This window comes from Nosocomiicoccus ampullae (assembly GCF_001696685.1).
Taxonomy (GTDB): Bacteria; Bacillota; Bacilli; order Staphylococcales; family Salinicoccaceae; genus Nosocomiicoccus; species Nosocomiicoccus ampullae_A.
The window spans coordinates 1-47,694 of the sequence record NZ_MBFG01000002.1; the positions used below are offsets into that span (position 1 = coordinate 1).

A 47,694-nucleotide genomic window follows, 5' to 3' on the forward strand; every position below is an offset into this window, starting at 1 on the left:
AGAAGTCGCGCTCGACTTGCATGTATTAGGCACGCCGCCAGCGTTCATCCTGAGCCAGGATCAAACTCTCCATAATAGTTAGAGTTTTCTAGCTCTTTTAAATTGCGTTTTATACTAGTCGCTCTAGTTTCGTTACCTTTATATAGTAACTTCTTTTATCGGAATTAACGTTGACATATTGTCATTCAGTTTTCAATGTTCAAAATGTAATGGAGCGGGTGAGGAGAATCGAACTCCCGACATCAGATTGGAAGTCTGAGGTTTTACCACTAAACTACACCCGCGTTTTCGTTTCAACTCTTACTATTATACAGAGTTGAAAAACTAAGTCAATAGAAAAGTTAAAGTTTTTTATTTTATTTTATCTGCGCAACTAGTTGTTAAGTTGACGCTTAATTATTATACACAATCGTTTAACTTAATGCAAACAAAAATGTATATGCGGCTGAGAGGACTTGAACCTCCACGGGATAAACTCCCACTAGGCCCTCAACCTAGCGCGTCTGCCGATTCCGCCACAACCGCTTATTAAGATAACGATATCTATTATATTCTCTTTACATTTCTCTGTCAATACGATTATTTAGATTTCTCAATACTTTTTATTTTTATCAACATCCATACTAAATATCTTCTTTTAAATAATGTATGTTTTACTTCTATATAATGAGGGAATTATTATTCTGTCGAATTTGCAAGTCAAAATTTAATGTGCTATACTTTATTTAGAATTATTCTAATTTAATTTTGGAGGTTTATTATGTCAAAACACTATAACCCTGAAGAACAAAAGTTAACGACTCTATTCGGTAACCCTGTAGGTGACCGTGAGAACACAATGACTGTTGGCCCACGTGGTCCAATCGTTATGCAAGATCCTTATTTCTTAGATATGATGGCACACTTCGACCGCGAAGTAATTCCAGAGCGTCGTATGCACGCTAAAGGATCTGGTGCTTACGGTACATTCACAGTAACAAATGATATTACTAAATATACGAAAGCTAAGATTTTCTCAGAAGTTGGTAAGAAAACAGAAATGTTCGCTCGTTTCTCAACTGTAGCTGGTGAACGCGGTGCAGCTGACGCTGAACGTGATATTCGTGGATTTGCACTTAAGTTCTACACTGAAGAAGGTAACTGGGACTTAGTTGGTAACAACACACCTGTATTCTTCTTCCGTGATCCTAAGTTATTCCCAAGCTTAAACCACGTTGTTAAACGTGATCCACGTACAAACGTGAATAACCCGAATTCTCAGTGGGATTTCTGGACGTCATTACCTGAAGCGTTACACCAAGTAACAATTCTTATGACTGACCGTGGTATCCCGTCAGACTTCCGTCATATGCATGGATTCGGTTCACACACTTACGCGATGATTAACGAAGATAACGAACGTGTATGGGTGAAATTCCACTTTAGAACACAACAAGGTATTCGTAACTACACTGCTGAAGAAGCAGTAGATGTTGTCGGTAAAGACCGTGAATCTTCACAACGTGACCTATACAACGCGATTGAAGATGGAGACTTCCCTAAATGGAAAATGTTCATCCAAGTAATGACTGAAGAAGAAGCAAGAAATCATTACCACAACCCGTTCGATTTAACAAAAGTATGGTATAAAGGTGAATTCCCATTAATCGAAGTTGGTGAGTTTGAGTTAAATAAAAACCCTGAGAACTACTTCGCAGAAGTAGAACAAGCAGCGTTTGCACCAACTAACATCGTTCCTGGTCTTGGATTCTCACCAGACAAAATGTTACAAGGTCGTTTATTCTCATATGGAGATACTCAGCGTTACCGCTTAGGTGTAAACCACCACCAAATTCCAGTAAACTCACCAAAAGGTGCGACAAACGTATGTCCATTCAGCCGTGACGGTGCGATGAGAGTTGACGGCAACTTAGGTTCACATATCAACTATTATCCAAATAGTTACGGTGCACACAATTCACAAAAAGATGCAAAACAACCTGAATTAAACTTAGAGCTCGGTCAAGTATATGAGTACGACTTCCGTGAAGACGACGATAACTACTACGAGCAACCAGGTAAATTATTCCGTCTTCAATCTGAAGAAGGTAAACAAACGATCTTCAAAAACACTGCAATTGAAATGGCAGGCGTTGAAGAGCACATTAAAAAACGTCACATCTTCAACTGTTACCAAGCAGACGAAGAGTACGGTAAAGGTGTCGCAGAGGCACTCGGCATCGACATCAACGATGTTGACCTAGTAAATGGAGATCACCCATTCGAAGGTAAACCAGTACAAGTAAAAAAAGACTAATATAAATAACTAAAGAGTGAAGCAAATGCTTCACTCTTTTTTAATTACTTTTTCATCGTTAATGATATTCTATTTTTCTTTTCGTCTACTGATAAAACAGAGACTTCAACAATATCTCCACTACTTACAACGTCGAGCGGATGTTTTACATATCGATTAGCTAGTTGTGAAATATGGACAAGTCCATCTTGGCCGACTCCGATGTCAACGAATGCTCCGAAGTCTGTAACATTTCTTACTGTTCCAGATAGCTTCATACCTTCTTTTAAATCCGAAAGTTCTAACACGTCACTTTTTAAAATCGGTGTATCGTACTTATCTCGGATGTCTCTTAAAGGCGCAATTAAACTATCGATAATATCGTTTAATGTCGGAAGTCCGATATCATTTTCTTCACTATATTTACGTTTATCGAGTGTATTTAACTTTTCCTTAATACTCTCTTCACCGAGCTCATCTATCGATGCACCAACTGATTTTAGTAATGCATATGTGTTTTTATATTGCTCCGGGTGAATTGGCGTTTGGTCGAGTGGTTCTTCTCCACCGACAATTCTTAAAAATCCGACAGCTTGCTCAAATGTTTTCGGTCCTAGTCTTTTTACTTTTTTAAGGTCTGATCGTTTTGTAATCCCTTGAGTCTCTCTATACTCTACAATGTTTTTTGAAATTGTTTTATTTAATCCTGAAACGTGTTCTAGTAATTTGTAAGACGCAGTGTTTACATCTACACCCACTTGGTTTACTGCTGTTTCAACAACAAAATCTAATGACTCATTTAAGAATTTTTGGTTAATATCGTGTTGATACTGTCCGATTCCTAATGATTTCGGGTCAATTTTTACGAGTTCAGCAAGTGGATCTTGAATACGACGGGCAATCGATACCGCACTTCTCTCTTCAACTTCAAAATCTGGGAATTCTTCACGTGCTACGTCCGACGCTGAATACACAGAAGCACCCGCTTCATTTACGATAATAAACGGCACTTCTATTTTATATTTCTTTAAAAAGTTTGCAACGAATTCTTCAGTCTCTCTCGATGCTGTTCCGTTACCAATCGCAATTAATGTGACTTTATTTTCTTCAATAATCTCTTTAAAAATCGCTTCGCTTTTATCCGTGTTTTTAGAGCTGTGAGGATAAATAACATTCTTCTCTAAAAACTTACCGTTTGAATCGATAACTGCGAGCTTACACCCTGTTCGAAACGCTGGGTCGACACCTAAAATCGTATGATTTTTAAGTGGTGGTTGTAGAAGTAAACTCTTTAGGTTTTCTTCGAAAATATTTACCGCATGCGTTTCCCCTTTTTTCGTTAACTCATTACGTATTTCACGTTCTAAACTTGGTAAAATTAAACGTTTTAAACTATCGTCGATTGTTTCTTCTATCAATTGCTTTGTTTTACTTTTTTCTTTTAATTCTTGACGGTATAAATAACTCGTAATTTTATCGTCATCATGTTGGAAACCGATGCGTAACACATCTTCTTTCTCTCCACGATTCATTGCAAGTATACGGTGCGATGGTATTGTTTTTACGCGTTCACTATAGTCATAATACATTTCAAAAATTTGCGTTTTGTCATCGTGTTCCTTTTTCTCAGTCGATGTAATTTCTGAGTGATTTTGAATGACGCTTAATATGTACATACGGTGTTGTGGGTTATCCGAAATTATTTCTGCAATTATATCTTTTGCACCTGCAACTGCGTCTTCTATAGTTTTGATTTCTTCGTTAATATATTGTTCTGCCTCTTTATAAATATCTTTAGCGTCAACATCTTGTTTATAAATCATTTCAGCGAGCGGCTCTAATCCTTTACGCTTTGCTTCTGTTGCGCGTGTTTTCTTCTTCTGTCTAAACGGACGATATAAATCTTCAACACGTGCTTGAGATGTTTGACGTAATATTTGATTTTTTAAATCTTCAGTAAGTAGCCCTTGTTCGTCGATTAAGCGAATGACATCTTCTTTTCTTTTTTCTAATTCTTCTAGATAGTTATACTCATCAGAAATTTGCTTAATTGAAACTTCATCAAGTCCGCCCGTTTGTTCTTTTCTATAACGTGCGATAAAAGGCACCGTCGCATTTTCTTCTAACATATTGAGTACGTTTAATACATACTCTGATTTAATTTTTAATTTACTCGATAACTCTTTAACTAATGTTTCGTTCATAATGTCCTCCTAAACAATAAAACCTAATCATTATGATTAGGCTTAAATATCTATATCTGTATTTTTAACAGAATCTCTCAACTTTTTAAGTGCTGCACGTTGTAATCTTGATACATGCATTTGGCTTAAACCGATTTTTTCTCCAGTCTCTTTTTGACTTAAAGATTCTAAAAATGTATATCGTATAATCTGTTGTTCTCTTTCAGATAAAATCGGTAATAACTTTTCTATAAGTAAACGTTCCTCGGTTTGAGCATAATTATCATCTTCCTCACCCATTACGTCGAGTAACGTCACAGATGAACCTTCGTTATCTGCGTCAATCGAGTGATCCACACTTAACGCATTGTAGCTTTGTCCCATCTCCATCGCTTCGAGTACTTCTTCTTCTGTTGCACCGATATATTCTGCGATTTCTTTAACAGATGGTGATCGCTCTAGCTCATTCGTTAACTCATCTGTAGAACGTTTGATTTTTGGACCAAGCTCTTTAATACGCCTCGGGACATGAACACTCCACGTTTTATCTCTTAAATAACGTTTGATTTCACCGAGAACTGTCGGTACTAGAAATGCTTCAAATTTACGCTCAAAAGATAAATCGAATCGTTTAATTGCACCGAGCAATCCAATCATACCGACTTGTACAAGGTCTTCGTGATGTGATTGCCCTTTTGAATATCGATATGCGAGTGACTCGATGAGTTTTTCATAGTGATAAACTAAACGCGTTTGTGCTTCATCGCTTCCAGTTTCTTGATATTCAGTAATTAAGCGATTAATTTCATCACGTGAAAGTTCTTTTCTAGTTTGTGATTGCTCCATCTTTTTGCACCTGACCTTCACCAATGTACTTCACCATACTAATTGTCACACCTTGTGTACGTCTAACGTTCACATCATCCATTAGTGTCTCAATTAGGAAAAGCCCAAGTCCTCCTTCTCTTAAAAAGCTTACAGAATCAGACTCTTCGTACGGTCCAAGTTCTTTTTTTACCGTTTCATAGTCAAAACTTTTCCCAGAATCTTGAACGATAATTTCAACACGATCCTCTGATACCGCAAATCCGATAGTAATTTCATTATCGCTATCAGAATATGCATGCTTCACTGCGTTCGTTACCGCTTCGCTAACAGCAATCTTCGTATCTTCAATTTCTTCGTATGTCGCGCCAGCACTATTTAAAATACCAGATAACGTTAGGCGAACGAGCCCTACGTATTTTGGTTTTGCAGGTATTTTCATTTCTATATATTCATAATTTTTACTCATCTACATTCGCTCCCGATTGCGTGATTTGAATCAAGTCGCTTAGTCCTGTTATTTCAAATAGTTTCATAACACGATCGTTTGCACCTGAAATTCTTAACTCATTATTATACTGATTTAAATCTTTGAGTGTCCCAACAAAAAGACCAAGTCCTGTTGAATCCATATATGTAAGGTCACTTAAATCGACGTGTAAGTTATGAGTGCCTTCTGAGACGATCGGGTTAAATACTTTCTTTAATTCCGGCACTGTATAAATGTCGAGTTCTCCTCCAACTTTCACATAAAATACTTCTTGTGCCTCTTTGACTTCAATCTTAATATTCATAACAGTAATCCTACTCCATTTCAGACAAATATATAGTAATACAATACCCGTATTGATTTTTTAATAAACGTTAATGTAGCGTCTTAATTAAAATACACGTTAAATCATCTTTTCGAGTCTGATCTTGCATACGAGTGAGTTGCTGATATAGATTTCGGACGATATCTTGCGGATGTTCGTCGCGATTATCGCGAATCATATTTTTAACGTCTTCCATATCTATAAAAGTACCGTCGTGCTTTCTTAATTCTGAGACCCCATCAGTGTAAATGAAAATAATATCTTTATCATTAAGTGAAACTGTACTTTCTTTATAGGAAACGCCTTGCATCACACCGAGGACAAGATCTCTCGTATCGAGAGTTTCAAAAATGTCGTCTTCATATCGATATACTAATGCGGGCTCGTGACCAGCACTAGCGTATGTAAGTTCAAAGTTTTTATAATCATAAACGGCATAAAACATCGTAATAAACATATTTTTATTGATGTTTTTTTCTACTAAGTCATTGATTTTCTCTAACACACGGTGAGGGCTATACGTTAAATGTGAGAGTTCTAAAGAGAACTTTAACATCGCCATCGCAATAGATGCAGGGATACCTGAACCGATGACGTCTGCAACTGCGATACCTACTTTATCGTCATATTGTTTTAATATGTTAAAGTAGTCTCCGTTTACTTTTCCTGCAGCAACACTAATTGCACCGAGTTGTGAGTTATCGATAATTGGAATTTCTGACTTTAACATCGTACGCTGAACACTTGCAGCGACTTCTAATTCTTGGTCATGATGATTAATTTGATCGAGCATCGCTCGATAATCACGGTACGTAAATCCGAATGATATCATGACTTCCTCAAGAATTTCTAACGACTTTTTTATTTCTTCACCGTCGTTAATATGTAAATGATTGAGCATTTGAATATGTAAAGATACAATTTCTTCAGGAGAAGTGTCTATTTCAATAACATTTTGACTGAACGTTTGGCATCGTGCGATTGCTTCATCCACTGCATTCTCATAAATGAATAGTTGTAGTATCGTTTCGTATTCTTTTGCAAGTTTATCAATGTAGGTCAATCGTGTTCCTCCTATTCATTAATATGTATGTAATGCTTACTTCGATTTACGATGTTTCTTCTTTTGCTTTTTGTTTGAATCATCGTCTAGTCCAAGGCTGATTTGAATCGCCTTGTCCACTTCTTTCATTTTCTCATCATCTAAATATGTAAGTTTTTCTTGTAACCTAGTCTTATCTATCGTTCGAATTTGCTCTAGCAGTATTACCGAGTTAGTCTTAAACTTATACTTTTCAGCGTTCACTTCGACGTGTGTCGGTATTTTTGCTTTATCAATTTTTCCAGTAATCGCAGCGACGATTAACGTCGGTGAAAACTTGTTCCCCGTATCATTTTGAATAATAACAACAGGGCGTTTACCGCCCTGTTCAGAGCCTTGAACTGGAGAAAGATCAGCTAGGTATACTTCTCCACGTTTCATCTACTCACCATCTTTTTTGTTATTGTTTTTATTTTGTTCATTTTGAAGTTTTTGGGAGTAGATACGTTCTACCTCACATTCAAGATGAAAACCTTCTCTAGCGATTATTAAGTTAAGTTCAGACATCTCTAAATATCCGTCTTTCATAGACTGTTCTATTGATTTGTCTAACATATATGAACTCACAATAATCCTCTCCCTTTATTATCCATAACATTACTTATATTTTAACATAATAAGTAACATTCTCTGAATTATTTTAAGATTTCGTTAGAAACATCGTATTGTTCAGACTGTTTGTAAACACGTGGCAGTCGTCTTGAGAATAAGTTTGTCGATTCATACGGTATTGTGCCGACGTGTGCACTAAAGCGCTCAAGTGATTGTGGACTATCGTAATGGTTATCAATAATGATGACTTCATCTCCAACTTTAGCATCTACTTCAATCATCGCAGCATCCATACAAATACGGCCGACAAATGGATAGTGTTTGTCGTTCACTTTTACAGTATATCCTGTATGTTTTCTTAATAAGCCGTCGCCGTATCCGATCGGTATCGTCGCGATTTTCGTATCGCTATCGACGATAAATGTCTCATCGTAACCGACAAAGTCGTTTTTCTTTAATTCATGCGTATCGACAACGTGTGTGATCAGTCGTAACGCAGGGTTAAGTGGAACTTGTGATTTCTCTTTGACCATTAAACTTGGGTAATAGCCATATAGTGAAATTCCTATTCGAACTGCATTCGTAAAATCACCATCAAACAGTAACGAACCCGCTGAATTTAATACGTGTACAAATTGTGGGCGTTTTACTGATTCTACAATTGTTTTAAATTTGTCAATTTCCTTTTGTGCACCGTAAGACGTCGATGCAGCAAGTGCAAGATGAGAAAAAATACCTTCGTATACGAAGTGATCTGAAGCTTCTATTTTTTCAATCATCTCTTTAATTTCTTCAACATCATCTGTACCGTAGCGATTCATATGGCTATTCACTTTAATATGAATCCATACGTTTTTGTCATATTCACCGGTATTATGTTTTAATGCCGCTTCAAGCCACTTTAAATTTGGAGCTGTGAGTGCGATGCGATGCTGGATTGCTTTATTTATATGTTCTGGATTGATGATTCCAAGAATGAGTATTTTAGATTTTATACCGTGCATTCTTAGTTCAATCGCTTCATCGAGTGTTCCAACCGCAAAAAAGTCTACCCCATTTTCTTCTAAAAATTGACTTACTCTTACGGCGCCATGTCCGTATGCATTAGATTTCACAACAGCAATAAATGTCTTATCTTCGTGTAGTCGCTGAACTTCTAAATAGTTACGGTATATTCGGTCTAAATCGACTTCAACGTATGCATCTCGATAAAATCTATCTTCCATAATTATACTCTCCTTAATTATCACTCATTATAATGACAGTCGCTGTCGCGTATTGTTTAGAGTGGGATATTGAAATCAGTGAATTTGTATTTACTATATACGGTTTTCCGTCATCGTCGTTTAAAATCTCAATATGTTTAAAGTTTAAAGCGCCAATTCCTGTTCCAAGTGCCTTTGCGTATGCTTCTTTCCCTGCAAAGCGCCCGGCTAAATACTCAAGCTTTCTCTCGGTATTTTTAATTGACATATACTTTGCGAGTTCTTCATCACTTAAAATACGACGTGCCAAACGGTCGTCTTTATTAACTGATTGAATACGTTCAATTTCGATAATATCTGTGCCGAGACCATTAATCATGTACTTCATCCTCTTTAAGAATTGCTATTTCTCTTTTTCGGTTATCTTTTACGATACTTCGAATCATCGTACGAATTTCATCGGCACGATCCTTTTCTAATTCAGGGATATACGTGCCACCACCCGCTGTCGATATACTAATTCCTTTTAAGCCGAATTTACTCATGATTGGACCTTCTGTCACGTCTACATTTTGGATTCTAAAAAGTGGAATTACCGTGTGCTTACGGTTAAATATACCATCGTTAACGATGAGTACTTCATCTGTAAATTTAAATTCAAAATACTTATAAAATAAACTTGGGTGAACCCACATTCTATAGATCAGTTCATATAAAAGAAAAAGTCCTGCAATTCCTCCGACAATCATCGCTGGAATGTGTAGAAAGTCAAAGAAATATGCTAGAACACCACAAATTATAATAACGACGAGCGCGACTAGAAGTCCGAATACAGCTTGAATTCTCCAGTAGTTAATCGCTTTTCTAGATACTTTCTCCATTCTGAACTCCCTTTCTTACATAGTCGAATATTTCATTTGCTTCTTTATACTCTAAATGTTTTACGTCAACCGTTGTAGGTATAAGACCAGACGCTGTTTTCACTTCAATAGTTCCGAGGTTTGCATGCTCTGTAAATATCGTTTGGCGAATCGCGCAGTCGATAATTTTACTGCGTTTAAAAATATAATGACTGCGTTTAAATGAAGATGTCGTTAACATATTTAAATCTCCATTTTCAATACGAACACCGCTATTTTTAGCTGAATATATGCCACTAATAATAGTTAAAATCATTATAAATACACCGACTAGAAGTGCGATATATAATGCAATCATTTGATCATAGTAATAAAGAATACCACTCGTGATTGAAATGACCATAAAAGGGACCAAGAGCGACACTTGGAAATATCTCCTATATGCCCTAATTGGAACACTCGGTTCAGGTCGTTCGATATTATACTCACTAAAATGTTCATTTAAAAACTTATAACTCTCTCTTTGTCTCATAACAGGTGTCAGCACAACGTCTCCAACGTCTTCATCAGAAAAGTCATTGCTCGTAATTCCGACATATAACGCATGAATTTTAAACAGACGCTCAAATAATCCGTCTTCTCTTACAGAAATATTTTGAATGCGTTTCTTATTAATCGTAATTGTTTTTCTTTCGAGTAAACCGTACTGAATAATAAAGTCATCGTTATGCTTTTTAATTTGGTAACCGTAATATCTGACAAATATGATGATGCCACCGATAATTATTCCAATAAATAAAATGACAATTCCTATCGCAATCAGAATCGGAACAAATAACGTACTTGCGTGTCCTTGGAGAGATTCAATCGCATTTACAATAATCGTATCAAATCCGAAGTACCCGAGTCCCCCAGCGACAGCTGTTAAAAACATTCCTAGTCCTCCACTCGTTGCGATAAGTAATAGCATTTCTTTTGGCGAAATTTCGTAGACGACTTCTGCTTCATTTAATTTAAAATCAGCGCTCTTATTTGTTTCATATGATTCATTTTCAGTTTCTTCATGTACTTGAGAAGAGTGTTCGTCTTCTTTTTTCTGATACACATACGTTCGAATCGACTCTGCCATATCGTATTTCACACCAGATAGGGAAATACTTTCAGCTGGACTTTTAATGTTTACAACTGCAACGTTAAATAGTCGGGCGAGTATTGGTTGAGTAATATCGATACTTTGAATACGATCGATACTTAACTCACGTTCATTCTTAACGAACAGCCCAGATTTATAAATGATCTTGTCTGCTTCAAACCAGTAACGTACTGTCCACTTTTCAATGATACCGGTACTAATTAAAAATATACTGATGATCATTAAGATGATTCCAAAAGCGTTATCTGTTAGTGCACCTTCTTGTAATTTACTCGTTCCGAGGTTGTATATAGTAAGTACGAATACGTACCAATATCTTTTAAATACATCGATTATAGTTAAAAGATAAGATACAGGATGTAATTTATGAACGTTAGACATCACTATCCACCTCTTTTAAACGCGTGATAATCGTATCTTTTAGTTGCTCGGCCCGAACCGTTTCAATTTCTGGTAAACGAACGGTATATGCAGCGTTTGTTAATTCTATTTTCGCGAGATTAAATCGTCTTGCAATAAATCCTTTTTCTAATTCAACGATTTGTACACGTTCAATCGGATACAATGCCGTTTCTATAAAGAAAAAACCTTTTTTAACGATTAAATAATCGTCATATACACCGATTTTTGTAATTCTCGTATATAAAATCGGACGTAATAAAACACGAAATACGATATAGAGTACAATTAATACGGCATAGATAATCACTGATAATTTAAAATAAAAATCTAATATATAAGACACGAAGATATATATCGTCGGAAGTAAAAAGATAACTAATCCATCGAGCACTGCTCTAAGTTGCATATACGGACGTAGATTTTTATCGACAGATTCCATGAGCACACTCCTTTTTTAACCTATTATACATGAGTTATTTTTTATTATAAATTAAAAAAAGCGCCAGACGGCGCTCTAAATTACTTCATAAATTGTTTAAATGTCTTCTTATGATTCGATCTGTCACGGTTGTCGCGTTTTTGAGGTTTACGACGGTTGTTTCTATCACCTTTTTTACCGCGATTATAGTCTCGACGTTTTCCACCAGACTGTTTTGCTGTTGCACGTCTTGGTAGAGGCTTTTCAAATGATAATTGAATCGCATCGTCTTCTTTTTCGTTAACATATTCGCTCACAAAAGCAGTAATAATATCTAAAGGATCGAACGTTTCGACTAATTTTCTCGATAATTCGTATACTTCTTCGTCGATTTCTTTTCCTTCGTATTTTCTTACTTTATCGATCATGACTTCTGCTTGCGCCGCTTTTACTTCTTCTTTAAATGGTGGACGTAGCGGACGAATCGGTTTACCTTTCGTCTCCTCAATTAGACGTAAGTAACCCATTTCTATTGGGTTAACAAATGTTAACGCGACACCACTTTCGCCAGCACGTCCTGTACGGCCGATACGGTGCGTGTAACTTTCAGCGTCTTGAGGAATATCAAAGTTATACACGTGTGTAACACCTGTAATGTCGAGCCCACGTGCTGCAACGTCTGTTGCAACTAAAATTTGTAGTGCGTCATTTTTAAACTTCTTTAATACTTCGAGTCGTTTTGACTGAGTAATATCTCCGTGAAGTCCTTCTGCTAAATATCCTTTAGCAATTAATGCACTCGTCAGTTCGTCTACACGACGTTTCGTACGACCGAATACGATCGCAAGTTTCGGGCGATGAACGTCTAAAAAATCGACGAATACGTCTAGTTTTTCTAACTCTTTCACAATCGTATAATACTCTTCAATTTGTGGATCTGATTGATTTTGGTTCATCGTTTTTACGATTTTCGGTTCATCCATGAAACGTGTGACGAGTTCTTGAATTGCTTTTGGCATCGTTGCACTGAATAGTAACGTTTGACGATTCCCCTCAGGCAGACGGTCCATTATAAACTTAACATCGTCGATAAAGCCCATGTTCATCATTTCATCCGCTTCGTCTAATACGAATTTAGTGATGTGTTTTAGTTTTAACGTACGACGTTTAATATGGTCGATGACTCGTCCTGGAGTCCCGACGATAATTTCAGGGTGTCTTTTTAACTCTGAAATTTGGCGTTCGATTGATACGCCTCCGAAAATAACAGATACTTTTAACTTTTTATATTTAGAAAAATGTTTAAGTTGCTCGCTCACTTGCATCGCAAGTTCTCTTGTCGGCGCTAAAATTAACGCTTGCGTTCCTTGTCCACGCTGGATTGTTTCAACGAGTGGAATACCAAACGCTCCTGTTTTTCCTGTACCTGTTTGTGCTTGTCCTAATATGTCTCTACCTTCTAATGCGAAAGGAATACTCTCCTCTTGAATCGGAGTTGGAGTTTCAAACCCCATTTCTTCAAGTGCAAGTATTGTTTCATCACTTACACCTAGTGCTTCAAAAAATTTCAAATGTATAGTCTCCTTTGACTCTTAACTATTATCTCATAATGCATAACTACTTAATGCTATCATTTTCACGATCATTGTACAACAACTATTCACTGTTCAGTCTTTCGAGTTTCATACCACGAGATGCTTTTAATAGTATGACCGTATTTTCATCTTTTAACGAATTTAAACTATTCTTTAACTGTTCTATCGACTCGAAATGTTGTGTATTTTCTTTTTGAATCGTATCATGAATCGTTTTCGCATGTTCACCATAAGTGAAGATATGTGTAAAGTTGTTATCCTCATTTATATATGCTCCAACCGATTCATGAAGTTGAGCGCTGTATCTACCGAGCTCTAATATATCTCCTAAAACGAGCACTTTGTTTTTATAATCTAAATGACGTACTGTATCAATTGCACTTTTCATCGATGAAGGGCTTGCGTTATACGCATCATTAATAATTAAAGCGCCAGTCTCATCGATATGTTGCTCCATACGCATATTTGTGATCGTTAACTGTTCTAAACTTTTCTTTACATCCGATTCACTAATATTAAAATGCTTGCTAAGAGCGATCGCAAAGCTCGCGTTAACGGCGTTATGCTTACCAAGTGACGGAATTGAATAGTCAAATCCATTTAGTGTAAAACTTACACCGTTTTTATCTTCTTTAACGTTTGTCACAACGAGGTCATTTTTATCAGTTAAACCGACTGTAACCTGTTCATAAGGTGTATCTTTTTTAACAAGATTTTCGAGTTCGACATAGTCATTGGAATAGATAAATAACCCGTCCTCTTTTAAATCATCGACAATTTCATACTTCCCTTTTGCGATGTTTTCTTTAGACCCTAACTTTTCTATGTGAGATTCTCCAACGTTCGTTAAAATCGCAATGTCAGGACGAGCAATGGATGATAGATAATGGATGTCACCAAGATTATCCATTCCCATTTCTAATATCAAAATATCCGTATCGTCTTTCGTATTAAAAATCGTCAGTGGCATTCCAATTTCATTGTTGTAGTTTCCAATTGTTTTTTTAACGTTAAAATGAGGTGCTAATACACATTCGACCATATCTTTTGTCGTCGTCTTACCGTTAGACCCTGTAATCGCAACGACTTTTGTATTTAACGTATTTAAATATCCTCTTGCGATGTCACCAAGTGCTTTTTGAACGTCCTTTACTATAATTAGCGGTGCATCAACATCTTCTTTTTCTGATAAGGAAACACATGCCCCTGATTCAATCGCATTCAATATAAAATCATGTCCATCGACATTTTCACCGACAAACGGTGCAAACATATTATTTGTTTCAATCGTTCTCGTATCGATTGAAACTCCGTGAATCTTTGTATTTTCAATTTCTTTTGCTTGATCGTTTAGCTTGCCTCCGCATAGTTCGGAGATTTTTTTAATTGTTAATGATATCATGATATTCATTCCTATAATTTTAATAAAATACTGTTATAATTATTAGATGGACATAAGTCCTACATATTAGATTACCACAGATTTAGGTGAAGCTATTGAATCAAAAAAAGTATTCCCGTCAAAATTTAAATATATTAGCTCGTATTGATTGGACACTTATTTTTATACTTATTATGCTCGCAGCGATCAGCATACTCATTATTAGCAGTGCGATGACGAGCGAACAGTATTCAACAAATTTCGCTCAACGACAACTATTATTTTACTTATTTGGATTTTTAATTGCATTTATTTTAATGCTCATTCCGTTCCATTTTTATAAAGATTATATATGGGGCATATATGCTTTTGGTATTTTGAGTTTAGTGTTTCTACACTTTTCTCCATTTGAAAGTATTACTCCAATTATTAACGGTGCAAAAAGTTGGTATCAGTTCGGTTTTTTTAGTGTTCAGCCTTCTGAATTTATGAAAATCATATATATTATGGCACTTGCATACGTCATCAGCCAACATAACAAATATAAGATTGAAGACGACTTATCATTAGACGTTAAATTACTCGGTAAAATGGCAGTTGTTTCCGCATTACCAATGTTGTTAGTACTATTACAAAACGACTTAGGAACGACACTCGTCATGGTTGCGATATTCTTTGGAATGGTCCTCATATCTGGGATTAGTTGGTGGCTTATTTTACCCGTCGTATTTGTCGTTACGACAGTCGGTGTGTCACTGATACTCGGTATTTTATATCGACCAGATTTAATCGATAAACTCGGAGTACACGCGTATCAATTCGATAGAATTTACTCTTGGCTACAACCAGAAAAATACATTTCTGACAGTGGTTTCCAACTGATGAACTCACTCATTTCAATCGGATCAGGTGGAATTACAGGTCGTGGCTATAAGGACGGTATAATTTATATTCCTGAAAACCACACGGACTTTATATTTACAATCGTCGGTGAAGAGTTCGGTTTTATTGGAACGACTTTTGTAGTCATCGTATTACTCTCATTATTACTACGACTGTTTAGAATTTCACTGTTAACACACGACAGTTTCGGTGGATACTTTATAATCGGATTTTTATCGTTACTGTTTTTCCATATATTCCAAAATATCGGAATGACGATTCAACTCGTACCGATCACTGGATTACCGTTACCATTTTTAAGTTACGGTGGTAGTGGTTTATGGGCAAACATGGTCGGAATTGGTATTGTACTTAGTATTTATTTTTATGAATTATCTGGTAAAAAAGAAGCTCGATTTAACAAATAAAAACGCAAGCAGCTCAGTGAGCTGTTTGCGTTTTTAAATATTATTCTCGTTTAATCTTAACTGTTCTACTTTCGAAATACGATTCATAATTTCTAATCTTGAAGGGGCAACAGATACTTTGATGCCAAGTTCTTTCAATACTCGAACCGCATCTTTTAGTTTGGATGTGTCATTTTGTTTCATAATGACTCTCCCTTCCTATCGAGTTAATTATAATTATACAGACACTGTGGTAATATTACTATAGTTATTCAAAAAACTTTTTACATATTTGTCACAAATACATTAAAAAATTATGAGAGGATTTTTAAATTTGTATTATTTCAGTACATTAATGAATATATCTCAATCCGTTGCTGATTTTTTCTCATCACTTTCTTATGCAACGATTTTTACATTTATCATCTTACTCATTAACTTCGTACTCGCAATTGGTATGATCTTTTGGGAGCGTAAAAGTGCTCAAAGTGTTTGGGCATGGCTATTTGTCCTCTTCTTCATACCAATTATCGGATTTATTTTATATGTCTTATTCGGTCGTACGATATACAATAAAGAAATTTTTAAAATATCCGAAGAAGATAAAATTGGTCTTGAATCACTCGTTACAGAGCAACTCGAAGATATTAAGATGGACAAGCTAACACTTCCGTCAGAAGAAGCTAAAAAACATCGTAAACTGATCCATATGTTATTAAACAATAATCAGTCATTCATAACGTCTAATAACAAAGTAGAGACATTTTATGAAACGACAGAGTTTTTTGATCAGATGATACATGATATAGAAAATGCAAAAGACCATATTCACTTTCAATTTTATATTTTTAGATTAGATTCACTTGGCCAAAGAATTTACGACGCCCTACTTAAAAAGCAAAAAGAAGGGGTTGACGTTAAAATTTTATATGACGACATGGGCTCACGTACTTTAAAACTTAGAAACTTTAAAGAGTTACGTGATTACGGCGGAAAAGTTGAAGCATTCTTCCCAAGTCGTCTCTCTCTTATAAACCCTCGTATGAATAACCGTAATCACCGTAAAAACATTGTTATAGACGGTAAAATTGCATATACGGGAGGTACAAATGTCGGAGAAGAATATATCGGTTTAAGTAAAAAATTTGGCTACTGGAGAGACACGCATATTCGAGTTCAAGGAAACGCTGTAAAATCTCTACAACTACGTTTTATGCTTGACTGGAACTCTCACGCAACGCGTGACAATTTAAAACACCATCCACGTTACTTCCCAGAAATTCCAGTCGTTGGTGATACGACGATGCAAATCGCAGCAAGTGGTCCAGATGAAGAATGGGAGCAAATTAAATACGGTTACTTAAAAATGATCTACTCAGCTAAAAAGTCTATATACATTCAGTCACCGTACTTTATACCTGACCAATCGATGAGAGAAGCGATTAAAATCGCACTCCTGTCAGGCGTCGAAGTTAACATTATGATCCCACCATTTCCTGACCATCCATTCGTATACTGGGGGACGTATCATAACGTTGGAGAGCTTGCGATGATAGGAGCAAACGTCTACATTTATGAGCGTGGTTTCCTACATCAAAAAGTAATGATAATCGATGACGAAGTCGTATCGATTGGATCATGTAATATGGATAACAGAAGTTACGCACTAAACTTCGAAGTCAACGCGTTTATATTCGATGAAAAAGAAGCGATAAAAAATAGACTTCAATTTGAAAAAGATGCGCTACATTCACGCATACTTTCACCGGAAGTCTATCAATCTAGAAGTAAGTGGATTAAATTTAAAGAAGCAATCGCAAATTTAATTGCACCGATACTATAAAAAAAGCTCCGTTTAGCTATAGCTAAACGGAGTTTTGTTATTTCTTCTTTTTATTTTTATTCGGTAATACTTTTGCACCTTGTGATTTTCTTTCTTTTTCAGCTTGTTCTTTTTCGTGTGCTGCTAAAATCGGCGCCATTTCTTCATCGACCTTTTTACGGTAATATAAGTTACCGATAATCGTTTGAAGGATTAAGAACGCACCACCGACTGCCCAGTATAATGGTAAGGCAGATGGTGAAATCACCGAAATCCACAGAATCATCAGTGGCGAAATAAACATAAATAATCGCATTTGCTTTTGTTGTTCTTCTGGTAAGAACATCATAGATACGTATGCTTGAACCGCGTATACGAGTACCGCGATCGCAATCATAATAATACTGCGCTCTGTTAAGTCCATCCATAAGAATTCTGGATATTTAGTAATACCACCTTCTGATGGATATTTTAAAGCGAAGAATAACGCCATAACGATTGGCATTTGAATTAAGATTGGTAGACATCCAACATTTAATGGGTTAATATCGTGTTTCTTATATAACGCCATCATCTCTTGTTGAACAGCCATTTTTTCTTCTTGCGTCGTCGCAACTTTCATACGGCGCTGAATGTCTTCCATTTCTGGTTTAACAATCTTCATCTTCTCACGCATCAACATTTGATTTTTATATGTTTTCATCATGAATGGGAAGATGATTAAGCGCACGATTAACGTTAATACGATAATCGCAAGACCATAGTTATGGTTTAAGTGATCTCCAAGCCAATGAAGTAAGTTGTCCATTGGTTGAACAAATGTATTAAAGAAAAAACCATCTCTGTTTTCAGGCTTCGAGTAGTCACACCCTGCTAAAAACAAGACGAGGCCCATCGTTAACGGTAACAGCCATTTTTTAGCCATAATTTCACCTCTAATTTTATATACAAGAGTGATTGTACCATACTTACAACCACATTTACAGATAAAACATGAGGAAAATAGGCGATATATTTGAATCTACTCAGAAATATTTAAGCTTCTTTTTTTCATTAATCGCATACTATTCAGAGTAACGATTAAAGTCGCTCCGATATCAGAGAATATCGCAATCCATAAAGTTAACCATCCTGGAATCACGAGTAGTAATGCAATTAGTTTAATCCCTAATGAAAATGTAATATTTTGTTTTATAATTGTTAACGTCTTTTTGCTTAAACGAATGATGTAAGGAATTTTATTTAAATTATCAGACATCAATGCGATATCTGCCGTTTCAAGTGCTGTATCTGTTCCTGCGCCCATCGCGATTCCAACATTCGCTGAAGCAAGTGCAGGTGCATCGTTCACACCGTCTCCTACCATCATAATTTTTTGTCTCTTTTGTTCTTCATTTATGATTTTAAGTTTATCTGCTGGCATGAGTTCTGCCTTCACTTCATCGATATGACATTTGTCTCCAATGATTTGAGCGGTTTTATGATTATCTCCTGTTAACATCATCGTTTTAATATTTAGTGACTTAAGATCATCTAATACTGATATCGATTCACTTCTTAAATCATCCGCTACACCGATAATCACTTCAATCTTGTCACTTCCACAAATAATCACTGTTTTACCTTCAGTTTGTAGTTGTGACACTGTGTCATCTATTTCGAATCCTAATTCCTTAAATAACTTCGGACTTCCGATATAATACGTCTCGTTATCGATGACTCCTTTTACGCCTTTACCTGTAATCGACTGAAAATCATTAATTTCAAGATTACGATAATCCAAATGTTCTTTATCCGCTTCATTTAATATCGCTACAGCGATTGGATGTTGAGAGTTTTTCTCAAGCGCTGCAGCTTTTATTAAAGCATTGTCTTCAAACGTTACTAAATCTGTAACGACGGGCTGACCAATCGTTAACGTTCCGGTTTTATCAAACGCAATCGCATCAATTCGAGCAGTTTCTTCTAAATAGATACCACCTTTTATTAACACGCCGTGACGCGCAGCGTTCCCTATCGCTGTGACAATCGCGACAGGTGTTGATATTACAAGTGCACACGGACATCCAATAATAAGGACCGCAAGCCCTTGATATAACGAATCGTGCCATGGTGTGTTGAATAGAAGTGGTGGAGCGAACATGACGAGTAACGAAATGAGTATGATAATCGGTGTATAATATTTTGCAAATCTATCGACAAGTGCTTCTGAAGACGCACGTTCTGATTGTGCTTTTTCAACGAGATGAATAACTTTAGATAACTCCGTATCTTCAATTAACTTCGTCACCTCAACTTCTAATACGCCTTCTTCGTTCAACGTACCCGCAAATACTTCGTCACCATTTACTTTATCTACCGATTTACTTTCACCAGTAATCGATGCCTGATTTACTGTCGAGCTTCCTTTAATTACTGTGCCGTCCATCGCAAACTTTTGTCCCGGTTTTACGCGCATGACGTCACCGATGAGAATATCTTTTACATTTTTTATAACTTCTATGCCATCTTTAACGATAATTGCTTCACTTGGTGCGAGTTCCATTAAGTGTTTAATGGACGCTCTCGCTTTATCCATTGAATAGCGTTCAAGCGCTTCACTGACAGCAAATAGAATCACAACAGTCGCCGCTTCAAACCACTCACCGATGAGTGATGCCCCAATGACTGCGATTGTCATTAGTGTGTTCATATCAAACTTTAAGCGCACTAAATTTTTAAAACCTGCGATAAATAACGAATATCCACCGATGATGATTGAGAGTAAATATCCAATCGTAAATAAGTGACTGTCTTGTCCTGAAAAATATGAGGTGAGTACAGTGACAATTAATAAAAGCGCAGATATATATACCGGATAATTTTCTTTCTTTTTCCAAAATTTCTCGTGCGTGACGGTTAAATCTTGCACATCTCTTACTTTGATGTTGTCAAAAGCACCTGCTTGCTCTAACTCTTCAATTGTTGCATCTCCAGTGATATAAATCTTCGCACTGTTGAAATCGACCTTTGCTTCTTCGACACTGTTTAAACGATTTAAATTTTCTTCGTATGTTTTTGCGCAGTTCGCACATGAGAGGTTTTGTATTCGATATGTTTTCTCACTCATAATAATTCCTCCATATGTGTAACTGTCGTTTCAATAATTGTACGGACATGGTCATCATCTAAACTATAGTACACATGCTTCCCTGACTTTCTCGCTTTAATGACCCCTTCTTTATGTAGTTTTTTTAAATGACTCGATGCATTTGCGACTGTAATATCTAAAATAGATGCGATATCGCATACACATAGCTCTTCCTCACTACATAAAGCAGTAACGATTTTCGTTCGATTTTGATTTGCGATTGCTTTTAAAAACGAAACCATCTGATCGATCGGTAACTCAGTTAATTCGTTTTTAACTTCATTTACTTTGTCACTATGTATCACAACAAATCCCTCATTCAATTATTTATTTGAATATAGTATAACTGAGTTTGACATAACATTCAATTATTTTGTTGATTGTTTAATTAAAAAAATGAAAGTCAAATGAGACTCTCATTTCTAATGCTTATTATTCGATATCGATAAAATGATTCAGTGGACCATTCTTTTTACCGATATCTAGACTGTTTTTTAAACCAGCAGTGACGTATCTCTTCGCTTTTCTAAACGCGTCTTCTAAACTATTCCCTTTTGCAATCTCTGCCGTGATAACTGCAGAAAACGTACTGCCACTTCCACGCTTATTTTTTGTCTGAACGATTGCTTCAGTGAGTTTTAACGACGTCGTCTTCGTATATAAATAATCACACGCTTCACCAGTCATATTACTATCGTTAATAATTACTGCTTTTACACCGATTTCTCTTAAAAAGATTTTCGCTGCTGTTTCGATATCTTTTTCAGTCTCAATATCAATACCTGTTAACGATTTTGCTTCGTTGATGTTCGGTGTCACGACTGCAGCATGATGAAGTAATTGTTGTTTTAACACACTCGTCGTCTCTTCTGAAATAATACGCTGTCCTTCGCGTGTAAAAATGTACGGATCGACGACGAATGGTATATGATACTGTTTGACGTATTTCGTGAGCATTTCAATCATCGGTATGCTCGTGATCATTCCGGATTTCATTGCAAATGGAATTGTGTCATCAAATATACTTTTAAGCTGCTCTTCTAAAAAATCATCTGGTATTTCTAATACATCTTTAATACCACTCGAGTTTTGTGCCGTTAAACTTGTAATTGCAGACATTCCGTATACACCTAAATTTTGAAACGCCTTTAAATCTGCATTCACGCCAGACCCTCCTGTTGGATCATAGCTCGACACAGTGAGCACAATTGGTAATGTCATTGTAGCTCCTCCTTTACTTTACAAAATATTGTTTAATCACTGTCTCTAATACGACAGGTAACTCTTTAAACGCACTCGGCTTTAATAATCTCTCTGTAACTTTATGCGCATCTTTACCGATTGGACCGCAGTTTAATACCGGTGCTGATATTTCTTTAATATCTTCAAAAGGTATCATATACGTCTTATTAAACGTCGGAGTGTTCAAGCTAAATACTCTATCACTTTCATAGCTCGTCGCGTATTTCACATAACTTAAGTCACAAATACCGTTAAAGAAATGTACTTGTTCAACGTTACGATTCAATAGTTTACTCGTTTCTTTTATCGTTTCGACGATATTTTGAACGAGTGTATCTTCTGAACTGTTAGTTGCTGGATAATAAGGCGGAGTGAAAAACGTGACGACTGTTGGTCCTAAATGACGCAGTAACATCATAATTTTGTCGATTGCTTCGATACATTGTAAATGATCGTCTTGATTGTTTGAAATACTTTCTAGTAGTTCACTGACTTTATCTTCCCCAAATTTATCGATTGCTTGTTGAAGTAACTCTTCATACGTACAGACGTTTACATTTACTTTTTCTTCTTTATAAATACCATCGTCAAACGTTTGAATAACTTCATTTACCTCATCCACCGACTCTTTGACAATCGTGTTGAACGTATTAAATATCTCACTCGCATTTTGTTTAAATATAAATAAGTTATATAAACTGACCGTTCTAAACGGCGTCTGAACGTCGTAATGCGCCTTTAAATCACGCATCATCAATGAAACAGGTAACGGTGTTTCTTCATCCTCATAGCGCTCTATAAACGATTTGTTGTATTCCATATTTTTATTGATGAAGCTCATAATGTAATTCGAGCTTAAACCGTTCATCGCGTTACCGACGTGCGTTTCTTTACCGTAAACGTACACTGCAGGCATTAACTTTCCAATCGTTCCAGTATATACGTAGTGCGTATTGTTACCAGGTGCTTGTTGGAATGTCGGTTCACTATTTAAGTGAAGTACGATATTTAAATCTTTTTCTTTTCGTATTTCATTGATTTTTTTAACTGCTGCTAACATTCCTTTAGATCCTACTTCTTCATCAGGCACTGTAACGAGTAATAAGTTTACGTCCCAGTTTTCAAGCGTTGCTTTTTCGATTAAAGACATATGGAGCATAAGACCTGGTTTCATATCCATACTACCACGACCAAAATAATAGTGTCCTGTTTTAATATCAGATACGGCATCATCATTTAAGTACGTATGATCAGATTTAAAAATATCTGTTATTTTATCCATATTAAATGCATGTTGTTTATACTCTCCAAAGTCATCGATACCGACTGTGTCGAAGTGACTAATTAAAACGACTGTATCATTATTTTCATTACCAGCGTAATGTGCAAGGACAGCACGTCGGTCATCTTCAGTATGCGCAAAATATATGTGATCACTATGTGTATTAAAATAATCGAGTTTGAGTAATTCACTCTTTACTAAGTCTGGAAAACTTTTCTCTCCTGTTGAATGTGTGATTGAATCATGTTTAACGAGTGTTTTTAATAACTCTACACGGCTATCTTCTGTTTGCCATAAACCGTTCATCGTTAAATTCCTCCATTACTTTGTTCTATATATAAGACTACAACTTTTTGACGTCTTTTGATAGCGTTTTTATTTAAAATAAAAAACCGATTAAGAATAATCTTAATCGGTCAAGTAATTATAAGTAAGCACCACATGTTGGCCAAGGTTGTGCACCACGTTGAGCGTATAACATTTGTGCACGCATCGTTTGTTCTTCAGCAGAAGCTTGTGATGCAACACCTGTTCCACCCATTGCTTGCCATGTACCAGCGTCAAATTGATATAGGCCGTGATATGTTCCTGATGCATCTACAATGTTTGGATTTCCACCAGATTCACACGCTGCAAGTCCTGCCCAGTTTAAACCATCGTTAGACGCTTGTTGAACTGGTGCTGATGCATGCGCGTTAGAATTGTCATATGTATCATCATATGTTTCTTCATATGTCTCTTCTTGTTCGTTGTTATAGTTTGTTTCATTCGTTTTAGTATCTTCATATGCTACTTCAACGCTTTTTTCTTCTTTTGCTTTGTCTTTAGCTTTCTTCTTAGCTTTTTTCTCAGCTTTTAATTCGCTTGCTTTTAGTTCTTCTTTAAGTGCAATTTCTTTTTCTACTTTTTTCTCAGCTGTAAATGATTGAACTGATGATTTATATTCTTGTGCGATTTCAGCAATTATTTCGTTTGATTTTGCAGTTGGTTCATCTGCCTTAGCATGCGTTGAAAGTCCCATACCACTCGCTAATATCGCAACTGATCCTAATGCAAAAATTGTACGTTTCATTATATATATGCCCCCAAAATATTGTCTCTTTTTTCAACTAGATACAATACTAACAAATTAAAGCATTTCATAGGTTACAGCTATATAAAGCTTTTACTTTATTTTTACAAAAACATTACAATCAGATGTCTATCATTAACGTTGTCAGATAACATAAAAAACGCCTTAAGATTTCTCTTACGCAGCGTAGAAATCTTAAGGCGAGTGAGTGTGTGTGAGTATGAAAAGAATCTTAAAAAATTTAGTTTACAGCTTTATCAGACAAGTTTGAGAGAATTAGTCCATTCATATTTGAACTAGAAATGTATGTGTCTCCTTTCTTAAACACAATATACAACCAAATATTATTTTCAACAAATCTCAATTTTTTAAATTTATAGAGTGATCCTCTGTAATTTTTAAATTTTAAGTCTTAATTTCGTACAGTTTTTTAAAATACGTCGTTTTTTCATCAAAGTTAGTATAAAAAAAGATCCAGCTTTACTCAGCTGGATCTCCGATTGCAAATGTAATTTCACATTGACATGCTACTTTGTCTCCGACTTTGGCAACAGCTTTACCTTTACCAATCGGCCCTTTAACACGTGTAATTTCTACTGTTAATTCTAAAGTATCTCCAGGTGTCACTTGGTGTTTAAAGCGACACTTATCGATACCTGCAAAAAATGCAAGTTTCCCTTTAAATTGTTCTTCTTGTAATAAAGCAACTGCACCAGTTTGTGCGAGTGCTTCTACGATTAACACTCCAGGCATCACTGCGTATTCAGGGAAGTGTCCTTGGAAGAATGGTTCGTTTCCAGACACTTGTTTAATACCGACACATTTTTCACCTGGGGTAATTTCAACGATACGATCGATTAATAAAAATGGTGGGCGATGCGGAATAATCGCTTTAATTTGGTCATAAGTTAACATATCTTTATCCTCTCATTAGATCTTTTATATGCTGCCACGTTTCAATTCTAAACACTTCAAACGGGTTCCCTAATATGCCATATCCAATCATTAGACCGATGACGACGAGTAAAATTGCGATGTATAAATAGAGTAGTATACGTACAATCATCGGAATTTTTCGATGTACAATTTTAGATGTCTCTTTCATAACTCACCTCTAAATTAAACGTGTTCGAGTTCAGCTTCTGTAACGCGCTCGATATCTGCCCCGAGAGCTTTTAATTTTTTATGAAAATCTACATATCCTCTGTCTAAATGACGAAGCTCTGTAACCGTCGTTTCTCCTTCAGCAACAAGTCCTGCTAATATAAGAGCAGCCGCTGCACGTAGATCTGTCGCTTTTACACGAGCACCATGAAGTTCTTTACCACCGTGGATTACAGCATGATTATCTTGCAGTGAAATATCTGCATTCATCGTATTAAATTCTCTGACGTGCATGAAGCGATTTTCAAAAATAGTTTCAGTAACGATACTCGTACCTTCAATCGTTAATAGTAATGCCATCATCTGACTTTGCATATCTGTCGGGAATCCGGGATGTGGTAATGTTTTAATGTCTGTTGGCTTTAACGGTTCCGATGCATTTACACGGACATTATCCCCATCTTCAATAATTTGAACACCAATTTCTTCTAATTTAGATACGACTGCACTTAAGTGCTCAATGACGATATTTTGAATTAAAATATCACTTCTCGTTATCGCTGCAGCAATCATAAATGTGCCTGCTTCAATACGGTCAGGAATGACTTGATGCTTTGTGCCGTATAACTGATCGACACCTGTAATTTTAATATGTCCAGTTCCTGCTCCAGTTACTTTACCACCCATACGGTTAATATAGTTTTGTAAATCGACAATCTCTGGTTCCATTGCAGCATTTTCAATATGAGTGACACCATCGGCAAGTGCTGCACCCATCATTAAGTTTTGTGTGGCACCGACACTTGGAAAATCTAGATGTATTTTAGCACCTTTAAGACGTCCATCTACTCTACCTTCAATGAAACCATCTAACGTTGTAAACGTGGCACCCATTTTTTCAAAACCTTTTAAATGTTGTTCAATTGGTCTACTACCAATTGCACAGCCGCCGGGCATCGCAACTTCACATTTACCGTAACGACCAAGTAGTGGTCCCATAACGAGCATAGAAGCTCTCATTTTGCTCACTAATTCATAAGGTGCTGATACCGATAAATCTGAACTTGCGTCTACGTATACTTTATCTCTTTCGATTTTAACATCTGCATTTAAAATACGAAGTAGTTCAACTAATGTTTTACAATCTGATAATTTTGGAACATTAGTAATTACCGATTCTCCTTCTGATGCTAAGAGAGACGCAGCTAAAATAGGCAGAACTGCGTTTTTAGCGCCTTCTATTTTTACACTTCCAGCGAGCTTTCGTCCACCCTTAACAATAATTCTATCCATATTCTCACTCCACATATTTCTCATTAATTTAATTCTATAGACTTCTATTTATAGTGTAAAGTATTTAGCTAAATAGTAGTTGTAGGTTTTGTGTTTCTACAAAAATATCAATGATAAAATTCGACATACTCGTCCCTAGAAGAATCGCGAGCAATATGTAAAACATTCTTATTTTAGCAGTATGACCTTTTTTAAAGATCATATCTACTTTTAAACAGTCTAAAATATAAAATGCAAAAATAGAACATGCGATATGTAATATAATTTTCATCAATGCGATTTGAGATAAAAACATTTAAAAACCCCTTAAAAAAAGTCTAAGGTTTCCCTTAGACTTTTTGTTTATTTAAATTGTGCAATATTCAAACGGTTAATTGCTCTTTGGAATGCAAGTTCTGCACGCACTTCATCGATTTCTTCTTCATGCGCACGTTTTAGAAGCTCTTCTGCTCTCTTACGTGCAGCTAGTGCACGATCAGTATCGATATCATCCGCGAATTCTGCAGCTTGAGTTAATACTGTAACTTTGTCGCCACGGATTTCTGCAAATCCATCAGTAATTGCTAAATATTCGAATTGACCATCGATTTTTGCTTTTACACTACCAATCTTTAAAGGTGTCACTGTTGGGACGTGACCTGCCATGACCCCAAGTTCACCTTGCGTTGATTCCAAGATGACAATTTCGCAGTTATCATCAGTAAAAACAGAACCGTTAGGAGTAACTACATCTAATGCAATTGTACTCATATAACTAACCTCCTGTTATTAAACTTCTGCACCCATCTCACGCGCTTTTTCAAGAACTTGTGTCATATCACCAACAAGTCTGAACGCGTCTTCTGGTACGTGGTCGTATTTACCTGCTAAGATTGCTTTGAAGTCTTCAACAGTTTGTTCAACTGGTACGTACGAACCTTTTTGACCTGTGAATTGTTCTGCAACGTGGAAGTTTTGACTTAAGAAGAACTGGATACGACGTGCACGTGCTACGACTTCCTTATCTTCTTCTGATAACTCATCCATACCTAAGATTGCAATGATGTCTTGTAATTCACTATATTTTTGTAAAGTTGCTTGAACTTCACGTGCAACGTTGTAGTGCTCTTCACCAACAACTGCTGGAGATAACGCACGTGACGTTGATGCAAGTGGGTCTACCGCTGGGTAAATACCCATCTCTGAAATTTTACGCTCTAAGTTTGTCGTCGCGTCTAAGTGTGCGAACGTTTGAGCTGGCGCTGGGTCAGTGTAGTCATCGGCCGGTACGAATACCGCTTGAATTGACGTTACTGATCCTTTGTTCGTTGATGTAATACGTTCTTGAAGCTGACCCATCTCAGTTGAAAGTGTCGGTTGGTAACCAACGGCAGATGGAATACGTCCAAGAAGTGCTGATACCTCTGAACCTGCTTGTGTGAAACGGAAGATGTTGTCGATGAATAGTAATACGTCTTGACCTTCCACATCACGGAAGTATTCAGCCATCGTTAATCCTGTTAATGCTACACGCATACGTGCACCAGGTGGCTCGTTCATTTGTCCGAATACCATCGCTGTTTTATCGATAACGCCTGAGTCAGACATTTCAAAGTATAAGTCGTTTCCTTCACGCGTACGCTCACCAACACCAGCGAATACCGAAATACCACCGTGCTCTTGAGCGATGTTATGAATTAATTCTTGGATTAATACAGTTTTACCTACTCCGGCACCACCGAATAACCCGATTTTACCACCTTTAGTGTAAGGTGCTAATAAGTCTACTACTTTAATACCAGTTTCTAAAATCTCTGTCGCTACTGACAGATCCTCAAATTCTGGAGCGTCTCGGTGAATCGGGTTTCTGAGTTCAGATTCAGGAATTTGACCTTTTAGGTCAATCGTTTCACCTAAAACGTTGAATACACGTCCTAAAGTGGCATTACCTACAGGTACTGAAATAGGTTGACCAGTGTTTACTACTTCCATACCACGCTGAATACCATCTGTAGAACTCATCGCAATTGTTCTTACTGTGTTGTCTCCACGGTGAAGCGCAACTTCTAACGTAAGTGCAATTGAATCTTCTTCAGTTTCACCTTTATGATCTATTGTAAGTGCGTTCATTAACTCAGGTAATTGACCTTCTTCAAAACGCACATCTACAACAGGTCCCATAACTTGGACCACGTGTCCTAAAGCCATTTGAGTTCCTCCTATAAATTATTATTCTTGTGCTTGTGCACCACTTACAATTTCTGTAATTTCTTGTGTAATCGCTGCTTGTCTTAGTCTGTTGTAAGACAATGTTAACTCACCAATCAATTCGTTTGCGTTGTCCGTAGCAGCTTTCATCGCTGTCATACGAGCAGCATGCTCACTTGTTTTTGCTTCAAGTAAAGCACCGTAAATAATAGCTTCAGCGTATTGTGGTAATAATTCTTTTAAAATCGTTTCTTTATCTGGTTCGAATTCATAAGAAGCGAGATGAGTGTACTCATTTTTCGTTTCTAAATCGTCTTCTGACATTGGAAGTAACTGTCTTACAGTTACTTTTTGCTCGAGGATAGAGATGAATTCGTTATAGATAATATGAAGCTCATCGATTTCTTCATCTTCATATTGACGAATTGCTGCCGCCGCTATTTTTTTCACATCCGAAAATGATGGCTGATCTGGTAACCCTAGACGGTAGTCATCTATCTTATAGCCACGTAATCTAAGTACGTCGTATCCCATTTTACCGAGAACCATAAGTGAAATTTCGTCTTGGTTACCGTTATGGCGTTCATTGATTTCAGTTGTTATTGCTTTAATAACGTTTGCGTTGTATGGACCTGCTTTACCTGTATCACTTGAGATTACGATATAGCCAACACGCTTAACAGGACGTGCAGTTAACATCGGGTGAACGTTATTTCCACCTGCTCCAATTGCTTGGATTGTTTCTTCCATTCGGTCCATATACGGACGGAAGTTTTTAGTGTTTTGTTCTGAACGACCGAGTTTTGAGTTCGCGACCATGTTCATCGCACTCGTTAACTGACTCATCTTTTCAGTTGAGTTAATACGACCTTTTATCTCCCTTAATGAAGCCATGATTTCACCATCCTTTATATAAATAGTGTTATTTATTATTTACTGCTGTTAAATAACTTTTTGAATCCGTTAATTGCTGCATCGAATGCTTCGTGATCTGGAAGCTCTGATGTTTCACGGATACCGTTTAATAATTCTTTGTTGTTTGCACTTAGCCACTCTAAGAATTCACTTTCGAATCTTGTAATGTCTTGTACTGCAACATCATCTAAATAACCGTTTACTAATGCGTAAAGAATTACTACTTGCTCTTCGACAGGTAGTGGTTGGTTTTCACCTTGTTTAAGTACTTCAACTGTACGTTTACCACGCTCTAATTTAGCAGCTGTTGCCTTATCTAAATCAGAACCGAACTGAGCGAATGCTTCTAACTCACGGTAAGCAGCTAAGTCTAAACGAAGTGTACCCGCAACTTTCTTCATCGCTTTAATTTGTGCTGAACCACCTACACGAGATACTGAAAGACCCGCGTTGATCGCTGGACGCACACCTGAGAAGAATAAGTCAGACTGTAAGAAGATCTGACCGTCTGTAATCGAGATTACGTTTGTCGGTACGAATGCAGAGATGTCTCCTGCTTGCGTTTCAACGAATGGTAACGCAGTAATCGAACCGCCACCTAAATCGTCATTTAATTTCGCTGCACGCTCAAGTAAACGACTGTGTAGGTAGAATACGTCCCCTGGGAATGCTTCACGGCCTGGTGGACGACGTAATAGTAATGACATTTCACGGTAAGCTTGTGCTTGTTTTGTTAAGTCATCGTATACGATTAATACGTGTTTTCCGTTGAACATAAACTCCTCACCCATAGATACACCCGCGTATGGCGCAATGTATAGTAATGGAGCTGGGTCAGATGCACCTGCACTTACTACGATTGTGTAGTCTAAAGCACCGTGCTTACGGAATGTTTCAACTGTAGAACGTACTGTAGATTCTTTTTGACCGATTGCTACGTAGATACAAATCATATCTTCGTTCTTTTGGTTTAAAATCGTGTCGATTGCAAGTGTCGTTTTACCAGTTTGACGGTCCCCGATAATTAACTCACGTTGACCACGTCCGATTGGTACTAAAGCGTCAATCGCTTTAATTCCTGTTTGTAATGGTTCGAATACTGATTTACGATCCATAACTCCTGTAGCTGGACTTTCTACAGGACGAGTTTTTGTTGTACTAATTGGACCTTTACCGTCGATTGGTTGTCCAAGTGGGTTTACAACACGACCGATAAGTTCTTCACCTACTGGTACTTCCATGATTTTCCCAGTACGTTTAACTTCGTCGCCTTCTTTAATATCATAATATGGTCCAAGAATAACGATACCAACTTCGTCTTCTTCAAGGTTTTGAGCTAATCCTAACACACCGTTAGAGAACTCAAGTAACTCTCCTGCCATCGCATCGTTTAAACCATGAGCAACTGCGATACCGTCACCGACTTCAGTAACTGTACCGACATCTGAGACTTCCATGTCAGCTTCATAGTTTTCTATTTGACTTCTGAGAAGAGCACTAATTTCTTCAGCCTTGATTGCCATAGAAATTTCACTCCTTAAATATTTTTCGTTGTTTTAAAACGGTCTTTAATTTTTCTTAATTGAAGTACAACTGATTCATCATAAACTTTAGAACCAATGAGTACTCTAAATCCACCGATTAAAGATTCGTTTATTTTGTTTTCAATCAGTAATTTGTCATAACCTGTTTTCGCTTTGAAGATTTCTTCAATTTTAGCTACTTGTTCATCTTCTAATTCGTAAACAGATTCCACGATAACTTTCGCTTGATTGTAATGTTCATTGTACAGATGTGTAAATTCTTCGTGAATACGTGACACAATTGAAAATTGTTTCTTCTCAGTGAGTACGAGTAACATATTAAATACATACTCATTCGTTCCTTTGAAGCTGTCACGAATCGTCGTTAATTTTGTTTCTTTAGATATTTTCGGGTTGATTAAAAACTCGTTAATATCATCAACTGTTGAAACCACTTTAGATACTTCGTTTAAATCTAAGCGTGCTTCTTCAAGTTGGTCATGTTTAATTACTACGTCAAACAGGGCATTTGCATACTGTTTAGCTAAACTCATTATCTATCCCCTGCTTCCTGTAGGTACTTGTCAATGAGATCTTTTTGATCTTGTGGAGACAATTCTTTTTCAATCACTTTTTGAGCAATTAAAACAGATAATTCAGCGACTTGGTCGTTGATTTCACGTACTGCTTTTTCTTTTTCTTGCTCGATATCTTTTTGTGCATCAGACATAAGTCTTTTCGCATTTATTGTTGCTTCGTCAATAATTGACTGCTGTTGTACTTTCGCTTCTTCACGAGATTTTTCAAACATTTCACTAACTTCAGCTTGAGTTTGAGATAAAATTTCCTCGTTCTTTTTACGAAGCGCTTCTGCTTCTCGTTTTGCAATTTCAGCGCTCTCGATGTCGTCGTGAATTAACTTTTCACGGTCGTCCATTACTTTTTTAACTGGTTCCCATACGAAATATGAAAGAGCAAAAAGTAGTACTAAGAAGCTCCCGAGTAAAACGAGACCTGTACCAAAAGCCGTTGGGATTGACGACGGTGCAGCGCCTAATATTAATAGTTCCACTATGTACACTCCTTTCAAGAAAGTTCACAATACTTAAGGTTACAAAAGAAACGGCGAAATCTAGACAGACTTCGCCTCTAATTATCTATAGTGCGAACATTAATAAGAATGCAATTACAATCGCGATAATTGGAGTCGCCTCAACTACCCCAACACCGATGAACATGATTGTCATTAATGAACTACGAGATTCTGGTTGACGCGCAACACCTTCAACTGTTTTTGAAACAACTAAACCAATTCCTAACGCACCGCCAAGTCCTGCAAGACCAGCTGCGATACCTGCTGCTAATAAAGCCATAAAAAACTTCCTCCTAAATTATGTTTGTTTATTTTTTATTTTTTATATTAATGGTCATCTTGCATTTTATGTGCGAGATATACCATTGATAACATGATGAAAATAAATGCTTGTAAAGCACCTATAAATGTTTTAAATCCTTGCCATACCATCATCGGTACGATACCACCAACGAATCCTAAAACTCCACCAGTCGTTACGAGACCAAGTAGTAATGTTAATAGGATTTCTCCGGCGTAAATGTTCCCGTATAAACGTAAACCAAGTGTTAAGTTATACGTAAATTCCTCAAGAATTTTAATTGGTACTAAGAACCAAACTGGACGTGCGTAGTCTTTAGCATATTCTTTGATACCTTTCATCTTCACACCATAGTAGTGCGTTAAGACAATCATAAGACCTGCAAGTGTTAACGTAACAGTTGGATCTGCTGTTGGTGATTTCCACCAAAGGTTATTCTCCGGCGAAACAAAGGTAAATGGTATACCGATAAAGTTTGCCATGAAAATAAATGAAATTAATGTAAGCGCAAAGAAGTGAAAGCGTGCACCTTCACGCCAAGCAATGTTACTTGAAATAATGCCCTTAACAAAGTTCATTAGCCACTCAACAAAAAGTTGAGGTTTACCTGTTGGCTTAATCGCTAAGTTTCTTGTAAGGAAAAACATTAAGAAAAACACGACTAAACACGTGACAACAATCATAAAGCATGTTGCTAAATCAAAAACGATTGGAATGCCACCGATGTTCACTTCATAAGTCGGAGTTCCGTGATCCATTTCTTCACCTCTTTCATTTTCTAAAATGTCTTAATGCATTCACAAATATAATTACGTAAGTCGACATTAAACCGACAGTAATCGCAATAATATTTAATTCAGCCTGAAATTTATACCAGATAATGCACGCTAATAATACGAGTATTACACGCGTAACAGTTCCTGTTGTAGTCATTCGTTGCTGACTGTGCAATGCTTTATAGTAGTTGGAATACCAACTTAATGCCATAAATACAGAGATAATTGTTCCAACGACTAAACTTTGGACAATTATTCGATCAAAAAAGAATAATGACAAGAACTCTATGACAAAGATGATAATAAAAGCCTTCGCAAAAAAGTTCATAAATTCTTTAAAAAGTGTCATTTTACATTTTCCTCAAGTGTGATTTAGGCATATATGTATTGTTTGCACACTTATAAAGTGTACCTATTACATGCCTAAGTGTCAACGCATTTATTGTTATTTTAATAACATATTATGAGTTCATAAAATCTAATGGTTTTTCTGATATAAAACCATAATAATGTGAAATAATATCGACGATTCGATGACTCGCTTGTCCATCTCCATATGGATTTTTTAACTGAGTCATTTCATTATAAATTTCCCGGTTATTTAGTAGTCTATTTGTTTCAGTGACGATTTTCTCAAAATCTGTCCCAACAATTTTAAGCACACCACTCTCTACACCCTCTGGGCGTTCTGTGACATCTCTTAAAACGAGTACAGGTTTATTTAGCGATGGTGCTTCTTCTTGTATGCCGCCAGAATCTGTGAGAATAATTTCACTTGCCGCAGCAAAGTTATGAAAATCCATTACATCTAACGGTTCAATTAACTCGATACGGTCGTGTGTTAAATATCGTTGTGCAAGTTCGCGTATTTTCGGATTTTTATGAACAGGGTATACAATCACAACGTCGCGGTGTGTATCAGCAATATGTTTCATCGCTTTAAATATTTGAATCATCGGCTCGCCTAAGTTTTCTCTACGATGTGCTGTAAGTAGAATTACTCTCTTATCTTTATATTGAGATAATAATTTACTGTTATAATTTGGATCTACCGTTGTATTTAAAGCATCTATCACTGTATTACCCGTCACAAAAATTGTACTTTCATCGACTTGTTCTTTAAGTAAATTATCTTTTGCACGTAAAGTCGGTGCAAAATGCAAATCCGCCAAACGCGTCGTCAATTGTCGATTTAACTCTTCAGGGTACGGCGCAAATTTATTATACGTACGTAAACCTGCTTCGACATGACCGATACTTACTTTCTGATAAAAAGCTGCCAGTGCAGCAGAAAACGTCGTCGTCGTATCACCGTGGACGAGAACCATATTAGGAGTTTCTTTTTGTATAATCGACTCCATCTCTTTTAATACTTGACTTGTAATGTGAGAGAGCGTCTGTTCTGCTCTCATCACATTTAAGTCATAGTCTGGAGTAATGTTAAATGCATTGAGTACTTGATCTAACATTTCGCGGTGTTGTGCGGTTACGACAACAACCGGTTCTAGATGCTTTGACTCTTTTAATGCATTCACAAGTGGAGCCATTTTAATCGCTTCTGGTCGAGTACCAAAAACGACCATAATTCGCTTTTTCATACGATTACCCCTTATTATTTCGTTCCGAATAGACGGTCTCCTGCGTCTCCAAGTCCTGGAACGATATAACTATTTTCATCGAGTGAGTCATCTAATGCACCGATGTAAATATCCACATCTGGATGTGCTTCTTCTAAAGCTTTTACACCTTCAGGTGCCGCAATTAAACAGATGAATGTCAGTTTAGTTGCACCACGTTTTTTAATCGCAGTAATTGCTTCAACAGCACTTGCACCTGTAGCGAGCATCGGGTCAATGACTAAAATATCTCTTTCCTCAATATCACTTGGAAACTTTGCATAGTATTCCACCGCTTCAAGCGTTTCTGGGTCACGGTATAAACCGATATGGCCAACGCGCGCAGATGGAATAAGCTTATGGATTCCTTCAGTCATTCCTAAACCAGCACGTAAAATTGGTACGAGACAAATCTTTTTACCGCTTAAACGTTTTGCTGTAGTCGGACCGATTGGCGTTTCAACAGTAACGTCTTCTAGAGATAATTCTCTCGTTACCTCATATGCCATAAGCATTCCGACTTCGTCGACGAGTTCTCTAAACTCTTTTGTCGACGTGTGTTTGTCTCGGATATATCCGAGTTTATGCTGAATTAATGGATGATCCATTACGCGTACTTTTGTCATAGTCTCTCTCCCTATTTGTGGTCATATAACGGATATTTACTAGTTAACTGAACGACTCTGTCGTGAATTCCGTCTAAGCTTTCTCCGTTCTTTTCTTTTGTTAATGTTTCAATGATAATGTCTGCAACTTCTTCCATTTCCGCTTCTTTAAATCCGCGTGTTGTCATCGCAGGTGTTCCCATACGTAAACCACTCGTTACAAATGGTGATTCTGTTTCGAATGGGATAGTATTTTTATTTGTTGTAATACCAACTTTATCTAACGCTTCTTCTGCTTGTTTACCAGTTAAGCCGAATACTTTTGTATCTACTAACACTAAGTGGTTTTCAGTACGTCCTGAAACGATTCTTAAACCGTTCTCTTGTAATTTTTCTGCAAGTACTTTTGCATTTTTAATTACTTGCTCTTGGTATGCTTTAAATTCAGGTTGTAATGCTTCTTTAAATGCAACAGCTTTTGCTGCAATTACGTGCATTAACGGTCCACCTTGAATACCAGGGAAGATGTTTGAATCGATCTTTCTCGCATGTTCTTTTTTAGTTAAAATAATTCCACCACGTGGTCCACGTAATGTTTTATGTGTTGTTGAAGTTACAAAGTCTGCGTACTCAACTGGGTTTGGATGTAGACCAGCTGCAACTAAACCAGCAATGTGAGCCATGTCTACCATTAAGTACGCACCGACTTCATCTGCGATTTCTCTGAACTTTTTAAAGTCGATTTGTAACGCGTATGCACTACCACCAGCGATGATAAGTTTAGGTTGTTCTTTAATCGCAATTTCACGTAACTCATCGTAGTCAATTGCTTCATCTTCTTTAGATACACCGTAACTTACGATGTTAAATAATTTACCACTAAAGTTTACCGGTGCACCGTGCGTTAAGTGACCACCGTCAGATAAGTTCATACCTAAAATCGTATCTCCAGGGTTTAACACCGAGAAGTACACTGCCATGTTCGCTTGTGATCCAGAGTGTGGTTGTACGTTTGCGTGTTCTGCACCGAAGATTTCTTTTAGACGTTCACGTGCTAGATCTTCAGCAACGTCTACGTACTCACATCCTCCGTAGTAACGTTTGCCTGGGTAACCTTCAGCGTATTTGTTCGTTAACACGCTTCCTTGAGCTTCTAATACCGCTTCTGATACAAAGTTTTCTGATGCGATTAGCTCAATATTTTCATTTTGACGGTCGAATTCCTTTTGAATCGCTTCGTATAGTGCTTCATCTGATTGTTTAATGTAAGACATGTTTGATAACTCTCCTTAATATATAAATTTTATTAATTCATTTAGTTATAATGCGCGCGTTCCCCGCCGATTAATTTCGGACGAGATTTCGCAATTGTAAGTTGTGCTTCTCCGAGCGTTTTCGTATTCACTCGAACAGGAACTTGTACGTGTTTAATATGCATACCAATTAGTGTTTGCCCGATATCGATGCCTAAATCGACATCGACGTGCTCGACTACGACACTATCCTTTAAATGATTAAACGCATATTCACTTAAACTTCCACCTGCACTTCTGTCAGGAACGACAGTTACAATTTGTGATTGTAAATGATTTCTTTCGACTGCTTTTTTAGTAGTAGTCAGTGCACGGTTAATATGTTCACACCCTTGGAAAAACACATCCATATCATATCGTTCAACGACGGGTTCGAATGCTTTGAAAATCACTTCCGCAACTTCCATCGAACTATGTTTACCGATATGTTCTCCTTGTACTTCAGATGTTGAACATCCGATGACGAGTGAGGCATTTGAAAAGAAAAAATCAGCGTCTTCTAACTCTTGAATGATCGTTGTAAGCTCACTGTTCAATTTTTTCAATTCTACGCTCATGTCTACCACCTTCAAATTCAGTTTCTAACCAAATATCAACGATATCTAACGCTAATCCAGTTCCGATTACACGTTCACCCATACATAAAATATTTGAATTGTTGTGCTCTCGTGTAGCGTGTGCAGAAAACGTGTCGTGAACGAGTGCTGCCCGAATACCTTTATGTTTATTCGCTGCGATATTCATTCCGATACCTGTTCCACATACTAAAATACCGCGGTCGTATTCGCTATTTTGAACAGCTTCAGCAACCGGTTTTGCATAATCTGGGTAATCGACAGAATCTGTATCGAATGGTCCAACGTCTTTAACGTCGATTCCTTTATCTTCTAAATGCTGTACGATGGCTGACTTTAAGTTGAATCCACCGTGGTCTGAACCGATAATCACTTTCATTGAAATCATCTCCTAAATATTATTATACATTCTTAAAATGCAGTTTCAAAATCATTCGTTACTACCAGTTTATTTTATCGATATACTGTTTCATCTGATGAAACACACGTGTGTAATCATCCATATTACCGCCAAATGGATCGAGGACATCCCCACTTTCACCTGCATACTCACTTAAGAGATGAACATCCGCATCCTCATTTAACATTTTTACTTGTATATAATGACTTTTTGTCATGACGAGTAGCGTATTGTCGAGCGTGTCCTCATAAGTCAACTGTTTTGGTAGCGTAGAAGGTGAATAATTTTCTCTTTGGATAATCTCCTCACTATACGGACTGACTTGATTGGACGTAACAAACAAACCTCTCGACTCAACTTCTCTGTCCGTCACTGTTTTAGCGTAACTTTCAGCAAGTGGACTTCGGCACGTATTACCTGTACATACAAATATAATCATGCAATCACCCTTTAATAATCGTACTGCCTGTCGCTTTATAAATACGGTTCATCAGTGCTTCTGTTTCACTATTTTGCTTAAATCCGTATATATAGATGATTTCAACATCCGACGCGTCCATATGTCTCAGTGCGGCGTATAAGTTTTTAGCCGCTTCACGGTAACTTTCTTCGTCTCGACAAAGACTCGTAAACTGCATGTCTTTGTCGATATATTGGCGGACAGTTTCTGGCGCGATGACTCCAACTTTATTCTTTTTTATACCTTCAGGTACACGAAGTCTCGTGTTCGAGTTAATGCCACCTTCAACGACACTCATCGGCTGACGTGGTGCGTAGTGTTTGTACTTCATGCCAGGAGAAATCGGTCGTTCCATCGTATCTTTATGTTCTAAAATCTCTTCTTTTAATACGTCTTGTAACTCTTCGATTGATATGTGTCCTGGACGTGCGACTTTATATGGAAACTGTGTGCAGTCTAACACTGTACTTTCTAGTCCAATCTCAGATTTTTCAGATACGACTACACCAAATATTCTACCGTTTAAGTCGTGAATCACGTGTTCTGCATCTGTCGGAGATGGTTTGCCGCTTAAATTCGCACTCGGTGCAGCGATAGGTATATTTGTGTACTCTAAAATCTTTCGTGCAACTGGATGAGACGGCATTCTTACTGCGACACTATCCATTTCAGCGACTGTATTTGAAGCGATAACCCCATCTTTTAAAGGTAAGATAAAAGAAATCGGTCCAGGCCAAAACGTATCCATGAGTTTTTTTACTTTATCATCGATATAAGACGTGAACGATTCAACTTGCTCGTAGCTATGTACATGGACGATTAATGGATTATCTCCAGGCCGGTTTTTCGCTTGGAAAATTTTAATAATCGCTTCTGGATCTTTTGCATTTGCACCGAGACCATATACTGTTTCTGTTGGAATAGCGATGATTTCTCCGTATTCAAATGCTAGTTTGATTTCGTCCAACTTTTCAATCGTTTCCTCTGTAAGTGGTGCGTTAACGTCTTCAGATGTGATTTCCCATACTTTTGTATTCATTACTTCACCCACTCTATATATAAAATGCGGTCATTACCATTTATATCTTGAATAACTTCGCGCTTAGCGTTCGGCCAATATGTGTCAACAAGCGCAAGCACGTCCTTTTTTTCTTTCCAACCAATTTCAAAAAAAGCTTTCCCACCGTCATTTAAGATTTCGTCTAACGACTCTATCATTTTACGATAAAAATACAGACCCTGTTCTTCAGCGAAGAGCGCGAGCTTTGGTTCATATTTCTTTACAGATAATGACATATTTTCAAGTTCGTCTTCACTAATGTACGGTGGATTTGATACGAGTATGTCGACTTTAATCCCCTGTTCGATGAACGGTTCAAATAGATCACCGTTTAAAATTTTAACGTCGGCTTCAAGATTTTCTTTATTCTTCTTCGCGACTTCTAAAGCATCTTTAGAAATATCAGATATGTATACGTCTAATTCAGGACGTTCTAATTTGAGTGTAATACCAATTGCTCCGGTACCCGTCCCAATGTCCGCAACGACGCCTGAGTCGGTGTTTTTTAATACGTGCATGACGAGCTCTTCTGTTTCATTTCTTGGGATTAACGTATCGTTGTTCACGTAAAAATTTCTACCGTAAAAATATTGTCTGTTCGTAATATATTGAACAGGTTCATCGTTTAACAGTCGTTGTACACCGTTCATATATCGCTTGTAATCATCATCCGTCATTTCATTATGACCGTTTAAAATTAGACTGAGCGTATCCATTGAAAATAAATCGTCTAATAATATGTCTGCAGCGCGCGTTTCTTTACGTGCTGCAGACAATAATTTTTTCGCTTCTTTTAGAGCAATATTAAAACTCGGCATTGTTTAACTCTTCTAATCGAGATTTTTGGTCTTCAATCATGAGTGAGTCTAGTACTTCATCTAAGTTACCATCGATAATTTGATCGAGTTTATTAATTGTTAAACCGATTCGGTGATCTGTCACACGGTTTTGCGGATAGTTATACGTACGAATACGTTCAGAACGGTCACCAGTCCCGACTGCGAGTTTACGCTTTTCACTGTATTCATCTTGTGCTTCTTGTTGCATCATGTCGTAAATTCTAGAGCGCATAACTTTCATTGCGCTTTCTCTGTTTTTGATTTGTGATTTTTCATCTTGTGACGTTACGACTAAACCTGTCGGTAAGTGCGTAATACGTACGGCAGAGTCTGTCGTGTTAACGTGCTGACCACCTGCACCACTTGAGCGGTACGTATCGATTTTTAAGTCTTCGTTACGAATTTCTACTTCAACTTCTTCTACTTCTGGTAAAACTGCAACTGTTGCTGTTGACGTATGGATACGACCTCCTGATTCTGTTTCAGGGACGCGTTGAACACGGTGTGCGCCGTTTTCAAATTTTAGTTTTGAATACGCACCGTGACCGTTAATTACGAAGCTGATTTCTTTAAAACCACCTTGGTCAGAAGCACTTTTGTCGACGACATCGATTTTCCAACCTTGCGTTTCTGCATAGCGTGAATACATACGGAATAAATCTCCAGCAAAAATTTGTGCTTCGTCTCCACCTGCTGCCCCGCGAATTTCCATAACAACGTTTTTGTCGTCGTTCGGGTCTTTTGGAATGAGTAAAAACTTAAGTTTTTCTTCAAGCTCAGGAAGTAACGCTTCAGATTCTTTGATTTCTTCTTTTAGTAATTCGTTCATTTCCGGGTCGTCTGACTCTTCTAACATTTCTTTAGACTCGGCAATCGTTTCTTTATGTGATTTATATTCTCTATACACTTCTACTTTTTCTGATAAATCACTTTGCTCTTTTGAATACTCTCTTAACTTATCCGGATTACTAGTTACATCTGGATCACTGAGCAGTTCATTGAGTTGTTCGTATCTATCTTCTAATATATCGAGTTGATCAAACATATCCTTCGTCCTTTTCTTCTAGATTCTTGTTAATTATATCATAAATTATGTACGTTACCTTGTTATTTACGGTACAAAAAAAGCTACACAGAACGTATCTGTGTAGCTCTTATATCGATTACTCTTCGTTGTTTTGAGATTTGAAACCAAATTTCTTGTTGAAGCGCTCTACGCGTCCGTCCGCAGCTGCGAAACGTTGACGTCCAGTGTAGAATGGGTGACAGTTAGAGCACACTTCTACTTTAATATCTTCTTCTAAAGTTGAGCCTGTTTCAAATTCAGTACCACATGAACCACAGATAACATTTACTCTGTGATATGCTGGATGAATATCTTGTTTCATAAAACACATCTCCTTTGCCCTGAACCATCTGGAACAGAGTTATTTCGGGTTTTCCCTTTTCTAATACTTAAAATATTATACACGGATGGTTTCAAAAAATCAACACTACAATTTACATAAACGGTTTTCCAGTTCTGCTAGATTCAATCATCTTTTTACGTAGTACTTCAAAGAAGTCTTCGTTTGATTTCGTTTCTTTAATCGTCTTAATAAAACGCTCTGTAAAGTCATGTTTATCTGTAAATAAGTTTCTAAGTTGCCATAAAACTTCAAGCTCTTTTTGTTCTAATAATAAGTCTTCACGGCGCGTGCTTGAACGTTTAATATCAATCGCCGGATAAATTCTACGTTCTGCTAAATTACGATCTAAGTGTAACTCCATGTTACCTGTACCTTTAAACTCTTCGTAGATCATATCATCCATTCTTGAACCCGTATCAACAAGTGCGGTTGCTAATATCGTTAAACTTCCACCCGCTTCAATATTTCTCGCTGCACCAAAAAATGCTTTTGGTTTAAATAGTGACGCAGGGTCTAGTCCACCAGATAACGTACGCCCTGAAGGCGGCACGACTAAGTTATACGCACGTGCAAGTCGCGTAATAGAGTCCATTAATACGATTACGTCCTCGCCCATTTCAACGAGACGCTTACAACGCTCAAGTAATAGTTCTGCAACTTTAACGTGATGTTGTGGATGCTCGTCAAACGTCGAGTACACGACTTCAGCTTCTTCTACAGAGCGCTCGATATCCGTAACCTCTTCTGGACGTTCACCAATTAAGAGAATAAAAAGCTTTGCATCTGGAGAATTTTTAGTAATCGCAGTCGCAATTTCTTTTAACATCGATGTTTTACCTGCTTTAGGTGGCGCGACGATTAAACCACGCTGTCCATATCCAATCGGCGTAATTAAATCCATAATTCTCGTCGAATAATCTTTTGAATTCGTTTCTAACGTAATTTTTGTATCAGGATAAAGTGGAGTTAACGCTTGGAAGTGAGGACGTTTTTTAATTTCTTCAGCGTTATTATCGTTTACGAAGTCGACTTGTAGTAATCCGTAATAATTTTCTTTGTCTTTTGGTTTTCTAACTTTACCAGTAACTTTGTCACCTTTTTTTAATTCGAAGCGACGAATTTGTGACGCAGAAATGTAGATGTCTTTTTCACCTTTAGAATAGTTTACCGTTCTTAAAAAGCCGTAACCATCCGGTTGGATATCATCTAAAATACCTTCCATGTAATAGTTACCATCTTGTTCCATCTCAGCTTCTAATATTGCTAAAACAAGTTCTTTTTTGTTTAATTTACTATAGTTTTGAACGTTTAAACTTTTCGCTCTCGCTGTTAAATCTTTCGTCGTATTATTTTTATATAACGCGTCAAACGTTTCATATTTCATGCCTTCATGTACTTTTTCAGTTTCTCCTGACATATGTTACACTCTCTTCTATTTAAAAATTCACTGTTGCCTATTAAGTCAGTCATTATTATACAGTAACATTCTCATAAATTAAAACGAATAAAAAAGTCTAAGATAAAATATCCTAGACTTTAAAAATATAACGATTAATTATCTTCAACGACCATTTTAGGTTTTTTCTTCATTGAGTGTTTACCTTCGATGAAACGAACTGTTCCTGATTTAGCGCGCATGACAAGGCTAGACGTATTTACGTAGTCCCCTTTAAACTGCACACCTTTCATTAACTCACCATCTGTCACTGCCGTTGCAGCGAAGATTGCGTCGTCTCCTTTTACTAAGTCTTCTAATAGAAGCTTCTCTTTTGGATCGACACCCATCGATTTACAACGTGCTTCTTCTTCAGCGTCTTTAGGCATAAGACGTCCTTGGAAGTCTCCGCCAAGTGCTTTGATACCAACTGCTGCAATTACACCTTCTGGTGCACCACCTGAACCGAATAAAATATCGACACCAGTGTAGTCAAAGCAAGTGTTAATTGCTGCTGCAACGTCTCCGTTTTCAACGAATTTTATACGCGCACCTAATTCACGCACTTCATCGATAATGTGTTGGTTACGATCTCTTTTAAGTAATGTAACTGTTACTTCTTCGATTGATTTATTTTTTGCTTTTGCGACTGCTTTAACGTTTTCTGTTACTGACGCATCTAAATCGACGTGACCTTTTGCTTCAGGACCGACTGCGATTTTGTCCATGTACATGTCTGGTGCGTGCAGTAAATTACCGCGGTCTGCGATTGCAATAACTGTTAATGCATTCCAGCCACCTTCAGCAACGATTGTCGTACCTTCGAGAGGGTCTACTGCGATATCAATATCTGGACCTTCTTTTGTTCCTAACTCTTCACCAATATATAACATCGGTGCTTCGTCCATTTCGCCTTCACCAATCACAACAGTTCCGTTCATTGGGATCGTATCAAATACGTGGCGCATGGCTGTCGTTGCAGCGTCATCCGCTTCGTTTTTTAACCCTTTACCGACCCATTTTGCACTTTCAAGTGCTGCGGCTTCTGTGACTCTTACTAATTCCATTGATAAACTACGTTCCATCTATAGTTTCCCCCTCGGTTTTTATCATAGATAATTATAACACACCATTATAAACAGTTTAAAATAAAATAGAGAGTAATTTTACTCTCTATTTATCAATTCAATATGTGCACCTAGTCGCTGTAATTTTTTGATAATATTTGAATACCCGCGCATGATATGGTGAACATTATGAATTCTCGTCGTCCCCTCTGCCAATAGACCAGCAACGACTAAGCAAAATCCTGCACGTAAATCCGATGCATATACGTCTGCACCATTTAATTTTGAAGGATGAATAAAGACAGAACCGCCTCTATTTTCAACGTGCGCATTCATACGGCGTAGTTCGTCGATATGTCTAAAACGTGCTGGATAAATGGTTTCAGTAATTTTACTCGTATCTTCAGCTAAAAATAATAATGGTGTAATCGGTTGTTGTAAATCTGTCGCAAATCCTGGATATGCTTGAGTTTTAATTTCTATAGCTTTATATGCTTTAGGACGTCTCACGATGACGTCGTCATCGTCTATTTCAAGTTCAACACCCGCTTCTTCTAGTTTAGAAAACAACGCGTCTAAATGTTCTGGAATCACGTTTCTAACTTTCACTTCATCTCCAATTGTGGCAGCGAGTGAAATATATGATCCTGCTTCGATTCGGTCCGGGATAATCGTATGGGCCGCACCATTTAAATGCCCAACACCTTCGATACGAATCGTCTCTGTCCCAGCTCCGCGAATGTTTGCGCCCATTTTATTTAACAGTGTTGCCACATCGATAATCTCTGGTTCTCTCGCAACGTTTTCTAAAATTGTACGCCCTTTTGCCATCGTCGCTGCGAGCATTACGTTAATCGTCGCTCCGACACTCACGATATCAAAGAAAATTTTTGTACCGACGAGTTCTTCTGCTTCGATGTGCAGTGCACCGTGCTCATTTTTAACTGTCGCTCCGAGTGCTTCAAACCCTTTGATATGTTGATCGATTGGTCTCGGGCCTAGATGGCATCCTCCTGGTTGACCAATGACTACTTTTTTAAAGCGTCCAAGCATCGCGCCCATCATATAGTATGATGCACGTAATAATTCTACTTTTTCATCTGCTAGTGGAACGTTAACAGCATCTTCCGCATCGACTGTAAGTGTATGATTTGATAACTTCGTTTTTATATTTAAATCTTCTAGTATACTTACTAACGTTTTCACGTCAGAAATATCCGGCAGTCCTTTTAACGTCACTTCACCGCTACTCGCCATTAATGTAGCTGGAATGAGTGCGACGGCACTGTTTTTAGCACCGCTCACATACACTTCACCAGAAAGTGTGTGACCCCCGTTTATTTGAATGACTTGTTCCATGTCTTCCACTCCTGTGTGTCTTCGGTTTACTGGTTATTCCAGTCTTGTAAAAATTGCTCGATTCCTTTATCTGTTAAAGGATGATCCGTTAACTTTTTAAGCACTTTAAATGGAATCGTTGCGATGTCCGCACCTCTTAATGCAGCACCGTGTACATGTCCTTCGTTACGAATCGAAGCGGCGATAATTTCTGTGTTAATATCGTGGATGAAAAAGATATCATGAATATCTTCAATTAGCTGTAATCCGTCTAAACCGATGTCGTCTAAACGACCGATAAACGGTGACACATACGTCGCACCAGCACGCGCTGCTGTTAACGCTTGTACCGTATTGAAAATTAACGTCACGTTCGTTTTAATGCCTTCTTCAGATAACACTTTTACAGCTTTCATACCTTCAGCACACATCGGAATTTTAACGACGATATGTTTATGTAGTTTAGCAAGTTCGCGACCTTCTTCAATCATACCTTCAGCTTCTAGTGAAATAACTTCACCGCTCACAGGCCCATCGACAAGTTCACAAATCTCAACTAAACGATCGTGAAACGATATATCTTTTTCTTTAGCGACAAGTGATGGATTTGTCGTTACACCACTTAATACGCCCCATTTATATATTTCTTCTATTTCATTCATATTCGCTGTATCAATAAAATATTTCATCTCTTTTATGTTCCCCTTTTCACATATATACTGTCATTATAAATAAGTATTTCTCTCTCTTCAACGAATACATCATGATACGATATATTAAACGATATAACTAAAGGAGTTACTATGGATAAAATACTACATACACAAATGACAAATGTGTTTAACACGATAGAAAATCAAGAAGAAGAAATAGAAATCGCTGCACGATTACTCGCTCAAGCAACGATGTCTGAAGGGAACATATTATTAAAGACATTTAACGAAGCCACATTTTTTGAAGATTATTTTTTACACAATGACGAACGTATCCCATCGATTCAACCGTTCCATTCCATCGAAGATATCACAACACCAGACCGTCTATTAATCATCACAAAAGAATATACAGAAGAAGTAAAAGCATTCATCGATCAACTCGACGACGAGTTTATCGACTACGTCTTAGTTTCAAATACAAATAAAGATAATAAAGCGGAACTCGAAGAAAAGCATCACTTCATCGATTTATCTTCGAAGCGAAAACTCGTACCGATGCCGGACTTTGATCGTGTGTTAAACCCATATGGCACAGCGTTTTTATTCATCTATTATCATTTATATATTCTCATCGAAGAAATGACGAATCCGAAGTATGAATAAGTTAGTCGCATTGTGCTTTTAAGGAACTATTTCACGCAAATCGCTTTTGTGTTAAAGCACGCTCTCTTAATTTAACGATTAGAGCATTTGCGTTAACGTATGCCGGACTGATTTCACGCAAATTGCTTTTGTGTTAAAAGATGAAAAACTATTTCACGCAAATCGCTTTTGTGTTAAAGCACGCTCTCTTAATTTAACGATTAGAGCATTTGCGTTAACGTATGCCGGACTGATTTCACGCAAATCGCTTTTGTGTTAAAAGATGAAAAACTATTTCACGCAAATCGCTTTTGTGTTAAAAGATGAAAAAACTATTTTACGCAAATCCGTTTTGCGTTAAAGGGTGCCCCATTAATTTAACGATTAGAGCATTTGCGTTAACGTATGCCGGACTGATTTCACGCAAATTGCTTTTGTGTTAAAAGATGAAAAACTATTTCACGCAAATCGCTTTTGTGTTAAA

The 47,694-nt window shown here is 37.2% G+C and carries 52 protein-coding genes, 2 tRNA genes and 1 rRNA gene; 4 read left to right on the forward strand and 51 right to left on the reverse strand.

Annotation, left to right across the window (positions count from 1 at the left end):
* The 3 genes from BBS29_RS01730 to BBS29_RS01740 all read right to left on the reverse strand — a co-directional run.
* A 16S ribosomal RNA gene (locus tag BBS29_RS01730) occupies positions 1 to 76 on the reverse strand; the annotation flags it as partial.
* A gap of 134 nt (positions 77 to 210) precedes the next feature.
* Positions 211 to 284, reverse strand: a tRNA-Gly gene (locus BBS29_RS01735).
* Positions 285 to 440: 156 nt separating this feature from the next.
* Positions 441 to 525: transfer RNA gene (locus tag BBS29_RS01740), tRNA-Leu, on the reverse strand.
* Between the two features lie 235 nt (positions 526 to 760).
* On the opposite strand from BBS29_RS01740, the gene BBS29_RS01745 reads away from it, so the two are divergent.
* Entirely contained in the window at positions 761 to 2,296 is a 1,536-nt protein-coding gene (locus BBS29_RS01745) for a catalase (protein WP_068128505.1), read from the forward strand.
* 44 nt (positions 2,297 to 2,340) lie between these two features.
* Here the strand turns inward: BBS29_RS01745 and BBS29_RS01750 are convergent, their stop codons facing one another.
* The 14 genes from BBS29_RS01750 to BBS29_RS01815 all read right to left on the reverse strand — a co-directional run bounded on the left by BBS29_RS01750 (position 2,341) and on the right by BBS29_RS01815 (position 14,787).
* A complete protein-coding gene (locus BBS29_RS01750) occupies positions 2,341 to 4,479 on the reverse strand; it encodes a Tex family protein (protein ID WP_068128507.1) in 2,139 nt (712 codons plus the stop codon).
* A 42-nt stretch (positions 4,480 to 4,521) separates the two neighbouring features.
* A complete protein-coding gene (sigB, locus tag BBS29_RS01755) occupies positions 4,522 to 5,304 on the reverse strand; it encodes an RNA polymerase sigma factor SigB (RefSeq protein WP_040928273.1) in 783 nt (260 codons plus the stop codon).
* On the reverse strand, positions 5,285 to 5,752 hold the full coding sequence (gene rsbW, locus BBS29_RS01760; RefSeq protein ID WP_068128509.1) for an anti-sigma B factor RsbW: 468 nt from the start codon (positions 5,750 to 5,752) through the stop codon (positions 5,285 to 5,287). The genes sigB and rsbW overlap by 20 nt, the downstream gene beginning before the upstream one ends.
* Positions 5,745 to 6,077 (reverse strand): STAS domain-containing protein, encoded by a 333-nt coding sequence (locus BBS29_RS01765; protein ID WP_068128511.1) that lies wholly within the window; start codon positions 6,075 to 6,077, stop codon positions 5,745 to 5,747. Before BBS29_RS01765 ends, rsbW begins: the two co-directional genes overlap by 8 nt.
* Before the next feature lie 70 nt (positions 6,078 to 6,147).
* Positions 6,148 to 7,161, reverse strand: coding sequence for a SpoIIE family protein phosphatase (locus BBS29_RS01770; RefSeq protein WP_083314932.1), 1,014 nt, complete (start codon positions 7,159 to 7,161; stop codon positions 6,148 to 6,150).
* 36 nt (positions 7,162 to 7,197) lie between these two features.
* Entirely contained in the window at positions 7,198 to 7,581 is a 384-nt protein-coding gene (locus tag BBS29_RS01775; RefSeq protein ID WP_068128513.1) for a type II toxin-antitoxin system PemK/MazF family toxin, read from the reverse strand.
* Positions 7,582 to 7,767, reverse strand: coding sequence for a hypothetical protein (locus tag BBS29_RS08470; protein ID WP_068128515.1), 186 nt, complete (start codon positions 7,765 to 7,767; stop codon positions 7,582 to 7,584).
* 68 nt (positions 7,768 to 7,835) lie between these two features.
* Complete coding sequence (gene alr / locus BBS29_RS01785) at positions 7,836 to 8,978, reverse strand: alanine racemase (protein ID WP_068128517.1); 1,143 nt, start codon at positions 8,976 to 8,978, stop codon at positions 7,836 to 7,838.
* Between the two features lie 13 nt (positions 8,979 to 8,991).
* A complete protein-coding gene (gene acpS / locus BBS29_RS01790; RefSeq protein ID WP_306452471.1) occupies positions 8,992 to 9,345 on the reverse strand; it encodes a holo-ACP synthase in 354 nt (117 codons plus the stop codon).
* Positions 9,329 to 9,838: a PH domain-containing protein gene (locus BBS29_RS01795; protein WP_068128521.1), complete on the reverse strand. Its 510-nt coding sequence runs from the start codon at positions 9,836 to 9,838 to the stop codon at positions 9,329 to 9,331. The genes acpS and BBS29_RS01795 overlap by 17 nt, the downstream gene beginning before the upstream one ends.
* Positions 9,822 to 11,351, reverse strand: coding sequence for a PH domain-containing protein (locus BBS29_RS01800; RefSeq protein WP_068128523.1), 1,530 nt, complete (start codon positions 11,349 to 11,351; stop codon positions 9,822 to 9,824). The genes BBS29_RS01795 and BBS29_RS01800 overlap by 17 nt, the downstream gene beginning before the upstream one ends.
* Entirely contained in the window at positions 11,344 to 11,811 is a 468-nt protein-coding gene (locus BBS29_RS01805) for a PH domain-containing protein (protein WP_068128525.1), read from the reverse strand. Before BBS29_RS01805 ends, BBS29_RS01800 begins: the two co-directional genes overlap by 8 nt.
* A gap of 80 nt (positions 11,812 to 11,891) precedes the next feature.
* Positions 11,892 to 13,361 carry a DEAD/DEAH box helicase gene (locus BBS29_RS01810; protein ID WP_068128526.1) on the reverse strand — a complete coding sequence of 490 codons (1,470 nt, stop codon included), beginning with the start codon at positions 13,359 to 13,361 and terminating at the stop codon, positions 11,892 to 11,894.
* Between the two features lie 85 nt (positions 13,362 to 13,446).
* Positions 13,447 to 14,787 carry a UDP-N-acetylmuramoyl-tripeptide--D-alanyl-D-alanine ligase gene (locus BBS29_RS01815; RefSeq protein WP_068128528.1) on the reverse strand — a complete coding sequence of 447 codons (1,341 nt, stop codon included), beginning with the start codon at positions 14,785 to 14,787 and terminating at the stop codon, positions 13,447 to 13,449.
* Between the two features lie 86 nt (positions 14,788 to 14,873).
* On the opposite strand from BBS29_RS01815, the gene BBS29_RS01820 reads away from it, so the two are divergent.
* Positions 14,874 to 16,076: an FtsW/RodA/SpoVE family cell cycle protein gene (locus BBS29_RS01820; protein ID WP_068128530.1), complete on the forward strand. Its 1,203-nt coding sequence runs from the start codon at positions 14,874 to 14,876 to the stop codon at positions 16,074 to 16,076.
* A gap of 33 nt (positions 16,077 to 16,109) precedes the next feature.
* Here the strand turns inward: BBS29_RS01820 and BBS29_RS08315 are convergent, their stop codons facing one another.
* A complete protein-coding gene (locus BBS29_RS08315) occupies positions 16,110 to 16,259 on the reverse strand; it encodes an Lmo0850 family protein (protein ID WP_168161304.1) in 150 nt (49 codons plus the stop codon).
* Positions 16,260 to 16,410: 151 nt separating this feature from the next.
* Here BBS29_RS08315 and cls point away from each other — a divergent pair, with 151 nt between their 5' ends.
* The gene (gene cls, locus BBS29_RS01825; RefSeq protein WP_068128532.1) at positions 16,411 to 17,898 is read left to right on the forward strand and encodes a cardiolipin synthase; all 1,488 of its coding nucleotides are present in this window, start codon (positions 16,411 to 16,413) and stop codon (positions 17,896 to 17,898) included.
* Positions 17,899 to 17,935: 37 nt separating this feature from the next.
* Here the strand turns inward: cls and yidC are convergent, their stop codons facing one another.
* From yidC to fsa, 33 genes are all read right to left on the reverse strand, one after another.
* Positions 17,936 to 18,802: a membrane protein insertase YidC gene (gene yidC / locus BBS29_RS01830; protein ID WP_068128534.1), complete on the reverse strand. Its 867-nt coding sequence runs from the start codon at positions 18,800 to 18,802 to the stop codon at positions 17,936 to 17,938.
* A gap of 96 nt (positions 18,803 to 18,898) precedes the next feature.
* On the reverse strand, positions 18,899 to 20,986 hold the full coding sequence (locus BBS29_RS01835) for a heavy metal translocating P-type ATPase (RefSeq protein ID WP_068128536.1): 2,088 nt from the start codon (positions 20,984 to 20,986) through the stop codon (positions 18,899 to 18,901).
* Entirely contained in the window at positions 20,983 to 21,312 is a 330-nt protein-coding gene (locus tag BBS29_RS01840; protein ID WP_257009073.1) for an ArsR/SmtB family transcription factor, read from the reverse strand. The genes BBS29_RS01835 and BBS29_RS01840 overlap by 4 nt, the downstream gene beginning before the upstream one ends.
* A 127-nt stretch (positions 21,313 to 21,439) precedes the next feature.
* Entirely contained in the window at positions 21,440 to 22,228 is a 789-nt protein-coding gene (thiD, locus tag BBS29_RS01845; protein ID WP_068128540.1) for a bifunctional hydroxymethylpyrimidine kinase/phosphomethylpyrimidine kinase, read from the reverse strand.
* A 13-nt stretch (positions 22,229 to 22,241) separates the two neighbouring features.
* Positions 22,242 to 23,837 carry a M20/M25/M40 family metallo-hydrolase gene (locus tag BBS29_RS01850; RefSeq protein ID WP_068128541.1) on the reverse strand — a complete coding sequence of 532 codons (1,596 nt, stop codon included), beginning with the start codon at positions 23,835 to 23,837 and terminating at the stop codon, positions 22,242 to 22,244.
* 118 nt (positions 23,838 to 23,955) lie between these two features.
* Positions 23,956 to 24,603, reverse strand: coding sequence for a transglycosylase family protein (locus BBS29_RS08560; RefSeq protein ID WP_068128543.1), 648 nt, complete (start codon positions 24,601 to 24,603; stop codon positions 23,956 to 23,958).
* A 480-nt stretch (positions 24,604 to 25,083) separates the two neighbouring features.
* Entirely contained in the window at positions 25,084 to 25,518 is a 435-nt protein-coding gene (gene fabZ, locus BBS29_RS01860; RefSeq protein WP_040928290.1) for a 3-hydroxyacyl-ACP dehydratase FabZ, read from the reverse strand.
* Between the two features lie 4 nt (positions 25,519 to 25,522).
* Positions 25,523 to 25,708, reverse strand: coding sequence for a DNA-directed RNA polymerase subunit beta (locus tag BBS29_RS01865; RefSeq protein ID WP_040928291.1), 186 nt, complete (start codon positions 25,706 to 25,708; stop codon positions 25,523 to 25,525).
* Positions 25,709 to 25,722: 14 nt separating this feature from the next.
* On the reverse strand, positions 25,723 to 27,000 hold the full coding sequence (gene murA / locus BBS29_RS01870) for a UDP-N-acetylglucosamine 1-carboxyvinyltransferase (protein WP_068128545.1): 1,278 nt from the start codon (positions 26,998 to 27,000) through the stop codon (positions 25,723 to 25,725).
* Between the two features lie 64 nt (positions 27,001 to 27,064).
* Positions 27,065 to 27,295 carry a DUF1146 family protein gene (locus BBS29_RS01875; protein WP_068128547.1) on the reverse strand — a complete coding sequence of 77 codons (231 nt, stop codon included), beginning with the start codon at positions 27,293 to 27,295 and terminating at the stop codon, positions 27,065 to 27,067.
* 47 nt (positions 27,296 to 27,342) lie between these two features.
* The gene (locus BBS29_RS01880; RefSeq protein WP_068128549.1) at positions 27,343 to 27,750 is read right to left on the reverse strand and encodes a F0F1 ATP synthase subunit epsilon; all 408 of its coding nucleotides are present in this window, start codon (positions 27,748 to 27,750) and stop codon (positions 27,343 to 27,345) included.
* 18 nt (positions 27,751 to 27,768) lie between these two features.
* Positions 27,769 to 29,187, reverse strand: coding sequence for a F0F1 ATP synthase subunit beta (gene atpD / locus BBS29_RS01885; protein WP_068128550.1), 1,419 nt, complete (start codon positions 29,185 to 29,187; stop codon positions 27,769 to 27,771).
* A gap of 21 nt (positions 29,188 to 29,208) precedes the next feature.
* On the reverse strand, positions 29,209 to 30,081 hold the full coding sequence (atpG, locus tag BBS29_RS01890) for an ATP synthase F1 subunit gamma (RefSeq protein ID WP_040928296.1): 873 nt from the start codon (positions 30,079 to 30,081) through the stop codon (positions 29,209 to 29,211).
* 35 nt (positions 30,082 to 30,116) lie between these two features.
* Positions 30,117 to 31,625: a F0F1 ATP synthase subunit alpha gene (gene atpA / locus BBS29_RS01895; RefSeq protein ID WP_068128552.1), complete on the reverse strand. Its 1,509-nt coding sequence runs from the start codon at positions 31,623 to 31,625 to the stop codon at positions 30,117 to 30,119.
* 14 nt (positions 31,626 to 31,639) lie between these two features.
* Positions 31,640 to 32,179: an ATP synthase F1 subunit delta gene (gene atpH, locus BBS29_RS01900; protein ID WP_068128554.1), complete on the reverse strand. Its 540-nt coding sequence runs from the start codon at positions 32,177 to 32,179 to the stop codon at positions 31,640 to 31,642.
* The gene (locus BBS29_RS01905; RefSeq protein WP_052327239.1) at positions 32,179 to 32,697 is read right to left on the reverse strand and encodes a F0F1 ATP synthase subunit B; all 519 of its coding nucleotides are present in this window, start codon (positions 32,695 to 32,697) and stop codon (positions 32,179 to 32,181) included. The genes atpH and BBS29_RS01905 overlap by 1 nt, the downstream gene beginning before the upstream one ends.
* Positions 32,698 to 32,782: 85 nt before the next feature.
* Positions 32,783 to 32,998, reverse strand: coding sequence for a F0F1 ATP synthase subunit C (gene atpE / locus BBS29_RS01910; protein ID WP_040928299.1), 216 nt, complete (start codon positions 32,996 to 32,998; stop codon positions 32,783 to 32,785).
* 47 nt (positions 32,999 to 33,045) lie between these two features.
* The gene (gene atpB, locus BBS29_RS01915; RefSeq protein WP_040928300.1) at positions 33,046 to 33,777 is read right to left on the reverse strand and encodes a F0F1 ATP synthase subunit A; all 732 of its coding nucleotides are present in this window, start codon (positions 33,775 to 33,777) and stop codon (positions 33,046 to 33,048) included.
* Between the two features lie 13 nt (positions 33,778 to 33,790).
* On the reverse strand, positions 33,791 to 34,144 hold the full coding sequence (locus BBS29_RS01920) for an ATP synthase subunit I (RefSeq protein WP_068128555.1): 354 nt from the start codon (positions 34,142 to 34,144) through the stop codon (positions 33,791 to 33,793).
* Between the two features lie 112 nt (positions 34,145 to 34,256).
* Positions 34,257 to 35,393, reverse strand: a complete 1,137-nt coding sequence (wecB, locus tag BBS29_RS01925; RefSeq protein WP_068128557.1) for a non-hydrolyzing UDP-N-acetylglucosamine 2-epimerase — start codon at positions 35,391 to 35,393, stop codon at positions 34,257 to 34,259.
* 14 nt (positions 35,394 to 35,407) lie between these two features.
* On the reverse strand, positions 35,408 to 36,037 hold the full coding sequence (gene upp, locus BBS29_RS01930) for a uracil phosphoribosyltransferase (RefSeq protein ID WP_068128559.1): 630 nt from the start codon (positions 36,035 to 36,037) through the stop codon (positions 35,408 to 35,410).
* Positions 36,038 to 36,048: 11 nt separating this feature from the next.
* A complete protein-coding gene (glyA, locus tag BBS29_RS01935) occupies positions 36,049 to 37,290 on the reverse strand; it encodes a serine hydroxymethyltransferase (protein ID WP_040928304.1) in 1,242 nt (413 codons plus the stop codon).
* 41 nt (positions 37,291 to 37,331) lie between these two features.
* A complete protein-coding gene (locus BBS29_RS01940) occupies positions 37,332 to 37,886 on the reverse strand; it encodes a TIGR01440 family protein (protein WP_068128561.1) in 555 nt (184 codons plus the stop codon).
* Positions 37,855 to 38,283: a ribose 5-phosphate isomerase B gene (gene rpiB, locus BBS29_RS01945; protein WP_068128563.1), complete on the reverse strand. Its 429-nt coding sequence runs from the start codon at positions 38,281 to 38,283 to the stop codon at positions 37,855 to 37,857. Before rpiB ends, BBS29_RS01940 begins: the two co-directional genes overlap by 32 nt.
* Positions 38,284 to 38,344: 61 nt before the next feature.
* Positions 38,345 to 38,743 (reverse strand): arsenate reductase/protein-tyrosine-phosphatase family protein, encoded by a 399-nt coding sequence (locus BBS29_RS01950; protein ID WP_068128564.1) that lies wholly within the window; start codon positions 38,741 to 38,743, stop codon positions 38,345 to 38,347.
* Between the two features lie 4 nt (positions 38,744 to 38,747).
* A complete protein-coding gene (locus tag BBS29_RS01955) occupies positions 38,748 to 39,803 on the reverse strand; it encodes an L-threonylcarbamoyladenylate synthase (protein ID WP_068128566.1) in 1,056 nt (351 codons plus the stop codon).
* Entirely contained in the window at positions 39,803 to 40,642 is an 840-nt protein-coding gene (prmC, locus tag BBS29_RS01960) for a peptide chain release factor N(5)-glutamine methyltransferase (protein WP_068128568.1), read from the reverse strand. The genes BBS29_RS01955 and prmC overlap by 1 nt, the downstream gene beginning before the upstream one ends.
* A complete protein-coding gene (gene prfA, locus BBS29_RS01965) occupies positions 40,629 to 41,708 on the reverse strand; it encodes a peptide chain release factor 1 (RefSeq protein ID WP_068128570.1) in 1,080 nt (359 codons plus the stop codon). The genes prmC and prfA overlap by 14 nt, the downstream gene beginning before the upstream one ends.
* 118 nt (positions 41,709 to 41,826) lie before the next feature.
* Positions 41,827 to 42,051, reverse strand: a complete 225-nt coding sequence (gene rpmE, locus BBS29_RS01970; protein ID WP_040928311.1) for a 50S ribosomal protein L31 — start codon at positions 42,049 to 42,051, stop codon at positions 41,827 to 41,829.
* Positions 42,052 to 42,163: 112 nt separating this feature from the next.
* Positions 42,164 to 43,456, reverse strand: coding sequence for a transcription termination factor Rho (gene rho, locus BBS29_RS01975; protein WP_068128769.1), 1,293 nt, complete (start codon positions 43,454 to 43,456; stop codon positions 42,164 to 42,166).
* Between the two features lie 167 nt (positions 43,457 to 43,623).
* Positions 43,624 to 44,592 (reverse strand): class II fructose-bisphosphatase, encoded by a 969-nt coding sequence (gene glpX / locus BBS29_RS01980; protein ID WP_040928312.1) that lies wholly within the window; start codon positions 44,590 to 44,592, stop codon positions 43,624 to 43,626.
* Between the two features lie 81 nt (positions 44,593 to 44,673).
* The gene (locus BBS29_RS01985; RefSeq protein ID WP_068128573.1) at positions 44,674 to 45,933 is read right to left on the reverse strand and encodes a UDP-N-acetylglucosamine 1-carboxyvinyltransferase; all 1,260 of its coding nucleotides are present in this window, start codon (positions 45,931 to 45,933) and stop codon (positions 44,674 to 44,676) included.
* Between the two features lie 26 nt (positions 45,934 to 45,959).
* Positions 45,960 to 46,601, reverse strand: a complete 642-nt coding sequence (gene fsa / locus BBS29_RS01990; protein ID WP_068128575.1) for a fructose-6-phosphate aldolase — start codon at positions 46,599 to 46,601, stop codon at positions 45,960 to 45,962.
* Positions 46,602 to 46,715: 114 nt separating this feature from the next.
* Here fsa and BBS29_RS01995 point away from each other — a divergent pair, with 114 nt between their 5' ends.
* A complete protein-coding gene (locus BBS29_RS01995; RefSeq protein WP_068128577.1) occupies positions 46,716 to 47,231 on the forward strand; it encodes a DUF2529 family protein in 516 nt (171 codons plus the stop codon).
* The last annotated feature ends 463 nt before the right edge of the window (positions 47,232 to 47,694 follow it).

Coding starts and splice junctions, on each gene's coding strand:
- glyA (WP_040928304.1), bottom strand. CDS start 37,290: ATGTCTTACATTAAACAATCAGATGAAGCACTATACGAAGCGATTCAA.
- sigB (WP_040928273.1), bottom strand. CDS start 5,304: ATGGAGCAATCACAAACTAGAAAAGAACTTTCACGTGATGAAATTAAT.
- yidC (WP_068128534.1), bottom strand. CDS start 18,802: ATGGCTAAAAAATGGCTGTTACCGTTAACGATGGGCCTCGTCTTGTTT.
- atpG (WP_040928296.1), bottom strand. CDS start 30,081: ATGGCTTCATTAAGGGAGATAAAAGGTCGTATTAACTCAACTGAAAAG.
- BBS29_RS01745 (WP_068128505.1), top strand. CDS start 761: ATGTCAAAACACTATAACCCTGAAGAACAAAAGTTAACGACTCTATTC.
- glpX (WP_040928312.1), bottom strand. CDS start 44,592: ATGGAACGTAGTTTATCAATGGAATTAGTAAGAGTCACAGAAGCCGCA.
- wecB (WP_068128557.1), bottom strand. CDS start 35,393: ATGAAAAAGCGAATTATGGTCGTTTTTGGTACTCGACCAGAAGCGATT.
- BBS29_RS01850 (WP_068128541.1), bottom strand. CDS start 23,837: ATGAACGGTTTATGGCAAACAGAAGATAGCCGTGTAGAGTTATTAAAA.
- BBS29_RS01920 (WP_068128555.1), bottom strand. CDS start 34,144: ATGACACTTTTTAAAGAATTTATGAACTTTTTTGCGAAGGCTTTTATT.
- murA (WP_068128545.1), bottom strand. CDS start 27,000: ATGGATAGAATTATTGTTAAGGGTGGACGAAAGCTCGCTGGAAGTGTA.
- BBS29_RS01765 (WP_068128511.1), bottom strand. CDS start 6,077: ATGAATATTAAGATTGAAGTCAAAGAGGCACAAGAAGTATTTTATGTG.
- thiD (WP_068128540.1), bottom strand. CDS start 22,228: ATGACATTACCAATTGTGCTCACTGTGTCGAGCTATGATCCAACAGGA.
- fsa (WP_068128575.1), bottom strand. CDS start 46,601: ATGAAATATTTTATTGATACAGCGAATATGAATGAAATAGAAGAAATA.
- BBS29_RS01800 (WP_068128523.1), bottom strand. CDS start 11,351: ATGTCTAACGTTCATAAATTACATCCTGTATCTTATCTTTTAACTATA.
- BBS29_RS08560 (WP_068128543.1), bottom strand. CDS start 24,603: ATGAAACGTACAATTTTTGCATTAGGATCAGTTGCGATATTAGCGAGT.
- fabZ (WP_040928290.1), bottom strand. CDS start 25,518: ATGTTAACTTATGACCAAATTAAAGCGATTATTCCGCATCGCCCACCA.
- BBS29_RS01985 (WP_068128573.1), bottom strand. CDS start 45,933: ATGGAACAAGTCATTCAAATAAACGGGGGTCACACACTTTCTGGTGAA.
- atpB (WP_040928300.1), bottom strand. CDS start 33,777: ATGGATCACGGAACTCCGACTTATGAAGTGAACATCGGTGGCATTCCA.
- BBS29_RS01865 (WP_040928291.1), bottom strand. CDS start 25,708: ATGAAAGAGACATCTAAAATTGTACATCGAAAAATTCCGATGATTGTA.
- cls (WP_068128532.1), top strand. CDS start 16,411: ATGAATATATCTCAATCCGTTGCTGATTTTTTCTCATCACTTTCTTAT.
- acpS (WP_306452471.1), bottom strand. CDS start 9,345: ATGAAGTACATGATTAATGGTCTCGGCACAGATATTATCGAAATTGAA.
- BBS29_RS01955 (WP_068128566.1), bottom strand. CDS start 39,803: ATGAATACAAAAGTATGGGAAATCACATCTGAAGACGTTAACGCACCA.
- BBS29_RS01880 (WP_068128549.1), bottom strand. CDS start 27,750: ATGAGTACAATTGCATTAGATGTAGTTACTCCTAACGGTTCTGTTTTT.
- BBS29_RS01795 (WP_068128521.1), bottom strand. CDS start 9,838: ATGGAGAAAGTATCTAGAAAAGCGATTAACTACTGGAGAATTCAAGCT.
- BBS29_RS01775 (WP_068128513.1), bottom strand. CDS start 7,581: ATGAAACGTGGAGAAGTATACCTAGCTGATCTTTCTCCAGTTCAAGGC.
- BBS29_RS01805 (WP_068128525.1), bottom strand. CDS start 11,811: ATGGAATCTGTCGATAAAAATCTACGTCCGTATATGCAACTTAGAGCA.
- BBS29_RS01875 (WP_068128547.1), bottom strand. CDS start 27,295: ATGTTTTTATCTCAAATCGCATTGATGAAAATTATATTACATATCGCA.
- BBS29_RS01940 (WP_068128561.1), bottom strand. CDS start 37,886: ATGAGCGTAGAATTGAAAAAATTGAACAGTGAGCTTACAACGATCATT.
- BBS29_RS01995 (WP_068128577.1), top strand. CDS start 46,716: ATGGATAAAATACTACATACACAAATGACAAATGTGTTTAACACGATA.
- BBS29_RS01835 (WP_068128536.1), bottom strand. CDS start 20,986: ATGAGTGAGAAAACATATCGAATACAAAACCTCTCATGTGCGAACTGC.
- BBS29_RS01950 (WP_068128564.1), bottom strand. CDS start 38,743: ATGATTATATTTGTATGTACAGGTAATACGTGCCGAAGTCCACTTGCT.
- BBS29_RS01750 (WP_068128507.1), bottom strand. CDS start 4,479: ATGAACGAAACATTAGTTAAAGAGTTATCGAGTAAATTAAAAATTAAA.
- prmC (WP_068128568.1), bottom strand. CDS start 40,642: ATGCCGAGTTTTAATATTGCTCTAAAAGAAGCGAAAAAATTATTGTCT.
- rho (WP_068128769.1), bottom strand. CDS start 43,456: ATGAAATATGAAACGTTTGACGCGTTATATAAAAATAATACGACGAAA.
- prfA (WP_068128570.1), bottom strand. CDS start 41,708: ATGTTTGATCAACTCGATATATTAGAAGATAGATACGAACAACTCAAT.
- rsbW (WP_068128509.1), bottom strand. CDS start 5,752: ATGAGTAAAAATTATGAATATATAGAAATGAAAATACCTGCAAAACCA.
- rpiB (WP_068128563.1), bottom strand. CDS start 38,283: ATGAAAGTGATTATCGGTTCAGACCACGGTGGATTCAACTTAAAGTCA.
- rpmE (WP_040928311.1), bottom strand. CDS start 42,051: ATGAAACAAGATATTCATCCAGCATATCACAGAGTAAATGTTATCTGT.
- atpH (WP_068128554.1), bottom strand. CDS start 32,179: ATGAGTTTAGCTAAACAGTATGCAAATGCCCTGTTTGACGTAGTAATT.
- atpA (WP_068128552.1), bottom strand. CDS start 31,625: ATGGCAATCAAGGCTGAAGAAATTAGTGCTCTTCTCAGAAGTCAAATA.
- atpD (WP_068128550.1), bottom strand. CDS start 29,187: ATGGCTTTAGGACACGTGGTCCAAGTTATGGGACCTGTTGTAGATGTG.
- alr (WP_068128517.1), bottom strand. CDS start 8,978: ATGGAAGATAGATTTTATCGAGATGCATACGTTGAAGTCGATTTAGAC.
- upp (WP_068128559.1), bottom strand. CDS start 36,037: ATGACAAAAGTACGCGTAATGGATCATCCATTAATTCAGCATAAACTC.
- BBS29_RS01815 (WP_068128528.1), bottom strand. CDS start 14,787: ATGATATCATTAACAATTAAAAAAATCTCCGAACTATGCGGAGGCAAG.
- atpE (WP_040928299.1), bottom strand. CDS start 32,998: ATGGCTTTATTAGCAGCAGGTATCGCAGCTGGTCTTGCAGGACTTGGC.
- BBS29_RS08315 (WP_168161304.1), bottom strand. CDS start 16,259: ATGAAACAAAATGACACATCCAAACTAAAAGATGCGGTTCGAGTATTG.